Annotated in this window: 55 protein-coding genes; 41 read left to right on the top strand and 14 right to left on the bottom strand. The window is 44.7% G+C overall.

The genetic code is table 11. The features are described from left to right. Positions 1-204: 204 nt before the first annotated feature. The 7 genes from DYU05_RS10065 (at position 205) to DYU05_RS10035 (ending at position 9,892) form a co-directional block, all read left to right on the top strand. Complete coding sequence (locus tag DYU05_RS10065) at positions 205-3,195, top strand: leucine--tRNA ligase (protein WP_117382803.1); 2,991 nt, start codon at positions 205-207, stop codon at positions 3,193-3,195. Between the two features lie 863 nt (positions 3,196-4,058). Then, a complete protein-coding gene (locus DYU05_RS10060) occupies positions 4,059-6,536 on the top strand; it encodes an outer membrane beta-barrel family protein (protein ID WP_117382802.1) in 2,478 nt (825 codons plus the stop codon). A 169-nt stretch (positions 6,537-6,705) separates the two neighbouring features. After that, positions 6,706-7,074: a hypothetical protein gene (locus DYU05_RS10055; RefSeq protein ID WP_117382801.1), complete on the top strand. Its 369-nt coding sequence runs from the start codon at positions 6,706-6,708 to the stop codon at positions 7,072-7,074. Positions 7,075-7,144: 70 nt separating this feature from the next. After that, complete coding sequence (locus tag DYU05_RS10050; RefSeq protein WP_133300211.1) at positions 7,145-7,531, top strand: hypothetical protein; 387 nt, start codon at positions 7,145-7,147, stop codon at positions 7,529-7,531. Between the two features lie 50 nt (positions 7,532-7,581). Next, complete coding sequence (locus DYU05_RS10045) at positions 7,582-8,079, top strand: hypothetical protein (protein ID WP_117382799.1); 498 nt, start codon at positions 7,582-7,584, stop codon at positions 8,077-8,079. Between the two features lie 169 nt (positions 8,080-8,248). After that, positions 8,249-9,277, top strand: coding sequence for a hypothetical protein (locus DYU05_RS10040; protein WP_117382798.1), 1,029 nt, complete (start codon positions 8,249-8,251; stop codon positions 9,275-9,277). Between the two features lie 114 nt (positions 9,278-9,391). Continuing rightward, positions 9,392-9,892 carry a hypothetical protein gene (locus tag DYU05_RS10035; protein ID WP_117382797.1) on the top strand — a complete coding sequence of 167 codons (501 nt, stop codon included), beginning with the start codon at positions 9,392-9,394 and terminating at the stop codon, positions 9,890-9,892. 293 nt (positions 9,893-10,185) lie between these two features. On the opposite strand, the gene DYU05_RS10030 is transcribed toward DYU05_RS10035, so the two are convergent. Next, a complete protein-coding gene (locus DYU05_RS10030) occupies positions 10,186-11,982 on the bottom strand; it encodes a MutS-related protein (RefSeq protein ID WP_117382796.1) in 1,797 nt (598 codons plus the stop codon). Positions 11,983-12,052: 70 nt separating this feature from the next. Here DYU05_RS10030 and rlmH point away from each other — a divergent pair, with 70 nt between their 5' ends. After that, positions 12,053-12,526: a 23S rRNA (pseudouridine(1915)-N(3))-methyltransferase RlmH gene (rlmH, locus tag DYU05_RS10025; RefSeq protein ID WP_117382795.1), complete on the top strand. Its 474-nt coding sequence runs from the start codon at positions 12,053-12,055 to the stop codon at positions 12,524-12,526. 82 nt (positions 12,527-12,608) lie between these two features. Continuing rightward, positions 12,609-13,097 carry a VOC family protein gene (locus DYU05_RS10020; RefSeq protein ID WP_117382794.1) on the top strand — a complete coding sequence of 163 codons (489 nt, stop codon included), beginning with the start codon at positions 12,609-12,611 and terminating at the stop codon, positions 13,095-13,097. Between the two features lie 4 nt (positions 13,098-13,101). Here DYU05_RS10020 and DYU05_RS10015 read toward each other — a convergent pair whose 3' ends face one another. Beyond that, on the bottom strand, positions 13,102-14,010 hold the full coding sequence (locus tag DYU05_RS10015) for a serine hydrolase (protein WP_117382793.1): 909 nt from the start codon (positions 14,008-14,010) through the stop codon (positions 13,102-13,104). 44 nt (positions 14,011-14,054) lie between these two features. Between DYU05_RS10015 and lpxK the strand changes: the two genes are divergently transcribed. Genes lpxK through DYU05_RS10000 form a run of 3 tightly spaced genes read left to right on the top strand, consistent with a single transcriptional unit; the run spans position 14,055 to position 18,068 of the window. After that, positions 14,055-15,182, top strand: a complete 1,128-nt coding sequence (lpxK, locus tag DYU05_RS10010; protein ID WP_235853988.1) for a tetraacyldisaccharide 4'-kinase — start codon at positions 14,055-14,057, stop codon at positions 15,180-15,182. Beyond that, on the top strand, positions 15,154-15,969 hold the full coding sequence (locus tag DYU05_RS10005; protein WP_117382791.1) for a purine-nucleoside phosphorylase: 816 nt from the start codon (positions 15,154-15,156) through the stop codon (positions 15,967-15,969). The genes lpxK and DYU05_RS10005 overlap by 29 nt, the downstream gene beginning before the upstream one ends. Continuing rightward, a complete protein-coding gene (locus DYU05_RS10000) occupies positions 15,969-18,068 on the top strand; it encodes a putative porin (RefSeq protein ID WP_117382790.1) in 2,100 nt (699 codons plus the stop codon). Before DYU05_RS10005 ends, DYU05_RS10000 begins: the two co-directional genes overlap by 1 nt. A 109-nt stretch (positions 18,069-18,177) precedes the next feature. Here the strand turns inward: DYU05_RS10000 and DYU05_RS09995 are convergent, their stop codons facing one another. Next, the gene (locus tag DYU05_RS09995; protein ID WP_117382789.1) at positions 18,178-19,359 is read right to left on the bottom strand and encodes an asparagine synthetase B; all 1,182 of its coding nucleotides are present in this window, start codon (positions 19,357-19,359) and stop codon (positions 18,178-18,180) included. A 253-nt stretch (positions 19,360-19,612) separates the two neighbouring features. On the opposite strand from DYU05_RS09995, the gene DYU05_RS09990 reads away from it, so the two are divergent. Together DYU05_RS09990 and DYU05_RS09985 are read left to right on the top strand one after the other, a co-directional pair. After that, complete coding sequence (locus tag DYU05_RS09990; RefSeq protein WP_117383019.1) at positions 19,613-20,050, top strand: peptidylprolyl isomerase; 438 nt, start codon at positions 19,613-19,615, stop codon at positions 20,048-20,050. Positions 20,051-20,117: 67 nt separating this feature from the next. Beyond that, a complete protein-coding gene (locus DYU05_RS09985; protein ID WP_117382788.1) occupies positions 20,118-20,633 on the top strand; it encodes a DUF5606 family protein in 516 nt (171 codons plus the stop codon). A gap of 79 nt (positions 20,634-20,712) precedes the next feature. Here DYU05_RS09985 and DYU05_RS09980 read toward each other — a convergent pair whose 3' ends face one another. Together DYU05_RS09980 and DYU05_RS09975 are read right to left on the bottom strand one after the other, a co-directional pair. Then, positions 20,713-21,123 carry a Dabb family protein gene (locus DYU05_RS09980; RefSeq protein WP_117382787.1) on the bottom strand — a complete coding sequence of 137 codons (411 nt, stop codon included), beginning with the start codon at positions 21,121-21,123 and terminating at the stop codon, positions 20,713-20,715. A gap of 34 nt (positions 21,124-21,157) precedes the next feature. Beyond that, a complete protein-coding gene (locus DYU05_RS09975) occupies positions 21,158-22,075 on the bottom strand; it encodes a cation diffusion facilitator family transporter (RefSeq protein ID WP_117382786.1) in 918 nt (305 codons plus the stop codon). A gap of 119 nt (positions 22,076-22,194) precedes the next feature. Here DYU05_RS09975 and yihA point away from each other — a divergent pair, with 119 nt between their 5' ends. The 4 genes from yihA (at position 22,195) to DYU05_RS09955 (ending at position 24,785) form a co-directional block, all read left to right on the top strand. Further along, complete coding sequence (gene yihA / locus DYU05_RS09970) at positions 22,195-22,824, top strand: ribosome biogenesis GTP-binding protein YihA/YsxC (protein WP_117382785.1); 630 nt, start codon at positions 22,195-22,197, stop codon at positions 22,822-22,824. A gap of 78 nt (positions 22,825-22,902) precedes the next feature. Continuing rightward, on the top strand, positions 22,903-23,289 hold the full coding sequence (locus DYU05_RS09965) for an endonuclease domain-containing protein (RefSeq protein ID WP_117382784.1): 387 nt from the start codon (positions 22,903-22,905) through the stop codon (positions 23,287-23,289). A 51-nt stretch (positions 23,290-23,340) separates the two neighbouring features. Next, positions 23,341-24,195, top strand: coding sequence for a UbiA-like polyprenyltransferase (locus DYU05_RS09960; protein ID WP_117382783.1), 855 nt, complete (start codon positions 23,341-23,343; stop codon positions 24,193-24,195). Then, a complete protein-coding gene (locus DYU05_RS09955; protein WP_117382782.1) occupies positions 24,183-24,785 on the top strand; it encodes a Crp/Fnr family transcriptional regulator in 603 nt (200 codons plus the stop codon). The genes DYU05_RS09960 and DYU05_RS09955 overlap by 13 nt, the downstream gene beginning before the upstream one ends. Before the next feature lie 12 nt (positions 24,786-24,797). On the opposite strand, the gene DYU05_RS09950 is transcribed toward DYU05_RS09955, so the two are convergent. From DYU05_RS09950 to panB, 4 genes are all read right to left on the bottom strand, one after another. Further along, positions 24,798-26,162, bottom strand: a complete 1,365-nt coding sequence (locus DYU05_RS09950; protein ID WP_117382781.1) for a DEAD/DEAH box helicase — start codon at positions 26,160-26,162, stop codon at positions 24,798-24,800. Positions 26,163-26,368: 206 nt separating this feature from the next. After that, positions 26,369-26,887: a signal peptidase II gene (lspA, locus tag DYU05_RS09945; RefSeq protein ID WP_117382780.1), complete on the bottom strand. Its 519-nt coding sequence runs from the start codon at positions 26,885-26,887 to the stop codon at positions 26,369-26,371. A gap of 39 nt (positions 26,888-26,926) precedes the next feature. Further along, positions 26,927-27,649, bottom strand: a complete 723-nt coding sequence (locus DYU05_RS09940; RefSeq protein WP_235853987.1) for an RluA family pseudouridine synthase — start codon at positions 27,647-27,649, stop codon at positions 26,927-26,929. Positions 27,650-27,716: 67 nt separating this feature from the next. After that, complete coding sequence (gene panB / locus DYU05_RS09935) at positions 27,717-28,532, bottom strand: 3-methyl-2-oxobutanoate hydroxymethyltransferase (RefSeq protein ID WP_117382779.1); 816 nt, start codon at positions 28,530-28,532, stop codon at positions 27,717-27,719. Positions 28,533-28,673: 141 nt separating this feature from the next. On the opposite strand from panB, the gene DYU05_RS21115 reads away from it, so the two are divergent. The 9 genes from DYU05_RS21115 (at position 28,674) to DYU05_RS09895 (ending at position 36,891) form a co-directional block, all read left to right on the top strand. Next, on the top strand, positions 28,674-28,850 hold the full coding sequence (locus DYU05_RS21115; protein WP_165852040.1) for a hypothetical protein: 177 nt from the start codon (positions 28,674-28,676) through the stop codon (positions 28,848-28,850). A gap of 168 nt (positions 28,851-29,018) precedes the next feature. Then, positions 29,019-30,119: a glutamine-hydrolyzing carbamoyl-phosphate synthase small subunit gene (gene carA, locus DYU05_RS09930; RefSeq protein ID WP_117382778.1), complete on the top strand. Its 1,101-nt coding sequence runs from the start codon at positions 29,019-29,021 to the stop codon at positions 30,117-30,119. Between the two features lie 221 nt (positions 30,120-30,340). Next, positions 30,341-30,664 carry a DUF6686 family protein gene (locus DYU05_RS09925; protein ID WP_235853986.1) on the top strand — a complete coding sequence of 108 codons (324 nt, stop codon included), beginning with the start codon at positions 30,341-30,343 and terminating at the stop codon, positions 30,662-30,664. A 64-nt stretch (positions 30,665-30,728) separates the two neighbouring features. Further along, on the top strand, positions 30,729-31,583 hold the full coding sequence (locus DYU05_RS09920; protein WP_117382777.1) for a helix-turn-helix domain-containing protein: 855 nt from the start codon (positions 30,729-30,731) through the stop codon (positions 31,581-31,583). A gap of 75 nt (positions 31,584-31,658) precedes the next feature. Then, positions 31,659-32,372: a siderophore-interacting protein gene (locus DYU05_RS09915; RefSeq protein ID WP_117382776.1), complete on the top strand. Its 714-nt coding sequence runs from the start codon at positions 31,659-31,661 to the stop codon at positions 32,370-32,372. 512 nt (positions 32,373-32,884) lie between these two features. Beyond that, positions 32,885-34,567, top strand: coding sequence for a DUF5060 domain-containing protein (locus DYU05_RS09910; protein ID WP_117382775.1), 1,683 nt, complete (start codon positions 32,885-32,887; stop codon positions 34,565-34,567). Between the two features lie 39 nt (positions 34,568-34,606). Continuing rightward, on the top strand, positions 34,607-34,819 hold the full coding sequence (locus DYU05_RS09905) for a hypervirulence associated TUDOR domain-containing protein (protein ID WP_117382774.1): 213 nt from the start codon (positions 34,607-34,609) through the stop codon (positions 34,817-34,819). Between the two features lie 93 nt (positions 34,820-34,912). Further along, entirely contained in the window at positions 34,913-35,677 is a 765-nt protein-coding gene (locus DYU05_RS09900; RefSeq protein ID WP_117382773.1) for an ABC transporter ATP-binding protein, read from the top strand. A 77-nt stretch (positions 35,678-35,754) separates the two neighbouring features. Beyond that, positions 35,755-36,891 carry an ABC transporter permease gene (locus DYU05_RS09895; RefSeq protein WP_117382772.1) on the top strand — a complete coding sequence of 379 codons (1,137 nt, stop codon included), beginning with the start codon at positions 35,755-35,757 and terminating at the stop codon, positions 36,889-36,891. 186 nt (positions 36,892-37,077) lie between these two features. Here the strand turns inward: DYU05_RS09895 and DYU05_RS09890 are convergent, their stop codons facing one another. Further along, positions 37,078-39,027 (bottom strand): KUP/HAK/KT family potassium transporter, encoded by a 1,950-nt coding sequence (locus DYU05_RS09890; RefSeq protein ID WP_117382771.1) that lies wholly within the window; start codon positions 39,025-39,027, stop codon positions 37,078-37,080. Positions 39,028-39,483: 456 nt separating this feature from the next. Here DYU05_RS09890 and DYU05_RS09885 point away from each other — a divergent pair, with 456 nt between their 5' ends. The 8 genes from DYU05_RS09885 to DYU05_RS09850 all read left to right on the top strand — a co-directional run bounded on the left by DYU05_RS09885 (position 39,484) and on the right by DYU05_RS09850 (position 45,438). Beyond that, positions 39,484-40,005, top strand: coding sequence for a T9SS type A sorting domain-containing protein (locus DYU05_RS09885; protein WP_117382770.1), 522 nt, complete (start codon positions 39,484-39,486; stop codon positions 40,003-40,005). Between the two features lie 65 nt (positions 40,006-40,070). Further along, positions 40,071-40,682, top strand: coding sequence for a fumarylacetoacetate hydrolase family protein (locus tag DYU05_RS09880; protein WP_117382769.1), 612 nt, complete (start codon positions 40,071-40,073; stop codon positions 40,680-40,682). Positions 40,683-40,748: 66 nt separating this feature from the next. After that, positions 40,749-42,491 carry a M23 family metallopeptidase gene (locus tag DYU05_RS09875; protein WP_117382768.1) on the top strand — a complete coding sequence of 581 codons (1,743 nt, stop codon included), beginning with the start codon at positions 40,749-40,751 and terminating at the stop codon, positions 42,489-42,491. Positions 42,492-42,494: 3 nt separating this feature from the next. Further along, positions 42,495-42,959, top strand: a complete 465-nt coding sequence (gene bcp / locus DYU05_RS09870) for a thioredoxin-dependent thiol peroxidase (RefSeq protein ID WP_117382767.1) — start codon at positions 42,495-42,497, stop codon at positions 42,957-42,959. 64 nt (positions 42,960-43,023) lie between these two features. Continuing rightward, on the top strand, positions 43,024-43,578 hold the full coding sequence (locus tag DYU05_RS09865; RefSeq protein ID WP_117382766.1) for an RNA polymerase sigma factor: 555 nt from the start codon (positions 43,024-43,026) through the stop codon (positions 43,576-43,578). A 50-nt stretch (positions 43,579-43,628) separates the two neighbouring features. Then, positions 43,629-44,543, top strand: coding sequence for a hypothetical protein (locus DYU05_RS09860; protein WP_117382765.1), 915 nt, complete (start codon positions 43,629-43,631; stop codon positions 44,541-44,543). Between the two features lie 6 nt (positions 44,544-44,549). Beyond that, positions 44,550-45,047: a hypothetical protein gene (locus DYU05_RS09855; protein WP_117382764.1), complete on the top strand. Its 498-nt coding sequence runs from the start codon at positions 44,550-44,552 to the stop codon at positions 45,045-45,047. A 4-nt stretch (positions 45,048-45,051) separates the two neighbouring features. After that, positions 45,052-45,438, top strand: a complete 387-nt coding sequence (locus tag DYU05_RS09850) for a DUF1634 domain-containing protein (protein WP_235853985.1) — start codon at positions 45,052-45,054, stop codon at positions 45,436-45,438. A 13-nt stretch (positions 45,439-45,451) separates the two neighbouring features. Here DYU05_RS09850 and DYU05_RS09845 read toward each other — a convergent pair whose 3' ends face one another. Further along, positions 45,452-47,896 carry an outer membrane beta-barrel family protein gene (locus DYU05_RS09845; protein ID WP_117382763.1) on the bottom strand — a complete coding sequence of 815 codons (2,445 nt, stop codon included), beginning with the start codon at positions 47,894-47,896 and terminating at the stop codon, positions 45,452-45,454. A 198-nt stretch (positions 47,897-48,094) separates the two neighbouring features. Here DYU05_RS09845 and DYU05_RS09840 point away from each other — a divergent pair, with 198 nt between their 5' ends. Further along, the gene (locus DYU05_RS09840; protein ID WP_117382762.1) at positions 48,095-49,381 is read left to right on the top strand and encodes an alpha/beta fold hydrolase; all 1,287 of its coding nucleotides are present in this window, start codon (positions 48,095-48,097) and stop codon (positions 49,379-49,381) included. A gap of 6 nt (positions 49,382-49,387) precedes the next feature. Here the strand turns inward: DYU05_RS09840 and DYU05_RS09835 are convergent, their stop codons facing one another. Continuing rightward, positions 49,388-49,858 (bottom strand): DinB family protein, encoded by a 471-nt coding sequence (locus DYU05_RS09835; RefSeq protein WP_117383015.1) that lies wholly within the window; start codon positions 49,856-49,858, stop codon positions 49,388-49,390. Between the two features lie 91 nt (positions 49,859-49,949). On the opposite strand from DYU05_RS09835, the gene DYU05_RS09830 reads away from it, so the two are divergent. Then, positions 49,950-51,725, top strand: a complete 1,776-nt coding sequence (locus DYU05_RS09830) for a DUF885 domain-containing protein (protein WP_235853984.1) — start codon at positions 49,950-49,952, stop codon at positions 51,723-51,725. Between the two features lie 134 nt (positions 51,726-51,859). On the opposite strand, the gene DYU05_RS09825 is transcribed toward DYU05_RS09830, so the two are convergent. After that, positions 51,860-52,180 (bottom strand): FtsB family cell division protein, encoded by a 321-nt coding sequence (locus tag DYU05_RS09825; protein ID WP_235853983.1) that lies wholly within the window; start codon positions 52,178-52,180, stop codon positions 51,860-51,862. 182 nt (positions 52,181-52,362) lie between these two features. Here DYU05_RS09825 and DYU05_RS09820 point away from each other — a divergent pair, with 182 nt between their 5' ends. The 4 genes from DYU05_RS09820 (at position 52,363) to DYU05_RS09805 (ending at position 56,677) form a co-directional block, all read left to right on the top strand. Next, the gene (locus DYU05_RS09820; protein WP_117382761.1) at positions 52,363-53,289 is read left to right on the top strand and encodes an NAD-dependent epimerase/dehydratase family protein; all 927 of its coding nucleotides are present in this window, start codon (positions 52,363-52,365) and stop codon (positions 53,287-53,289) included. Between the two features lie 191 nt (positions 53,290-53,480). Next, positions 53,481-55,181: a M3 family oligoendopeptidase gene (locus tag DYU05_RS09815; protein ID WP_117382760.1), complete on the top strand. Its 1,701-nt coding sequence runs from the start codon at positions 53,481-53,483 to the stop codon at positions 55,179-55,181. 269 nt (positions 55,182-55,450) lie between these two features. Next, the gene (locus tag DYU05_RS09810; RefSeq protein WP_117382759.1) at positions 55,451-55,960 is read left to right on the top strand and encodes a glycosyl-4,4'-diaponeurosporenoate acyltransferase CrtO family protein; all 510 of its coding nucleotides are present in this window, start codon (positions 55,451-55,453) and stop codon (positions 55,958-55,960) included. A gap of 75 nt (positions 55,961-56,035) precedes the next feature. After that, a complete protein-coding gene (locus DYU05_RS09805; protein WP_117382758.1) occupies positions 56,036-56,677 on the top strand; it encodes a hypothetical protein in 642 nt (213 codons plus the stop codon). 1 nt (position 56,678) lies between these two features. Here the strand turns inward: DYU05_RS09805 and DYU05_RS09800 are convergent, their stop codons facing one another. Beyond that, a complete protein-coding gene (locus tag DYU05_RS09800; RefSeq protein WP_117382757.1) occupies positions 56,679-57,335 on the bottom strand; it encodes a phosphatase PAP2 family protein in 657 nt (218 codons plus the stop codon). Positions 57,336-57,370: the final 35 nt, after the last annotated feature.

The raw sequence follows: 57,370 nt of genomic DNA, 5'->3' as shown, positions 1-57,370 counted from the left end.
GAAAAGTGCCGGCTACGTTACGTTCTGTTAAAGTTAGTGCCTTAGCACTGCCCGTACTACCCGAATGTTCCTGATGCCGGTTTTTTGAGTGCTTGCTATGGCTGTGCGTATCAATTTAATATTAATACTCCCCCCTTCAGGGGGTAAGGGGGGTATTATCTTTGAAATTCGTATTTTCGCCCCCTCATACGCGTAAATACTATTATGGATTATCAATTTAAGGATATAGAAAAAAAGTGGCAAAAATTTTGGGCCGATAACAACACCTTCCGTGCCGAGAACAAAACCAACAAACCCAAGTACTACGTGCTGGACATGTTCCCTTACCCAAGCGGGGCAGGGCTGCATGTGGGGCACCCGCTGGGCTATATCGCTTCTGATATTTTTGCGCGTTACAAACGCCTGCGTGGCTTTAACGTGCTGCACCCAATGGGTTACGATAGCTTTGGCCTGCCGGCCGAGCAATATGCTATACAAACCGGGCAGCACCCTGCTGTAACTACCGAGGCTAATATTGCTACTTACCGCCGCCAGCTGGACCAGATCGGTTTTTCGTTCGACTGGAGTCGCGAGGTGCGCACCAGTTCGCCGGACTATTACAAGTGGACGCAGTGGATCTTTATGCAGCTGTTTAACAGCTGGTATAACAAGGATGAAGACAAAGCCGAAAGTATTGCCAAACTGGTGGAGCATTTCGAAAGTAATGGCTCTAAAGGTGTGAACGCTGTTTGCGATGACGATGTAGCTGCCTTTACTGCTGAGGAGTGGAAAGCGCTGAGCAGTCGTGAGCAGCAGGAAGAATTGCTAAAATACCGGCTTACCTACCTGCGCGAAAGCACCGTTAACTGGTGTGCCGCATTGGGTACCGTATTGGCTAACGACGAGGTGAAGGACGGTTTTAGCGAGCGCGGTGGCTACCCTGTTGAGCAAAAGAAAATGATGCAGTGGAGCATGCGCATTACCGCTTACGCGCAGCGCTTGCTGGATGGTTTGGATACGATTGACTGGCCGGAGCCGCTAAAAGAAATGCAGCGGAACTGGATAGGCCGCAGCGTAGGTGCCAGCGTAAAGTTCCCGCTGGAAAAAGAACTGCCTGAAGCAAAATATATAGAGGTTTTCACTACCCGTGTAGACACCATTTTTGGTGTGACCTGCATGGTGGTTGCCCCCGAAAATGAATTGGTGCCGGCGTTAACCACTGCCGAGCAAAAAGGTGATATTGATGCGTACATAGCTCAAACCAAGAAGAAAAGCGAGCTGGACCGCATGGCCGACACCAAAACGGTAAGCGGTGCATTTACGGGCAGCTATGTGCTAAATCCGCTTAATGGCGACAGGATACCTGTTTGGATAGCCGATTACGTGTTAGCAGGTTATGGAACAGGTGCCGTGATGGCTGTACCAAGCGGCGACCAGCGCGACTACCTTTTTGCGAAACACTTTAACCTGCCGATCATCCCGATCATCGACATACAAAATATCGAGACTGAGGCTGACCCGACCAAGGAGGGTAAATACATCAATAGTGATTTTATAAATGGCATGGGCTACAAAGAGGCTACTGCCGCTGTTGTAGCGCGTTTAGAAGAGCTGGGTTTGGGTAAGGCTAAAATAAACTACCGCATGCGCGATGCCATTTTTGGCCGTCAACGCTACTGGGGCGAACCGGTGCCGGTTTACTTTAAAGACGGGTTGCCTTACCTGATAGATGAAAGTGAACTGCCCTTATTGTTGCCGGAGATAGACAAGTACTTGCCTACGGAAACAGGCGAACCGCCGTTAGGTCGGGCAGAAGGGTGGCGATATAGAAAGTCCTCCCCTTCAGGGGAGGATTTAGGTGGGGTTGACGGTTATGCTTACGAACTTTCTACAATGCCGGGCTGGGCGGGCAGCAGCTGGTACTGGTACCGTTATATGGATGCCGACAACCAGAACGAGTTTGCTTCTAAAGAAGCAATAGAGTACTGGAAAGCGGTAGACCTGTATATAGGCGGAAGCGAGCATGCTACCGGTCACCTGTTATACAGCCGTTTCTGGAACAAGTTTTTAAAGGACATCGGCAAGACCCCGGAAGAAGAGCCTTTCAAGAAGCTCATTAACCAGGGGATGATACAGGGGAGGAGTAACTTTGTATATAGGTTAAACTATTTCTTAAATCCGCGAAAAAAGCTTTCTATGATTGATGAACTGGAATGGCTGGCTATCGTTAAGCATAAAGTTCCAAATATATTTGTATCAAAAGAACAAATAGACAAGTTTTACAATTGGGACTTCAAAAATTTAACTGAAGCAAATATAAATAGTATTTTAAAGGATATCTTGGAGCAGATTGATGGTCGAATTTTTTTAACTGATCCGGACGACCTTATAAGTAAGTTGCATGTTGACGTAAACATGGTCGATAATGACATTCTTGACTTTAATGCGTTTAGAAAATGGCGACCTGAGTTTGAAAATTCGATTTTTATTGCTGATACCCATAATTACATCTGCGGCGTAGAGATCGAGAAGATGTCAAAATCTAAGTTCAACGTTGTGAACCCGGACGATCTGATCGAACGTTACGGCGCCGATACCCTGCGTATGTACGAAATGTTCCTGGGTCCGCTGGAGCAGAGCAAGCCATGGAACACCAACGGTATAGAAGGCGTGTTTAAGTTCTTGCGTAAGTTCTGGAGGTTGTTCCATGATAACGACTGGAACTTCAATGTAAGCGATGCGGTACCAACTAAAGCAGAGCTAAAGACATTGCATAAGATCATCAGGAAGGTAGAGGAAGATATAGAGCGGTTCTCGTTCAATACATCTGTATCCAGCTTTATGATCGCTGTAAACGAACTGACAGACCTTAAGTGTAACAAACGCGCCATACTGCAAAATCTGGTAATTATATTGGAGCCATACGCACCGCACATCTGCGAAGAACTTTGGGTGCTGCTGGGCAACCCTGCCGGCAGCATATCTTACGCGGCTTACCCGGAGTTTAAAGCCGAGTACCTGGTAGAGGACGAGTTTAGCTACCCGATATCTATCAACGGAAAGATGAAGACCAACATCAGCATCCCGCTAAGCCTTGATGTAAAAGAGGTGGAAGCGTTTGTGCTGGCCAGTGCAGACGTGCAAAAATACCTCGACGGTAAAACACCTAAAAAGGTTATTGTAGTAAAAGGCCGGATAGTGAATATGGTGGTATAAGCGCCAACTCACCCCGACGTTCTTCGCCGTCGACCCTCTCTCCGCTTCGCGCAAAGAGGGTAAGAAAAAAGAAATTGAAATCACCACATAACAGCACCCCCTCTTTCCATGAAGTGGAGAGAGGGGCAGTCGGCTCGCAAAGCGACCGCGGATCAACTCACCCCGATTTGCTTCGCCGTCGACCCTCACTCCGCTTTGCGCAACGAGGGCAAGAAAAAAGAAATTAAAATCACCACATAACAGCACCCCCTCTTTCCACGAAGTGGAGAGAGGGGGCAGGGGTTGAGTCGGCTCGCAAAGCGATCGCGGATCAACTCACCCCGACGTGCTTCGCCGTAGACCCTCACTCTGCTTTGCGCAACGAGGGTTAAAAGAAATCGGTAAAAACATTCATTGATAGCACCCCCTCTTTCCACAAAGTGGAGAGAGGGGGCAGGGGGGTGAGTCGGCTCGCAAAGCGATCGCGGATCAACTCACCCCGACATGCTTCGCAGTTGACCCTCAACTCCGCTTTGCGCAAAGAGGGTTAAAAAAGATTGGTAAAAAACATCTATTGATAGCCCCCTCTTTCCACGAAGTGGAGAGAGGGGGGAGGGGGTGAGTCGGCTCGCAAAGCGATCGCGGATCAACTCACCCCGACGTGCTTCGCCGTCGACCCTCACTCCGCTTTGCGCAAAGAGGGTTAAAAAACATTGATAAAAAACATCTACTGATAGCACCCCCTCTTTCCACAAAGTGGAGAAAGAGGCAGGGGGGTGAGTTAGTGTAACATATACATTACAGTTATAACTATTTTACATAAAAGGGAAATTTGCCTGTAACATTTTAGGCAATTTCGCCTCCAATTACCAAAATCAACAAATATGAGACGTATAATTTTACTTTTGATAATATTCTGTGCTTCTTACACGGCCAAAGCGCAATTCGGCGTAGGCGGTGGCGGCTCCGGTATTAAAGGAAAGATAAGCGGTACCATAATCGATTCGCTTACCAAAAAGCCGGTTGACTATGCTACCATCAGCCTTTTCAGCAGCAAAGGCACCGTGCCAAAGAACGGTGTACTTACCGATGATAAGGGTAAGTTTTCTTTCGATAACCTGAGCACCGGTAACTACAAAATTGTAGTGTCGTTCCTGGGTTACCAATCAAAAACTATCGATCCTATTACTACAACAGCCGGCAAGCCGGACTTTAACCTGGGTAATATTATTTTGTCGCCTAGCGCACGTGCTTTGAAAGAAGTACAGGTAGTTGGTCAGCAGGCGATCATCGAAAACAAGATTGATAAGATTGTTTACAATGCCGAGAAGGACCTCACCGCAGCAGGTGGTACCGCTACCGACCTGTTGTCTAAAGTGCCGTTGGTATCGGTAGATATTAATGGCAACGTATCTGTACGTGGCGACCAGAACGTGCGCGTGCTGATCAACGGTAAGCCATCAGGCGCTACTTCGGCCAGCTTAAGCGACGTATTAAAGTCTATTCCGGCCAGCCAGATCAAGAACATCGAGGTGATCACTTCTCCATCTGCAAAGTATGATGCAGAAGGTTCTGCAGGTATCATCAACATCGTTACCAAGCAGTCAAACGTATCAGGCTTTAGCGGCGGTATCAACACCGCGGTAGGTACCCGTCAAAATAACGGTAATGCGAACCTTGCCTATAACAAGAACAGGTTTAACCTAAATGCGAACATTGGTGGCAACGCATCATGGCCGCAAACATCTAAAACAGATTTCAGGCAGTATTTTGGTGAAGGTGCCAATATAGATTCGGTAATTACAACCGGCGAAAGCAGGCTGAAAAGGCATGCATTGGTAGGCTCGGTAGGTGCCGGTTACCAGTTCAACGGTTTTAATAGCATTAATACCACGTTCAAGTTCAACCAGATCAGGTTTGCTACAGATGGTTTCAGTAACACCATGTCCAACGCTCCTTACTCTGTAAACAGCAACAACAACAACCAAATTAATGGTTTTGACTGGAACTTGGATTACACGCATAAGTTCAAAAAAGAGGGCCACGAACTTAGCCTGTCCACGCAGTGGAGCCACAATACCGGTCTTACAGATTATACGAACGATTACAGCGCCGTTTATGCTGACGTGAAAAATAACATTGATGGTAAGAACAACGAGTATACCTTCCAGGTAGATTACACCTTGCCAATAAATAAAACGTTTAAGTTAGAAGCAGGTGGTAAATCTATCTTCCGCAGGTTAAACAGCGTGTCAGACTATTATAACTTTAATGGCGGCAACCTGGTACTTAACGACTCATTGACTAACCAGTACAACTACGATCAAAACGTGTTTGCAGGTTATGGCGTATTGACCACCACTCTTACCAAAGGTTGGTCGGTATTAACAGGTTTGCGTTTAGAGAATACTGACATTACCGGTGAGCCGATCAGCACTACGCAATCGCTTACCCCGTTCAATCAAAATTATAACACCTGGATCCCGAGCTTGACTATCCAGAAAAAGGTTAATGCGACTAATACGCTGAAGTTATCTTATTCAAAGCGTATTACCCGCCCAAGCTTGCAGTTCCTGAACCCGTTCCAGAACAGGAGCAACCCTCAGAACTTCCAGCAGGGTAACCCCGAGCTTAGTCCGGAAGTATCGCAAACAATTGAACTGGGTCTGAATAGCTTTATTAAAACCTCTATCTTAAACCTGTCTGTATACTATAAACGTACATCAGGTTTAATTGAAGGTATATCTGATACCCTTACGTTTAACAACAGGCTGATCACTAACACCGTTTTCCAGAACGTGGGTAACAACAATTCCTTTGGCGGTAGCTTTTTTGGTACCATCAACCCGATAAAAGCTATCACCATAATAGGTAGTATTAACGCTTACACCTACAAGCCCGATCCTACAGGCAGGTTTATAGCACAGCAAAGCCAGAACGGAACTTATATTCAATATAACGGCTTCCTGCGTGCAACTGCAACATTGCCAAAAAGCTTCCTGTTAGAGGCGTTTGCATTTGGCAGCGGAGCGCGCCGTACCATACAGGGTCAGCAACCTGCGTTCAGCATCCTTGGTTTTGGTGCACGCAGGCAGTTCATGCAAAAGAAAATGTCAGTTGGCCTGAACGTACTTAACCCTTTCTCGGAGTACAAAAACTTCAGGTCTAGCACTACAAGCCCTGGCTTTAGCCAGAGAAGCAATTTTGCATTGCCTTTCCGTTCATACGGTATCACATTTAGCTACAGCTTTGGTAAGTTAAACTTTAGCGGCCAGCAGCCTAAAAAAGGCGTTAACAACGATGACCTTAAACAAGGCGACCAGGGCGGCATGGGCGGCGGCGCACCAGCCGGCGGCAGGTAATCTGTGCCAACAATATCATTAAACAAAGAAAGCCTCCCGAATGGGGGGCTTTCTTTGTTTAAGATTGCTCTTAAACAGACTCGTTGATCGGAACCTACTGCACTGACGAGGCTTGATAATAGCAGCTTAACCGGATATTGTTTATATTGAACTTGTTGTTAATATTTAGATGAAAAAAACCTTAGTACTACTTTTTATTATTTGTGTCACCTTATTAGGATGCGGACAGGAAGCCACACCAAAAGACATTTTTGATTATTGGAAAGATCACGTTGATTTGAATATGGTCATAACAGATAAAAGTGATAAGCAACGCGACGTGACGTTGTATGGACGACGTTTAGACAATAATGATGATACATCATTCATGAATGCAACAGGTTATTTGTTGAAAATGTATGATACCATTCATATTGGGGATACCATCATTAAGCCTAAAGGAAAATACACAATGCATATAAAGAACAAAAATGGGGTAAAAGATTTGCCTTTTGAATATTCCGGAAATAAGATAGCGGATACTGTTCGAAACTATTAACCCCTTATTTAGAATTGCTGAATTTAGACAAAGCAATCTTTTACATGAAAGACGAAACAAAGGATTTAAGATGAGATCAACTTCAAGGCATTTACATTTTTTTTTATGCTTGATAATGGTGTTGAGCGCCTGCGACGAAAAATTTGATTGTACAAAGTGGGCAAATGGTTACAAAAATAAGGTGCAGTTTGCTATTATTTATAAATCGGCTTTTCGTAACGGCCCATTAATATATCTGTATGGAAATGATCTTCATACAAATGAACCTATAGAAGTATACGAGGGAAGTGGGCAATTGAGTCAAATTTACATGCAATTTAAACCGGGAGATACCATCATTAAAAAGGTTGGTCAATATAACACAATAATTAAACGTAAAAACACAACTATTTCACTGCCTGTTACTTGCTTTGATCAGAAAGAGCAAGCTGAAAAAGTTTATTATGACCAACCATAGTTTTAGTATCATCAGAGAATGGAATTATCCAGTCATTTTTTATGTAAATTATGAGGTCTAATCTAATCACCAGCTTAAAAGTGATTATTGCATTTTCTTTGATCTTGTTGCTTGGGTGCAACCAAATAGATAAGAAAGTTGAGTATCGATATGGAGATATGGTAATTACACGAATAGACAAGTCATCAAATTCCTATTTCTGGTTTGGCGTAGTAAAAGAAGGCGAGGATAAAGATCCTGACATAAAAATAAATTGGGGAGGGTTCGATGGCGGGTTCCGGGCTTATCTGATTTTTGAATCTGATCACGTGGAATTATTCAGGGAATACGGTTTTTTTAAAGTCGTTAAAGCAAACAGACATATAACGATATCTCACAAGTTTAAACATGAAACAGATGATTTTGACAACGTCAGCGCCATACATTGGATGGATAGTCTATCTGGGAGTTTTAAAAACGTCAGAATGATTCAGTCTCCGCCATACGAAAGCGAGCTTAAGGTCAATAAGGACAATCATTCTGAGGTTAATGCAGTTTTTTTGCAATGATGGGATTATAGAAAGTTGATTCAATCAGCGTCGTGATATTTTAATGCTATAAATGATACTAAACAGATGTTAAAGAACTAAAGATTATGAAGACCAGGGAACTACCATTCCATCTGGTTGTGATTTGTTTCAAATTAATCCTTAAATCTTATGAATATTACAGCTTATTATGAAAATAAGAACTCATCCAGTTGATATAAATACTTTCTGTTGTTTATCGCTTTGCCTGTTAATTGTATTTTTTAGTTGCTGTAAAGACGTTAAAAAACACGTACCTGAAACCCTAAAACAGCAAATAGCGCCGTTAAGAAAGACTCAACTAAAGGGAAGGTTTATTTCTTCTAATTCTGATTACATACTACTTGTTAAAGCCGACAGTGTGGATGAAGATGAAATTGTTCCGGGAACAGTTGAACTTTTTGACCTCAAATCAAATATGTCAACTATTGTAAAGCACTTTGAGGGTATCAATGCTGTCGATGGATTTTCGTATGCAGACTCTCTATTTTATTTATATTATGGTAACACTTTATATGAGTACAATCCTAAAAGAAAGAGGCTGAAGCCTTGGCTCAGTTATAGTAATAATACCTTTATCCAAGATGTAGACTTTGATTATACGGATTCTACAGTAGCTGTTTTAACGCAGGTTATAGTCAGCAAACTTAGCAAAGTGGAACTGCTTAAAATGCCAACAAAAGAGGTAGTTTACAGTCGGCCCATCAAGCTAAATTCATCTAACATCGATAATTCAAAAGCTAAGATATTTAAACGAAGACAAGCGGTGTTCTTTAATACCTCGAACCTCTTATATCATTTGTCGATTAAAACAAATTCCCTTAAGGTCCTGTCCAACCACCTAGCGTTCAACAACCATGCACTGTTTTGTGCTGATAAGTCCACTCTTTTATACTATAATGGCAACACTGATAATTCTAAGTTGCGCGCATTTGATATTAACAAGAACATTGATGAAGAAGTATTCAATTTAACACCATCAGACTTAGATCAATGTAATGAGTTTACATCTTTTCTACTAGCTGATCAGCCTGATAAGAAAAGTATTTATTTGCTTTCAGGTGCTAAAAGCTATCGTTGTATGGAAGGGAAATTTCTGCCGGTAAACCAAGTCATTCTGGCTAATTTTAAAAAGAGGAAACTCATCGCGACTAAATCGAATGAATTCATTATTGAATAGTTGCAATTACTTGTTGTCACCTGTCGTGGTGGATTTATTCTCCGGTTTATACATTAGCTTCACTACACATCGTCGCTATCGCTAACACAAGATCATTTTACACCCAATAAGTAAATGAAATCATTAATCACTTTTGCCACTGTCTTAATCTTATTCACATGCCAAACAGCCTCTGCTCAGGAGATAAAGTTGTTCAGGATATTTTATCGTGATACAGTCACGCAAAGAACAACCGTTAGGCGGCCTTTTACTTTTATAGGAGAAACTCCTTATTGGTCTAAACCAGAGAACCTGGACTTCGAGATAACCATTGATAAACGAGCGGTTAATACAAATGGAGTGTTGCAAATTTACGTAGAAGAACTATTACAGCCAAGCTCGACAGTTAAGTCCGCAACTGGTAACCGATGGCATTTTAACCGTGTACTGTTTTCAACCTCAACAAAACTGGCAACGCCAAGCGGGGTGATAAAGTGCTCAAACATTCCTTATCAAACCGCTTATTTTATTTCATCATTACTTTATCAAAAAATAGCATTTCGTATTGTAGCGTTTTACTTTAATAAAGCAACAAACAAAACCGAACAAGCTGTTAAAACATATTATTACGAGTAGTTACAGTACCAAATGTTTTACTTTCGTCTGGCTCCGCAAGTAATTTCGGCGTTTCATACCGGCTAGTGTATTAAAAGATTGTTACCAGCTGAAGTGTTACTGCCGGCTACTCACAGCCACTAAGCTTGCTGTAACATCAGCCAAAAAGTGCAAAAAAACCGTAACATACTTCCGAAAACTGTAACATGTTTAAACATCTATATTCTGTAATTAACTGTAAAACAGAATCTTGATGAATTTGACTCTGAAAAAAGTGTAACAGGTGTAACACCCTTTTTAGTGTTACAGTGTGTTTAGAAGTTTATGCCTATGCGCTTGAGTAGGAGTGACGCATTAAAGGTCTTGCATTCGCCGTGCTTCAGCTTATAGTCGAACAGCATTTCGCCTTCCTGCACCTGTATATCAAAGTAGTAGTTGCGTACGTATTTGGGGTAGGTGTCTTCTAACCGCGCTATTTGCAGGTCGTGCGTGGCCACCATGCCAACGCCTTTCTTGCTGATGAGCTGTTCTATTACCGCTTTAGACCCTAGGTATTTGTCAACGGAGTTGGTACCGCGCAGCATTTCATCAATCAGGAAGAATACGTGGTCTTCGTTCTCTACAGCTGCAAGCAGCATTTGCAGGCGGTCGAGCTCGGCCTTAAAGGTGGAGGTGCTCTCGTTAAGGGAATCCTTAATGCGCATGTAGGTAACCACCCGTATCACGGAAACGCGCATAGCAGTAGCATACACCGTTGCGCCTGCCAGCGCAAGTACCGTATTAATGCCAATAGTGCGCAGGAAGGTACTTTTTCCCGCCATATTGCTGCCGGTGATGATATCTATGCTGAAGCTGTTATTCAGCTCATAATCATTTGCTACAGGGTTAGTGCGGATAAGCGGGTGAGCTATGTTAGTGGCCGTTAAAGTATAACCATCGCTTTCGACTATATTAGGATAAGCCCACGTTGGATAATTAGTAGCTAACGATGACAGGCTGATAAGTGCTTCGAACTCAGCAATTACGTCAAAGGCTTCTTCTACGTATTCGCAGTTAGCGCGTTTCCAGTTCTCTATAGCAATGATCTGGCGAATATCCCACAGCAGGAATGCGTTGAGTATAACGCCCACAATCATGTTTAGATGATAGTTGAGCTTATTAATGAGTTTGGAAAGCTCTTTAATGTTCGTCGAAGTTTGATTGGCCTTTAGCTTTTGTGCCAGTCCAATATTTAGCTCCGCGGACCAGCTTTGAGATTCTATTTTACTGAACGCCGCCGCGTAGTTGCCCAGTGTCTTGCCGATCTTATCCGCCACTACATCAGCCTTGCGGATGTAGGCAGCTTTGGAGAACACCACGCCCAGGTTAACCAACGCGATTAATACAGCAATTCCCTTTGCTACCGGGTAAAATAGCGTTACAATGATGGCAGCTGCCAGCAACCAGGGTGCAATTGCGGCGTATTTGCTTAAGCCTTTTTCTCCTGACATACCCAAAGGCAAGTGCAGGAACTTGAAAAGATTTGTTAGCCTGTCAGGCTCTTCACCATTAGCGAACAGGAGCAGGGCCTGTGTTTCCATTTTCCAATCGCCATTGGTGCTGATCTCCCGGACAGCCGCCTGCCGCTGCAAAACGGTTGCTTTATTTGTAGGCGACTTTAGCCACATCGCAAGTTTGTAATTGCCCGTAGATGTCGCCGCACGGTTTACTAGCTGGTAAAGCGATGAAGGCCCGAAGATGTCTAGATCTGAAGTGTAAAAGTGTTTATCGTTGTTGTATTGGTCGCCATTATTGTACAGGTTTGCACCGGAAGTTATGCTATCTGTCTCGTTACGATTTACTGTTTGCAGGTTTAAATAATAGTTTCGCTGACGCTCGTACTCGCCCTGCCGTGCTACCAGCCAGGCAAATGCAGCAAGTAAAACCACAAATGCTGCTGTAAGCACCACAAAGCTTTCCAGGGTAATAGTAAGATATATTGCAAAAACCATTAGCGCGAACACACCAAGGCGCAGCAGGGAATACGTGTTAGCCAGCTTCTTATACCTGGCTGCTTCGTCGCCGGCGTTTTTACTGGCTTGTTCGTATGTGTTTAATATATCCTGTTCCATCAACTGTGATATTTTGAATAGCTTTGTACCGTCTCAATTTTACAATAAATAGCTAACATTTCTGCGCGAAATGAAGATCACTTTTATAACCGTTGGCAAAACCGAAGATGCTTACCTTAAAGATGGTATAGACAAATATGTTAAACGGCTGAAACATTATACTAAGCTGGAGCTGATAGACCTGACCGAACTAAAGAATACAAAGGCGCTTACTGAAGAACAGCAGAAAGCCAAAGAAGCGGAGCTGATACTGAAAAAGGTAAATGCAACCGATCATCTTATATTGCTTGATGAAGCAGGGCAGGAGTTTACTTCCGTGCAGTTTGCTAACTATTTGAATAAACGCGCGGTATCATCATCGGCAAATCTGGTGTTTGTGGTGGGCGGTCCTTATGGGTTTGATGGGTCTGTTTATCAGCGGGCGAACGACAAACTATCTTTAAGCAGAATGACCTTCTCACATCAAATGGTAAGATTGTTTTTTGTTGAACAATTGTATAGAGCTTACACCATCATCAAAGGAGAGCCCTACCATCACCAATAATAAATGTTTAAACATTTATTACTTTGCCGTTGCAGTTTTTGGGTGGATAAACATCTACCTTTATCTTGTTAAAACAATAACAATGAGCGATTATAAAATTCCTGCGCAAACCCGTATCGGTCATGTACATTTAAAAGTAAGCGATCTGCAGCGGTCACTGGCTTTTTATTCCGATCTGCTTGGTTTTGAATTGGTGACGATGTATGGCGATCAGGCTGCTTTTATATCCGCCGGTGGGTATCATCATCATATCGGACTAAATACCTGGCATAGCAAAGGTGCCGCACCAGCTCCTGAACGTGCACCGGGTTTATATCACACTGCAATTCTTTATCCTGAACGGAAAGATCTTGCTGCAATTTTACAGCGACTGATAGATGCACGTTACCCGCTGACAGGCGCTTCAGACCATGGTGTATCAGAAGCCTTATACCTGGATGATCCGGATGGGAACGGGGTTGAACTTTACTGGGATCGCCCAAGGGATCAGTGGCCGTTAGATGATGCAGGTAACCTCACTATGTATACGCGCCGGCTTGATGCAGAGGGATTACTGGCAGAGCTAAAGTAATAGGCTACTCGTTCAACATATACTTGTCTATTCCGGGCGCTGGTTTCCAATTGCTTTTTGGCTCGAAGTAATGCCACAACATAGCTGAAATTTTCTTGATGAGCTGAGATGCCTCGTTGTCGGCCGTCCAGCGCTGGTCGGTATTATTTTTTGTTGTGATAGAAAAAACATAGTCGCCATGCGGTGCATTCACCAAAACGGTTTCAGATTTCGCGTCATCAACAGCTCCTTGTTTTGAGATTGCCTGTACATAGGGCGGTATTTGCGATAAGGCTTTCTCATCCCAATAAATGCGGTTTAACGTACGGTACATACGCTCGCTTGCTGCCCGGCTAACTGCCTGACCGTCGCGTATCATGGTAAACAGCTTGCACATTTCGTACGGCGTTGTTACACCCCAGCCATACCGCTTTTGCATTGCTTCGCGGCCAGGTACCCGTGAGTTTACCCGCATACTTTTAAATCCGTTACTGTCCAGCCAATTGTTTATATGCTGACCGGTCACCAGCTTTTGCAGCCATAAGCTTGCAGTGTTATCGCTCATCGTGATCATCAGCATGGTAACTTTGCTCAGCATTATGGTGTCTTTGTCTTTGAACGACCCGAGGATATCCTCCCCGGCATATAAAAGGGAATCGCGATAGGCAAGTTTCTGATTGTATTTAAGTTCGCCGTGTTCTATTTTATCCATCACCCCGGCCAGTATACTTACCTTAATCATGCTTGCCGTAGGGAAAAGAGTATCTTGGTTTATACCCGCAGTTTTGCCCGTTTTTAAGTTATGCACGTAAATGCCTGCCTGCCCGTGAAAACCCGCTACCGCTTCTTTAAGCTTATCGGTAAGTTTTTCATCAGTTTGCGCATAGATGATTGATGGGGCGGCCAGCAGCAGGAAGACAAGTATTTTCTTCATTGTAATTGATCAACGATGCCTAAGTTAATTAAAATGCAATAAACATGCTGTGCAAAGACGGACTGTTGCAGCATTGCATAGCAGATAAACGGGCTTTTTCTATCTTTACCCATCTTATGAAGTACCTGCGTTGGCTTTTGTTACCATTCTCACTTCTTTACGGAGTTGCAGTGGTTGTACGCAATTGGTGCTACGACGCGGGCTTCTTCAAGTCCCGTGAGTTTGATATGCCTGTTATAAGCGTTGGCAATTTGGATGTGGGCGGCGCAGGTAAAAGCCCTATGACAGAGTACCTTGTGCGGTTATTAAAAAGCTCTTGCAGAACAGCAACATTAAGCCGGGGTTATGGACGAAAAACAACGGGTTTTGTTTTAGCAGATTCAGGCAGTTCGCCTGGAAATATCGGAGACGAACCAGCCCAGTTCAAGCAGAAGTTCCCGGATGTAACAGTTGCTGTTTGCGAGGAGCGTGCAACCGGCATAGATAAGTTAAAGGCTGACCATGATGTTATTATATTAGATGATGCATTCCAGCACCGCAGCGTTAAGCCGGGCTTTAGCATATTACTGTTCGACTACAACAAACTCTTCGACCCGCACTTCCTGTTACCCGCCGGAAACCTGCGCGAACCTTTTAGCGGCAAGTGGCGCGCCGATATGTTTGTGATCAGTAAATGTCCTTCACATCTTACTCAAGAGGAGAAAACCAGGTGTTATTACCGCGTAGCTCCTCACCATGGTCAGCCGTTATTCTTTTCGGCCATTAACTATTTGCCTTTACAGGATATTCACGGTAATGCCATTCAAGATACAATTGATGTGGATACCACCGTGTTCCTGCTTACGGGCATTGCAAATCCAATCCCCCTGTACACTCATCTGAAAACCTTTACTCAGCATATCATCCATCATAATTATGCCGACCATCACCAGTTTACGTTGAAAAATATCGCTAAACTTGCCAATACTTTTAATGCCTGCCCTTCACAAAAAAAGGTGATCATCACAACAGAAAAAGATGCGCAGCGTTTAGGTGTACGTGACTTGGCCCCGGCTATCGCCAAATTGCCCATAAGCGTGTTGCCTATAGGCGTTGAATTTCTGGATAACAGCGGGCACGAGTTTGATAAATTAATACTGAATTATGTTAGAGAGTATACAGAACACAACTAATTATATAAAGAAACGGATTGGTGATTTTGAGCCGGAAGCCGGTGTTATACTGGGCACCGGACTTGGCGGTTTGGTGTCGGAAATAGAGGTAGAAAAGCAGCTGATGTACAGCAATATTCCGGACTTTCCTATGTCGACCCTGGAGTTTCATTCCGGTAAACTGATATTCGGTACACTCGCCGGGAAGAAGGTAGTAGCAATGCAAGGCCGGCTGCACTATTACGAAGGATACAGCATGCAGCAGATAACATTGCCTGTGCGGGTGATGAAGATGCTGGGGATAAAAACCTTGTTTGTTTCTAATGCGAGTGGTTCGCTTAACCCCGCAATAAAAAAGGGCGACCTTATGGTAATTGACGATCATATTAACCTGCAGCCCATGAATCCGCTTATAGGCAGGAATGACACCGAACTTGGTCCGCGTTTCCCCGACATGAGCCAGCCTTATAAACGTGAGCTCATAGAGAAAGCGCTCCGCATTGCTGCGGCAAACAACATTACCTGCCATAAAGGTGTTTACGTGGCTGTTACAGGCCCTAACCTGGAAACGCGTGCGGAATATAGATACCTCCGTATTATTGGCGGCGACGCCGTAGGTATGAGCACTGTGCCGGAAGTAATTGTTGCCAACCATATGGGGTTGCCTGTTTTTGCTATTTCGGTATTAACAGACGAAGGTTTTACAGAAGAGCTGACTCCGGTTTCATTGGAAGAGATACTGACAGTGGCTCGCGAGGCTGAGCCAAAAATGACGCAAATACTTAAAGAACTTATAGCAGGGCTTTAATGGCGCATAAGATTAAATACCTGTTACTTCTTTTGTTTTTTGCTGCGGCAGGAAAGGCTACCGCGCAGGTGCGCCCTACTTACCCGGGGCAAACGCCGCGCGAACCTGTTTATAGCCGTGATACATCACGTAATGTGAGGCGCAATAATGGGTCAGATAATATCGACTCGTTGCGTAAGCGGGAAGAGAACAAGAAGGATTCGGTTGTATTCACCTCTAAGTTTATAAAGGTGACTAATGAACGGCTCCTGGCAGATAGCACCCAGCTGTTTCCACTGGATACCGGTTTGGTAAACTTCGAGAATTACAGTCCGTTAAATCAACCCCGTAATCCAAAGATACACTTAGGCTACTTGGGAACGCCTCAACGCGACTTGTTGTTCAATCCGCGCAAAACAATAGGTTTTGATGAAGGTATGCACGCGTTAGACGCTTATTTGGTAAATCCGCAAGATTTAAACTACTACAATGCCCGGGCGCCTTACACGCTGCTTTCGTTATCAAGCACCTTTGGCAGTAGTGTAGAGCAGTATTTTAAGGCGCTGCATACACAAAACGTTAAGCCAAACTGGAACGTTGGCTTTTTGCTAAACTTTAATGGCTCAAGAGGTTTTTACAGCAGTAACAATGTATTAAGCCAAAACGTAAGCGGGCTGAATGCCGGAGTGTTCACCTGGTATCACTCGGTGAACCAGCGTTACAACCTCCTGGGCAATATTCTATTTAATAACTTAAAAACACCGGAAACAGGTTCGCTGGTACGTGATGATATTTTTACAGGAGCGTCTTCGTTTGATAAAACTACTGAGCCTGTTCGTCTTCCCAGCAGCTATACTAACTGGCGTAATACAGGGATATATGTAAAGCAATCCTATTACATAGGGCATATAGATACCCTGAAAAAAGGGCTTGCAACTACAAATGTGCTGCCTACCCAGCGGGTGGCTTACACGCTTTACTACAATACCCGTAAGTACAATTACCTGCAAAATTCGCCGGATACTTATGGTGTGTTCCCTGATTACTTTTTCAGTGCCGCCCACTCCCGTGACTCACTCAACGTTACACACCTGCAGAACGAGTTTTCGTACAGTTTTTACCTTCGGGGTAAAACAACCAGCCTGGTAAAGAATGAATTAAAACTGGACGTTGGCCTGGCGCAGGATTATTACAAATACTCGCAGTTTGTAAGCGATACAGTTATAAACGAGTTTGGCAGAAAAGTGTTAAAGCCATCAAGAGTACAAAACGAATCCTTTCAGAACATTACACTTAAAGCCAAGCTTGGTTACCGCTTTAGCGACCGGATAAACCTGGATGGCGACATCAGGCAGATAGTACAGGGACGCAACTTTGGTGACCTTTTGTACGATGCTAAACTTACCCTTGCGGGCGGTAGAAAAGCCGGGCGAATAGTACTGGGTGCATACCTGCAAAGCAGCTCTCCGGGACTTATTTATAATGATTGGATAAGTAATCATTACATCTTCCATAACGATTTTGATAATCAAAAGATAACCAACCTGTCCTTTAATTACATCAACGACGCCTTGAGACTTGATCTGAAGGCAGAGTATTTCCTGATAAGCGATTACCTGTACTTTGCATCACCCAACGGCGGAGTGGATGTTAGTCCGCAGCAATTTGGCGGCAGTATAAATATGCTTAAGCTTAGTTTAGGTAAGAACCTTACGTGGCACAAGTTCCATTTTGATAACTATATAGTTTACCAGAAAACAGACAATCAGAACCTGTTGCGCACGCCCGAAGTTTATACCTATAGCAGCCTTTACCATAACTCAACATTATTCAATGTTTTGAAATCAGAGTATGGAGTATCGGTAAGATATAACACACAATACACTGCACCATCTTATGCAGTGGGCCTGGGCCAGTTTTATAACGGTGCTAATGTTACGTTCTCGTCCTACCCAATCGCAAGTGTGTTCTACAAGGCTACATTGCAGCGTACCAACATATTTGTTCAGTACGACTATGCCAATCAGGGACTGTTCAGTCGTGGTTATTACACGGTCAACCGTTATCCCCAGCAGAACGCTATCCTGAAGTTTGGCGTAGCATGGACATTTTATAATTAATTGCCGGTTCCCGAGAGAACAACCCTCTAATCCCCTGAAGGGGGAACTAGATTTACTGTTCAAAATTACATAGGAATTATTGTCATTCCCCCTTTAGGGGGTTAGGGGGCTAAGTCTTCTGCTTCTTCTTGTTTGCTGCAGGGAATAACACGTTATTTAAAATTAAACGATATCCCGGCGAGTTGGGATGCAGCTTCAAATCGGTAGGCGGGTCGCCAACGGCGTGCTGGTAATCTTCGGGGTCGTGGCCACCGTAAAAGGTCCACTGGCCTTTGCCATATTCCCCATGTATGTAGCGCGCTTCGTTGCCGGTTTTCATTTCACCCATTATGGTCACACCCGGTTTAAGGCGGTTCTTATTAAAGGCAGTTGTAAGCCCCATAAAGCCCTTAATTACTTTGTCATGATCCTGCGTGAGCATGCTGGGCACTACATCCCACTTGGCAGAAAAATCGAATAAGGTAAAGAAATCCCGAGTGCGTTCTACCTGTCTGGTGGGTGTTACATCTATATTGCTGAACTGATGCGATTCGGGGTTCATGTCGATCTGGAAATTTTGAAAAGCAAAAGTTTGGCTGAAATCCAGCTTAGATTGTGCTCCGGGATCAGCGGCATCTCCGTCGAACATAGGGCCGCAAATATCTGTATTTGCCGCAGCCAAGGCAATGTCGAAGGTATCGGTACCGCTGCACATCGCAAACAGGAACCCTCCTCCGGCGCAAAAATCACGTATATGTTGCGCAACTGCTAGTTTCATCTGAGACACCTTTTGGAAGCCCAGCTTTCTTGCCAGTGCGTTTTGGCCTTTAACATCATCGCTATACCATTGCGCGTAACGGTAAGCTGCATAAAATTTGCTGAATTGACCGGTAAAATCCTCGTGGTGCAGGTGCAGCCAGTCGTACTTAGGCAGGTCGCCTTTTATTACTTCCTCGTCGTAAAGTACATCGTAAGGTATTTCGGCGTATTTAAGCACCATGGTAACTGCATCATCCCAGGGCAGCTTGGTCTTTGGTGAGTAAACGGCCATTTTAGGCGCTTTCTGCAACTTAACCAGGTCCATGTTAACAGAAGGGTCGGTTACCTCTTTTAATATCTCGTTCACCCGGGCGTCGGCAATTACCTCATAACTAATACCGCGTATTTTACATTCCTCTTCCAGTTTTTGCCCGTACTTGGTTATAAAACTGCCACCGCGATAATTAAGCAGCCAGTCCACTTCCTCGCCGTTTTTCAGCACCCAAAACGCAATACCGTAAGATTTCAGGTGGTCTTTTTGCTCCTCATCCATAGGAATAAGAATGGATGATGCCCGTGTGAATTGAGTTAAAAGCAGAAAGGCAAAAGCTAATAGAAGTTTCCTGGTAGCTAATCGGAAAGTATTATAAGGACGATTTTTACTCACGTTTAGATGCTGATATTCAAATGTAACGAATAAAAGGATAATGTATTACGATAACCAAATTGGTGTAACTGTATTGAAACTCAAACTTTCCCAATCCCGTCAAAATACCTACCTTTGCCAACTGTTTAAATTAATAACAATGAGCAAAGCAATAATCAAAACCGAAAAGGGCGACATGACCGTTCAATTTTATGACAAAGATGCGCCTAATACTGTGGCTAACTTTTTAAGTTTGGCCAAATCAGGTTTCTATGATAACGTAACGTTTCACCGCGTGATCCCTAACTTTGTTATACAGGGCGGCGATCCGACAGGTACGGGTGCAGGTGGCTCTGGCACACGCATTGATTGCGAACTAACCGGCGATAACCAATACCATGATCGTGGCGTATTGTCAATGGCTCACGCTGGCCGTAACACCGGCAGCTCACAATTCTTTATCTGCCACAGCCGCGATAACACTGCTCACCTCGACCGTAACCACACCGTGTTTGGTAAAGTTATAGAGAACGTGGAAGTGGTTGACGCTATCCGCCAGGGCGATAAAATTTTAGGTGTAGACGTAATAGAGGAATAAGACAGTAAATGGTAACAGAAGGTGCTATTTAATAGCGCTTACTGTTGGCTACTCACAACAATAAAGCATGAATTTACAGGGAATAGTTGCGGTATCAGGAAAGCCGGGTTTATGGAGAGCGCTTGCGCAAAACAAAACCGGTTATGTACTGGAAAGCCTCGACGCGCAAAAGACCAAGCTGATTGCAAATTTATCAACTGCAAAGCTGGCGGCATTGGCCGAGATCACCATCTTCGGGATAGAAGGTGACATCAAATTAGTAGATATTTTTGAAGCGATGAAGAGCACCACTGTGCCTTCAGTGAAAGACGACGGCAATAAACTGCGCAAGTTCTTTTACGAAGTTGCTCCTGATCACGATGAGGAAAAGGTATACTCGTCTGACATCAAAAAGATTATTAACTGGTATCTGATCTTAAAGGATATGCCATTGTTTAATGAGGCTGACCCAACCGTAGCACCTGAAGCTGCAGAGGAGCCGGTAGCTGCCGAGCCTGTAAAAGAAGAAACACCTGTTGCTGAAGCTGCTGTTGAAGAAGCTCCCAAATCAAAAGTTAAGAAAGCTCCCGCTAAGAAGGCGTAAGCTGATAAAGCAAGCAAAAAGCCCCGGTAGAATTTCTGTCGGGGCTTTTTATTTAATGGTTTTTGCAGAGCGTTAAAGCCTACACATCTTTTGCATCATACACGATTACCTTTTCCCAAAGGTGGCTGCAATCTTTTATGAACTGCTGATGTATAGGGTGGCTTTGGTAGGTGGCCTGGCCTTCCAGGTCTTTAAAGAACATCAGTTCAGATACTGCCCAGCTGTTATCTACCACATCCCGTTTTTCGGTGCTGGCAACAACGCCTATGCGCAGTTCTTTAATGGTCTCTATCTTACGCAGGGTTTTCAGTCCGGCTATTATCCTTTCGCGGTCTTCTACCGAACCGGGGTTCTTCAACCAGAAAAATACATGATGTACTATAGGGTATTTGCTTTCCATATTTATTGTGGGCATTGCGTTTGCTATTGCGGTACCCGCGGCAACAGTTGCAGCGGTAGCGATGAATTTACGACGGGAGGTTGGTTTCATGGGTGTTAAATGGATAGCAATTTAATAATTATCCTTAACACTTAGGCTGTTCACACTTTTCATCCTCAAATTCAGGCTCAAAAGTGCTGTGGCTTATAGACAGGTGCTCCAGTCGATGGCGCAGATCGTGCTTTATATCGTCAAACATTACCATATCTTCCTGCTTCATTACCAGGTGGGCAGTAAGGGCATTTTCAGTAGTACTCAGTGCCCAAACATGCATGTGATGTACGTCTACCACACCTTTAGCTTTTTTTAGTTCGGCTTTTATTTTGGCCAGGTCCATTTCTTTTGGGACGCCGTCCATCTCCAGTCGCAGGCTGTCCTTCAGCAGGCTCCAGGTACCGGTTAATATCACTATACCGATGATGATGCTTACAGCGCTATCAACCCAATACCAGTTAGTGAAGTAGATGACAATGCCGGATATCACAACGCCTAACGAAACGATGGCATCTACCGCCATGTGTAGGTAAGCGCCCTTAACATTAAGATCCGAGTCTTTATCTTTAACAAACAGCCATGCTGTAAACGCGTTGATGGCTATCCCTGCAAACGCCACCCATGCTACTGTGGTGCCGGCTACACCTTCGGGGTGAATAAACCGCATTACCGCCTCGTAAACTATAAAGCCTACTGCAACTACCAATATCACCGCGTTAAAAAAGGATACGATAATGGTAGAGCGTTTGTAACCATATGTGTACGTACTGTTAGATTTTGCTTTAGCCAGCTTAAATGCCAGTAGTGCCAGCGCCAATGACGCCACATCGCTGAGGTTATGGCCTGCATCTGTTAGCAGCGAGAGTGACCCGCTAATGAGGCCAGCGATCACCTCTATAATAACGAACGCCGAGTTGAGAACTATACCCCAGATGAACGCAGCGTTAAGGTGGTCCAGCTTGGGGGCGTGGTCATGATGGTGTTCGTGCGAATGATCGTGGCTGTGCATAATGTAAAGGTAAATCAAATTTCATTATCAGCCCAAAGCTTTAGTCAACCCAGCGTAGTAAGTAGCACGTGGCATTTAGGTTAAGGTTATATTAAAATGTAAAACCCTACCTTTGCATAATGGTAATAAAGACCGCCGATTTCATTTGCAGCAATACCCAAATATCCAGGTTGCCGCTGCCGTTAAAACCCGAGTATGCCTTTATAGGAAGGTCTAACGTGGGGAAGTCGTCGCTTATTAATATGCTTACCCAAAAGAAAGGGTTAGCCAAAACCTCGCAAACGCCCGGTAAAACGCAGCTCATTAACCATTTTTTGGTTAACGACAACTGGTACATTGTCGATCTGCCGGGTTATGGTTATGCCCGCACTTCTAAAAGCAACAAAGAGGACTGGAACAAATTTATACGTACCTACCTTGATAAACGCGAGAGCCTGCAATGCGTTATGGTGTTAATAGACAGCCGGCTAGATCCGCAGAAAATAGACTTGGAGTTCTGTAATTGGTTAGGCGAAAAAGGCTTATCATTTGTCACCGTATTTACCAAGGCTGATAAGCAGGGCAGCATTAAAACAGATCAGAGCGTAGCAAAGTTCCGTCGTGCTCTTTTAGGCTATTTTGAAGAGGCACCCCCATACTTTGTAACCTCATCAGAAACCATGATGGGCCGTGATGAAGTGCTTGGGTTCATAGATGACATTAACAAAAACTTTACTCCCCCTAAGTTTGATGGGGAGCATTATAAATAGAAGTATGTACGTGTCTTTTGGTGTTTCCCCTCTTGAGAGGGGTTAGGGGTGTGTTAATGAAGGCTAATAAATAATTTGATGAAGCGTGTAATAATTCCTTACAACTCCAAACTAAAGTTATTAGCCCGCAAACTAAGAAATGAAAGCACCATTGGAGAGATATTGCTGTGGAAGGAATTAAGAAATAAGAAGTTTTACAGTTTTGATTTCCACCGACAAAAACCGCTGCTGAATTATATTGTAGATTTTTATTGTTATGAGTTAAATTTGGTAATTGAAATTGATGGCAGCTACCACGACAACGAGGAACAGCATGCATCTGACGTTAGTCGTGATCTAGAACTTGCCAAATACAATTTGACCGTTCTGCGTTTTACTGAAATGGAGATAAGGCAAGATATACTGAATGTATTTAGAACTATAGAAATGCACATAGAGGCGCAAGGTTTCAATATTGACAAATAAAAAGTTAGAAAACACACCCCCAGCCCCTCTCAAGAGGGGACATAAAAACACATGAAGAAATACTTTTCGCTTGTAACTTTTTCTCATACCATATTTGCAATGCCTTTTGCATTTATAGGTTTCTTTCTGGCTGTTACTACCACCGACCATAAGTTCGAGTGGCAGAAACTTGTAATGATGCTGCTTTGTATGGTATTTGCCCGCAACTCGGCAATGGCCTTTAACCGATACCTGGACCGGAATATCGATGCTAAGAACCCGCGCACTAAGCAACGCGACATACCCGCAGGGCGGATAAGTCCTGCAGCTGCTTTAACCTTTACACTGGTCAACTGCGCTTTGTTCATCCTGATGACGTGGTTCATCAATCCACTGTGCTTTTATCTTTCGCCAGTAGCGTTGCTGGTAGTGTTGGGTTATAGCGCTACTAAACGTTTTACAGCGCTTTGCCACATGGTACTGGGTGCCGGCCTATCATTAGCGCCAATTGGTGCTTACCTGGTTGTTACAGGTGCTTTCGCGCTAACGCCGGTTTTCTTTTCGCTGTCGGTACTGTGCTGGGTAAGCGGTTTCGATATCATCTATGCTTTGCAGGACGAGGAGTTCGATCGTAACGAAAAGCTGCATTCCATTCCAGCATGGATGGGCAAGGTAAATGCACTCAGGCTATCTACATTCTTGCATGTATGCTCGGCCATATTTATATTAATGCCTGTATTTTATACTAACGTAGGGCTGTTGTATTACATCGGTATAGCATTCTTTTGCGCCATGCTTATTTACCAGCACCTGCTGGTTAAACCTAACGACTTGAGCCGTGTAAACATCGCGTTCATGACCACAAATGGGATTGCCAGCGTGGTGTTTGCAGGATTCTTTTTGCTTGACAGAGTATGGATGCGCTAACGTCGGCTGAGTTAGATACCTTTCGCGAAGGCATTAAACGTTACGTCGACTTTAATGAGGCTGAGTGGATTGTTTTTACCCAGCACCTTACGGAAGTTAATCTAAAGAAAAAGCAGCATTTTGCCGAGCCTGGAAAGGTTTGCAACCATATTGGGTTTGTTTTGCAAGGTTCGGTAAGATATTACCTCGTTAAAGATGGTGTCGAGATCACCGGCTACTTCAGCTTTGAGAATGAGTTTGTAAGTTCGTACAAGAGCTTTTTAACACGTGAACCTGCCCTCAACTATATACAGGCATTGGAGCCGAGCCACATATTGCTCATAAGCCACGCCAATCTCCAGTTGATGGTCAATAACCCGATGCTTGCTTATAAGATGGAGCGCTTTGGGCGCCTGATTGCGGAGTATTATCTTATTTGTTACGAAGAACGTATGAGCGATTTTATCACCCACACGCCTGAGGAACGCTATCTTAAACTCCTGCGAACAGGTAAAGATATATTGCAGCGTATGCCGCAGCACTATATTGCAAACTTCTTAGGAATAACGCCAGTATCGTTATCCCGTATCAGGAAACGTATACTGGCGTAAAATATATTCTTTTTAGTACCTGCGACCTGACTTGGCTGCACCGCTCATTCCGCTGTTGCCGCCTGCCTTGCTGCTGCCACTGCCGGTACGGCTATTGCCATTGCGGCTGTTCCTGCCACTGCGATTACCGCCGCCATTGCCGTTACTACGACTGCTGCGCCCAGATCCGCCGCCTGCACTGCCTTTCTTTGCAATGCTGATGGGTTTTCCATTCATGCGCGACTCTATAAGCTCCATGCTTACAGGGTAAGGGTGCCCTTCTTCAACAGGGATTTGCTTAGCAATCAGCTTATGAATGTCTTTCAGGTATTCCAGTTCTTCTTCGCCATCACAAAAAGAAAATGCTATACCGCTTGCACCGGCACGGCCGGTACGGCCAATACGGTGTACATAAGTTTCCGGGATGTTTGGTAGCTCGTAATTAATAACGTGCGTAAGGTCATCTATGTCAATACCGCGTGCAGCAATATCTGTAGCGATAAGAACGCGTGTGGTGCGGTTTTTAAAGTTTGTAAGTGCCCGCTGGCGTGCGTTCTGCGATTTGTTACCGTGGATAGCCTCGGCAGTGATGCCTGCCTTGACCAGGTCTTTTACCACCTTATCTGCCCCATGCTTGGTACGGGTAAATACCAGTACGGTTTTAATGGTCTTATCTTTTAGTACGTGCAGCAGCAACCCGCGCTTGTCGTTCTTCTCTACGTAGTAAACCGACTGCTGTATTGTATCAGCTGTGCTGGATACCGGTGCAACTTCCACACGAGCAGGGTTATTTAGGATGCTGTCTGCAAGGTGCTGGATCTCCTTTGGCATGGTCGCCGAAAAGAAAAGCGTCTGCCTTTTTGCAGGTACTTTAGCGATAATTTTTTTTACATCGTTCACAAAACCCATGTCAAGCATGCGGTCGGCCTCGTCAAGGATAAGTATTTTGATGTGCTGCAAGCTAATAAAGCCCTGCTGCATTAAGTCCAACAGGCGGCCGGGGGTAGCTATCAATATATCTACGCCACGACGTAAAGCATCAACCTGCGGATTTTGCGATACACCGCCAAAAATCACCAGGTTCTTTAATCCGGTGTTGCGCCCGTAAGCAGTAAAGCTCTCGCTAATCTGGATAGCCAGTTCGCGGGTAGGGGTGAGTACAAGCGTTTTAATGGTTTTTTGTTCGCGGTGCTGCTGCCTGTCCTGATATAATAGCTGCAGGGTAGGTATAGCAAAGGCCGCTGTTTTACCGGTACCGGTTTGCGCGCAGCCAAGCAGGTCGCGGTTTTGTAGTATGTAAGGTATTGCCTGTTGTTGTATTGGGGTTGGGTTGGTATAACCCTCTGTTTGCAAAGCCTTTAAAATAGGCTCAATTAATTTAAGATCTGTAAATAACATGTAATTGTATTGTATCGTAATGCTGATGCGCCGATCAGTGAATTATGAAGAGTAAATGGTATGATACCGTAATGAACGGCTTTTAATTATCGCAAAGATACGTTTTTAGATGCAATGATAGGCATGTCCATATTATTGTGGCTGATGGCTGACAAGAACCAGTGCTTTGAATAAGTATAAAGGCTTTTAGAGGGTAAAAGCCTTGTTTAGGAAGTAACCGCCTCTTGCTTTTTTTCTTCTTTATGACGCGTCCAGGCATCAAGAAGGATAAGACCCATGCCCACCATAATGGATACATCGGCTACGTTAAAGATGCCTGTTTGAAAAACGCCGAAGCGGATATGCATGAAATCGGTTACTGAGCCGTGCATAATGCGGTCGTAAATATTGCCTATACCACCGCCCACAACGCATATGATTCCAGCTAAAGTTATCCTGCTGAAATTGGTTTTAATGATAATGTAAACCACCGCAGCCAAAAGGGATAGCACCGGCAGTAGTGTTAATAGTATGAACCTGTACGGATTTGCCAGTTTATCGCCAAGGCTCAGGAAAGCGCCGGTGTTCTCTATTTTAATCAGTGTGAAGTGGTTATTTACAAAGCTAATCGGCTCGTCGTAGCGCATCTTTTGGCGTACAATGGTTTTAGAAACCTGGTCGCACCCGATGTTTAATGCCAGTACAACAATTATTAATATCGCCCGGTAAATTCCCTTCAATTTCATTAATGCAAAGTTAACCAGAGATTCGGTATTTGCTAATTGTTACTTTATCCATTGCTCAAACTTCTCCCAAAAGCCATCCTTCGGTAACGATGCTTCAATTACCACAGGCTCGTTCTTTACGGGATGAATAAACTGTAGCCGTCGCGCGTGAAGGCAAATGCTTTTACGAAGGCTGCCACGCGGATAACCGTATTTATTGTCGCCAACAATAGGGCAGCCCAGGGTAGACAGTTGTACCCGTATCTGGTGGGGGCGACCGGTTATTGGGTCGACTTCAATTACATAGTAACCGTTATGTTCGCCAACTAGTTTATAGTTCAGTTCAGATCTCAGGCTGCCTGCAACTTCTTTATCATGTGCTTTCGTTACGTTCTTTTGCGAGTTTTTAACAAGCCAGTGCACCAGGTTGCCGGCTTCAGGATTGGGGCGGTTGCGTACAATAGCAAAATAGGTCTTGTGCATTTCGCGGCCCTTGAACATTTTGTTTATCCTGTCCAGTGCTTTACTGGTTTTGGCGAACAGGATTACACCGCTTACGGGCCTGTCCAGCCGGTGCACCACACCCAGGAAAGCGCCGTTTGGCTTGTTATATTTTTTGGCGATGTACTTCTTAACCTTTTCGTCCAGCGGTTCGTCGCCGGTTTCATCAACCTGCACAATATCGCCTGCGAGTTTGTTCACAGCAATTAAGTGGTTATCCTCGTAAAGGATATCCGCATCGGTAATCTCGTGATTAATGTATTTTGGAACAATGTTCGCCAATGCTATTTCAGACTTAAGATTTACGACTGTACACTACTATTCTATTCCCCCTTCAGAGGGCTTGGGATTAATACTCTTCTTTTTCGTTCGGGAACGCTTTGTCTTTTACATCGCTAACGTAATTGCCTATAGCATCATGCATCACATCGTACAAACTGGCGTATTGGCGCAAAAAGCGCGGTTTAAAGCCTTTATTTATGCCAAGCATATCGTGTATCACCAATACCTGGCCGCTGCAATGCTGCCCGGCACCAATCCCTATAGTAGGTATGCTTAAGCTTTCCGTAACTTCTTTGGCAAGTTTTGATGGTATCTTCTCCAGCACTATCCCAAAGCAGCCCAACTCCTGTAATTTAAGCGCGTCTTCCTTCAGTTTTTCGGCTTCGGCTTCCTCTTTGGCGCGTACCGTATAAGTGCCAAATTTGTATATAGATTGCGGTGTAAGGCCAAGGTGCCCCATCACAGGGATGCCTGCAGTAAGTATCCTGCTGATGCTCTCTGCTATTTCAACTCCGCCTTCCAGCTTAACAGCGTGGGCGCCCGCTTCTTTCATAATGCGGATAGCCGATGCCAGCGCCTCTTTGGAATTGCCCTGGTAAGAACCGAAAGGAAGGTCGACCACTACCAGCGCCCTTTTTGCCGCCCGCACTACCGACGATGCGTGGTAGATCATCTGGTCGAGGGTTATCGGCAGGGTGGTTTCGTGTCCGGCCATTACATTGGATGCCGAGTCGCCTACCAATATAATGTCCGTGCCTGCTGCATCAACTATAGTGGCCATAGAATAATCGTATGCGGTAAGCATCGCTATCTTTTCGCCTTTGTTGCGCATGGCCTGCAGGGTGTGCGTGGTAATGCGCTTAATTTCCTTATTTACCGACATTGGGTATATGGTGTTTATACAAGCAAAGGTAGAAACTCAATCCGAAATTCCTTTGCAGTAAATGGTGCGGGTTTGCACACTGCCAAATAATTATTATTTTGCAAAAACCAATTAAATACGCCTCATCGTATTTCACACTTCATGGATACTAAAATTATACATTGCATGTATTGCAATAAGGCTATGAACTATACCGACCGCGCTAAACGCAGCTACTGGTTGAAAACGTTTTTTCCGTTCCTGTCTGTAAGGCCTTACTGGTGTACACACTGCCTGCGTACTACTTACGTTTGGGGCAAAAGCGCTGCGGATAAATAAACCTGTTTGTATTAGCGGATAAATTTCATTTTTCTGTGAATTTCTGTGAAGAAAACAATACCTTTGCGGCGTGAATAAAGAGGTGCAAAACTTCATTCTTCCAGCTTATTCTTACGGAGCTTCGAGCCACAAGATCCGGACCGTTCACCCTTTCAATCTTTTTGCTAAATGAATCATTTCACCAAGCTTCCGGCTATTTTATTGCTGGCCGACGGCACCGTTTTCCATGGTAAAGCTGCCGGAAAAATTGGCACTACCACAGGCGAGATCTGCTTTAACACCGGGATGACCGGTTACCAGGAGATATTTACCGACCCATCTTACTTTGGGCAGATTATGGTTGCCACCAACGCGCACATAGGTAACTATGGTATCAATACCGAGGAAGTAGAATCGGCACAGATACAAATTGCAGGTTTGGTTTGTAAGAATTATAACATCGCCTACAGCCGCAAGCAGGCAAATGAGTCTATACAGGACTATTTTCAGCAGCAGAATATCGTGTCGATTTCAGACATTGATACCCGCCAGCTGGTACGCCACATACGCGATAAAGGCGCTATGAACGCCATTATATCATCTGAGATACTGGACCTTGATGAGTTGAAAGCCAAGCTTGATGAAGTGCCTTCTATGGATGGCCTTGAGCTTTCATCCCAGGTATCAACAAAAGAAACCTACACCTTCGGTAACGAGGATGCTAAGTACCGCGTTGCCGTGCTTGACCTTGGAGTGAAAAAGAACATCCTGCGCAACTTTGATGACCGCGATGTTTACGCTAAAGTTTACCCTGCAAAAACCACCTTTGAAGAGATGGAAAAAGATTTTGCACCATCGGGTTACTTTATCTCCAACGGCCCCGGCGATCCGTCTGCAATGCCATACGCTGTTAGTACGGTAAAGGAAATTTTAAATGCAGATAAGCCACTGTTTGGTATTTGTTTGGGTCACCAGTTGTTGGCACTTGCTAACGATATCCCTACGAGGAAGATGTTCAACGGTCACCGTGGCCTTAACCACCCGGTTAAGAACGTAATTATTGACCATTGCGAAGTAACATCTCAAAACCATGGCTTTGGTGTAGTACCCGAAGCAGTGCGCGCGAGCGATAAGGTGGAGATTACACACGTAAACCTTAACGATCAATCAATAGAAGGTATCCGCGTTAAAGACAAAAAAGCATTCTCGGTGCAGTATCACCCGGAATCGTCTCCAGGCCCGCATGACAGCCGCTACCTGTTTGATGATTTTATTAAACTAATGCAATAGAACTAAGATCCCCTTAATATATATCTAAGGCCCTGCAGAACTTCTGCAGGGCCTTTTTTGTGCGTACTAAAATATAAACCTTATTTTTATTTGGATTTATTCTAAATAAGGTTTTTCTTTGTGGCGAGGCCAGCGGCCAAAAAGCTTAAGTCCTGTTGTAAAGGCAACCCTTGTGGGTGAGGGGTGCCGTTGCAACAGGCACAATTTAACACCATCTACCTATGTGCGACGCAAAAGTTCTAAGCCATAAAGGGGCATCGGTAATTAGCCGGTGCTCCGAGTGCCAGTGTATTTTTATCTGGAACCATAATCTTATCCTTAGCTTTTCGCCGCTGCAGTTCACGCAATTCAGGGATTTTTCTGTCGAGCTCGACTTTGAAGCGCACTCTTTTCCGTTTCCTGACGGGGAGGAGCGTATGGTGATGCGTACCCCTGCAGACGATATACAATTCACGTTTACCAATGCTGAGTGGGAAGATTTTCATGCTGCCATGGGCGAAGCCTGTTACATGCTGGAGGTGTATTCGCTTATGGAGGGCCGTTAATGTTGTTATTGCAAAGTCGATATTGCAACTAAATAATGCGTGGTAATTGCTTTAATTTAGCCACATGAAAGATATCCCTATTCATCAGTTGCAGGCCAGGGCCGTAACCGGGTTAGAGATAAGCTACTTTGCGCCGGGAGAAGTAGACACCGACGAAGTACAGGCGCTTGGCATCCACCGGGATGACCATTACATCTTCTTTTTGCTGGATGAGGGCAACGCCTCGTTAATGGTTGATTTTAGGGACATGTACTTTACTGCGCCGGCGCTATATTATATTTTGCCGGGACAGGTGCATAAAAGGATAGAAGCGGAAAAAGCAGGTGGATGGTTCATTGCCATTGACCCGATGCTGGTTGCGCAGGATTACCGTACCGTGTTTGATGATCAGCTGCCTTTTCAGCAGCCGTACATGGTATCGCCACAGCAACTTGCGCAATGCAGCGGAACGCTGCGTTTGCTTACGGAAAGGTATGAAAATGAGGACGGATCACCTTTTTACCTGCCGGTTGTTCATTCGCTGCTGCAATCATTTTTGGGTATGGCTGCTTCGTGCTATTGCCTGCATACCGGGCCAAGAGAGCAGCCATCGCGCCCTGTGCAAATAACGCAGCAATTTAAACGCTTGCTGGCAGCAAACATCCGTACGGTAAAAAGCCCTTCGGCTTACGCGGCTATGCTCAATATTTCTGAAACTTACCTGAACGAGGCCTTGCGTAAAACCTCGGGCCTGCCGGTAAGCTACTGGATAATGCAGGAGGTTATGCTGGAAGCTAAACGGCTGCTGTACTATGGCGACATGAACGTTAAAGAAATTGCGCATCTGCTGGGCTATCCGGATCCTACCTATTTTTCCAAGCTGTTTAAAAAAACGGCCGGTACAACGCCGCTGGCATTTAGGGAAAGTTACCGCAAATAGTACAATCATTCCCCCGAAGCTGCCATTTCACAGCGGGTGCTTTAAGCTTTTCTTTGTGCTATTAAAACATCAGCAATGGAATCACCGGTTTTACAAAAACTTAAGGCAAAAGCAGGCAGCCTTTTGGAAAAACGCCTGATACAAAGCGGAAAGGTACTTGAGGTGAGGCACTGGGTACCATCTACCATGATTGAGGTAGACCTGCACCTGCCTGCTGCAGAAGTGGCTGCCTGGCAGGAAGTACCTTACCTTAAATTTAAAGTGGCCGACCTTACTTACCGTGATTATACCCCATCCGGCTGGGACGCAGAAACACGCACCTGCACTATTTATGTAGATGCCGCGCACATTGGCCCCGGTAGCCGCTGGGCATCATCGCTGAAAAAAGGCGACGAGGTATATTATATCAAAGTTGGCTCAACCCGCCATTCGCCAAAAAGCACACCGGCCATTATTGGCCTGGGCGATGAAAGCAGCATGGGGCACCTGCTTGCCTTACAGCAAATGGTGGTGCCAAAAGCGCGTTTTTCCGGCGCAGTAGTAATAGCAAACGAAGATCACCGCAGGCAATTTGAAGAATACTTCTGGTCGCCGCTGCAGCCTCTGGCCCGTACCGATGTACACGGCCACCAGAGTATTATAGAGTGGGTTAAACAACAACATTACGATGTTAGCCAAACTGCTTTTTACCTGGCCGGAAACAACACCATGGTGCAAAAGGTACGCAAAATGCTTCGGGAGATGGGTTTTCCGCCTGCACAAATAAGTACACAAGGGTTCTGGAGTTAAGCAAGATACACCATGCAGAGATGCTGGTACAAACATGGAGCATGGCTGTAACCTTGTTGTGTGTTGTAGCGTCGTAGCTGCAATAGTTTAAATGGCAGCCGGAAGCGTCTCGCAATTATAAAAGTTAGTTTTGAGTGCTTCAGGGGCTATTTTGCCGAAAATTCGCCGATAATGCTCCATTCACCGATATGAGTGGCCCTGCTTATCGACCGGTATATACGTTTACCGATGATTTGGCATACTTCGCCTAATATCTGTAACGCAAAATCCTGTGGTGATGCAATTTTGTGGTGTTCAAAAAGAAAAACACCATCATGACAACTTCACTCACCAGCCCCTCACTTTACGCAATAGTAGCTATAGCTGTAAATGTTGCAGTAGTACTTGGCCTTATTGTTTGCCAAGTTTGTAAGTAACCCAACCGGTACCTGCCCGGCTGGTTACTTTTACAGCACCGGGGCAATTTGCTAAAAAACATAATAGCTATATTAGGGCTTTAAACCATTACACCAATGAAGCCCTTGCGCATAATACTCCTGCTGCTGGTGATATCGTTCACGCGTACTTTTTGCGAGGCTCAGCCAGGGCTGCTTAACTTCACCTATAACGATCAACCTTTTAAGCAGTACGAAAAGTTTGAGTGGACCATTAATTTGTCTGCCGCTTTTACAAACCCTTACGATCAGCACGACATTAAGGTTGATATGGAGATCATATCGCCTTCAGGCAAGCAGCTTGGCCTACCCTGCTATTACGAGAGCGGGGACAGCAAGGCCTCAGTGTGGAAAGGTCGCTTTGCCCCGCAGCAAACCGGTGAATACCGTTACACTTTTGTGGTAAAAAGTAAGAGTGGGGAGTGGCGGTCTGATATGAACTTTATTACTGCCACCGCAACTGCTAAGCAAGGCTTCCTGCACAAGAACAATCTTTGGACCTTTAAATACGACAATGGCGAACTCTTCCGAGGCGTAGGCGAAAACATCGGCTGGGAATCCCGTTCATTCGAGAACGATAAATACACCTACGATTATCTACTACCAAAACTTGCCAAAAGCGGCGGTAACTTTTTCCGTACGTGGATGTGTTACTGGAACATGCCGCTGCAATGGAAAAAGGTGCAGTCGACCAAGCGATACCATAAAAGCGGCGATTATTTTAACCCCGGCGCAATTAAGCGGATGGACGAACTGCTTAATCTTACCGATTCGCTCAACCTCAAATTTATGCTTACGTTAGACTGGCACGGCCATTTAATGGAAGAAGGCGGCTGGAAGAACAGTAACTACAACGCTGCCAACGGTGGCCCGGCCAAAACCCCGGCGGAGTTCTTCACCTCGCAGGAAGCCCGCGCCATGTACAAGAATAAGCTGCGGTATATAGTTGCACGATGGGGATACAGCACCAGCATAGCCGCCTGGGAATTTTTTAATGAAGTTGACAACGCTGCATTTACAGGGGCAGATAGCGTGCTGATACCTCTGCATACCATTACAGAATGGCACGACGAAATGAGCCGTTACCTGAAAGATATAGACCCCTACGGCCATTTGGTGACCACCAGCGTATCTCACCGCGACATTACCGCAATGAACGCCATCCCATACATTGATTTTAACCAAAAGCATATTTATAAGCATACCGATAAGATTGCGGCAATTTACCCGGACTACATTAGTGCGTTTGGCAAGCCATACGTAATTGGCGAGTTTGGCTTTAGGTGGGAGGACGACGACCAAAAATACGGCAATGACGCTGACTATGATTTTAAGCGCGGGCTTTGGTACGGTATGTTCAGTCCCACACCTATCCTGCCCATGAGCTGGTGGTGGGAAATGTTCGATCAACGAAATATGACCCCGTATTTTAAAGGTGTGCGCATGATAAGCGATGAGATGCTGAAAGCAGGGAACGGCTCTTTTGAGCAGGTGACGGCAACGTCGGGCAATATAGAAACGTACGTAGTAAAGTGCGGTAAAAGCTATTTTGTGTATATGCTTAATAACACCTACGGTACACTGCCGCCAAAAATTGTTTTTCCGGTAAATGGCAGAAGCTTCACCATGCAGTATTTCGATCCTGCAACTCAAACCTACAGTAACCACGGCATTGTACCAGCAGAAGGAGGCAAGCTAACGCTTAACAATGTGCACCCCGGGTTAAAAAAAGAGCGGGTGCTGATACTTACCGCAAAGTAAACTGGCAGGCATATTGCTATAGTTCTTGAAACATTCATCATGAAAAAGGGAGATACCGTACACTGGAACTGGGGCAGCGGCGAGGCTGAAGGTAAGATAGAGCAAAAGCATACCGATCCAGTTAAAAAGAAGATAAAAGGCAGCGAGGTAAAACGCAATGCCAGCAAAGACGAGCCTGCTTACGACATTAAGCAAAAGAACGGCAGCAAAGTGCTAAAATCAGAAAGCGAACTGAAAAAGGGCGGCAAGTAGCCCGGTTACCCCGACCCTATAATTTAATTAAATTTTAATGCCCTTGCCAGGTTGGGTGTATGTAAATGCGATAAATCCGTCGCATATTTACATATGGCAAAACAACCTATAATAACGGTAAAGGACCTGGTTAAAAACTACGGCGATTTTGCAGCCGTAAAAGGCATTAGCTTTGACGTTTACGAAGGCGAAATATTCGGTTTACTAGGGCCGAATGGCGCCGGGAAAACTACTACCCTGGAGATAATAGAAACGCTTCGCGAGAAAACCTCCGGCGAAGTTACTGTTGACGGCTTTTCGATAGACAAGGATGCCGACAGTATTAAACAGCGTATAGGTGTGCAGTTACAGGCTGCAGGTTATTACCCCAACCTAAACCTGTCCGAACTGATCACGCTTTTTTCAGGCCTTTATGGCATCCATAAAACTCCAATGGAGATGCTGGAAAAGGTAGCCCTGACCGATAAAGCCAAGGCCAAGTACAAAGACCTCTCCGGCGGGCAGAAGCAGCGCTTCTCCATTGCCACTACACTTATAAACAACCCCCGCATAATCTTCCTGGACGAGCCTACAACAGGGTTGGACCCGCAGGCGCGCCGTAACCTTTGGGACCTGATACGGCAGATACGTGACGCTGGCACCACCGTGGTGATCACTACACATTACATGGATGAAGCCGAGGTGCTTTGCGACCGTGTAGCCTTTGTAGACGGCGGCCATATTGTTGGTATAGACACTCCTGATCATTTTATTGATGACCTTGTTGAAAAAGGTTTCGAACGAAAAAAACAGGTTAAGGCAGCCAACCTGGAGGATGTATTTATAAACCTTACTGGCAAGGAGTGGAGAGAGGGATAGAAGCCCCCAGCCCCCTCAAGGATACCCCCCAACCCCCTAAAGGGGGTGTAAAATTTAACTATTGAACTAAACTCATAATGAACCAAAATTACAGCAACACACGTGCTACGCTGGCCATTGCAAAAGCAAGTTTCCGTTCTATCATTCGCAGCCCGTCGGCAGTAGTGTTCAGCCTGGCGTTCCCGCTGGTGTTCATTGTGGTATTCGCCAACATAGGCGGCGGCGGTGTGAAGGTAGACGTGGGTGTGGTAAAAGGTACCGACACCATTAGTCCGGTATATCAAGCTTTAAAGAGATCGTCTGTGATCAACCTTATACGGGATCAGTCACCTGATGATATGAAGAATAACCTGGCAAAAGGCAGCCTTGACGCGACCATTGAAATCAGGAAGAACAGTATTCCCGATAGAGCAGTATACCAACCATCTTCAGTTGCGCCTTATGCCGTAAACGTGCAGTACACTAATTCATCCAGTAAGGGGAGCATCCTTAAGTCGGTACTTAGTAATATACTAATGCAAATGAATGCAGAGTTTGCAAAGAGAACCGGTGTGCCTGCCTTACCACAAGCCGCGGAACTACATGAAACTACAGTTACCGGCCGCGAGTACAAGTACATTGACTTTATACTGCCGGGCCAATTAGGCTTCTCGTTGCTGAGCAGCGGCGTATTCGGTACCGCTTTCGTGTTCATCAGCCTTAGACTAACACTGGTTATTAAACGCTTTTTTGCTACGCCGGTTAAACGCTACAGCATTGTACTTGGTGAGGCGCTGGCCCGTATTGTGTTCTCGTTATTAGGTGCGCTGTTCATCATTATGGTTGGTCACTTTGTATTTGGTTTTACCCTTATACATGGCGTGGTAACCGTGCTGAATATGCTGGTGCTCTCGGCGATTGGTCTTATTATCTTTATGGGCTTCGGGTTTACGGTTTCGGGTATTGCCAAGAACGAGAGTACGGTGCCACCATTGTCTAACATTATAACGCTGCCGCAATTTTTATTGTCTGGAACATTCTTTTCGGTGACTGCATTTCCTGAATGGCTGCAGTATGTAAGCAACGCCTTGCCGTTAACTCACTTGAACAATGCCATGCGTAAGGTAGCATTTGAAGGCGCCAGTCTAGGTGATGTTTCGCACCAATTGTTCATCCTGCTTTTGTGGGGCATCGGGGTTTATGCAGTAGCAACCAAAACCTTTAAATGGGAGTAAAAGTGGTGCCACCAAAAGATTGATACCTGGATTACAATAGTTATTTCAGCATGATAGATTGGTGATTAAAAAAATGTGGTTTTTGCAGATTCTTGCTCGTTAAACCCCCTTTTTCCGGTATGTTTTTATAAAAAAATGCCGCTCTGTTTTTTCAGGCGGCATTTTCATTATCGTTGTAGCCAGCTATCAAGATGGCATTACACGCTCGAGTTTTACGCTCTCGGGAGAGGTCAACATCAGCGGCACTTTCTCTATGGTAACGAAGCTCAGGTCGAGGCCAAAGTTGCGTTCTTCGGACAAGCTGATCTTTCTTAGATACGAGTAGATAAACATGATAACACGTTCAAAGAAAGACAGGTTATGCGAGCGTGATAGCACTTTTTCTATCACCACAAACCGGAAATCGCCTACTATCTTGTGTTTGTTAAGTGATTGGTAGCGGCTGGTAATGTCTACTTCACCATTCTTAACCAGGTCTTCCACCACCCGGCGGAACAATAGGTTAATTTGCTGTTCTACCCTGAAACCCAGTTTAAAGTCCACACGGATAAGCTTTCCAGGTATCAGGAAATCGACCTCGTACTCGCTTTTGTAAGGCTCATCCACTACGTCAACGTGAACCAGCCAGTAAACGTCGGCGCGTTTCGGTTGCTTTTGCAGTATAGAGTAAATGATTTTTGATTCTACTTCGGAATTAAAGTTCGCACTGGTAAGATAAATGAGCTGTGAAGCGTATTTAGGCACACTTTCGTCCTCGCTCATCTCCTTTATAATGTTGAAGTAGTCGTCTATCTCGATGAACTTCACATAACGGTTCTTGATTTTACGCGCGGTGTGCCAGGTCCACATTACAATGAACAGCATTAAGCCTATAGATAGCGTAAACCAGCCGCCATGGATAAATTTAACCAGGTTACCCAGTAGGAACGTGCCTTCTATCAGCATGTAAACCGTTAAAAAAGCCCCGATAAGGTATACAGGCGCCTTTTTGCGCTGCAGGAACTTAGAAACCAGTATAGTGGTCATGAGCATAGCTACAGTTATACTTAAGCCGTAAGCAGCTTCCATGTTAGAGGAGTGTTTAAACAGTAGCACCACACCAATACAACCAATGCAAAGTATCCAGTTGATGCTGGGTACGTACAACTGGCCTTTCTGCTCCGACGGGTACTGTATGCGCACCTTCGGCCAAAGGTTAAGCCTAACAGCCTCTGCGATAAGTGTGAAGGAACCTGATATTAGAGCCTGTGAGGCAATTATCGCCGCGATAGTGGCAATTCCGATACCGAAAATAAGGAACCACTCCGGCATGATCTGGTAAAATGGGTTTTTCTCGTTAAGGTCTACAAGCTGACCATTACGCTGCAACAGCCAAACTGCCTGGCCCAAGTAGTTGAGGATAAGGCAGGCTTTTACATAAATCCAGCTGATCTGGATGTTCTTGCGCCCACAGTGGCCAAGGTCGGAGTATAGTGCCTCGGCACCTGTAGTACAAAGGAATACAGCACCTAGTATGATGAATGCGTTGTAATCGCTGGCGAGCAATTGGTAAGCATAATAGGGGTTAAGTGCCTTTAAAATAGAAGGCATTTGCACAACATAGCTTATGCCCAACACGCCCATCATGGTAAACCACAGGAACATAATAGGGCCAAAGGCCTTGCCAACCAGCGAGGTGCCAAACTGCTGTATAATAAACAGCACCGCTATAATAGCTATCACTATCTCTACAGTAGGCAGCTGTGGATAATAGGTCTCCAAGCCTTCAATAGCAGACGATATAGTAATTGGCGGTGTTATTATGCCATCAGCAAGCAGGGCGCAGCCACCAACCACGGCCGGGACGATTAGCCACTTAGCCTTACGCCTTACCAGCGAAAAAAGCGAAAATATACCACCTTCACCCTTGTTATCTGCCCTTAAAGTAATTACCACATACTTTAAAGTAGTTTGCAGGGTAAGCGTCCAAACGATGAGGGAGATTCCTCCGAGTACCAGCGTTTCGGATATTTTGTTTGAGCCTACTATGGCTTTGAATACATATAACGGGGATGTACCGATATCGCCGTAGATTATTCCTAAACTAATAAGCAGCCCACCGGCTGTTAGTTTTTGCAGATCTTTATGACTTGACACAGTGTTTTTGAAAAGTTTACAAAACTATAAAAATTACATTGTATGGACTGTAACTTTCACAATAAGGTATATGATCATCAATTATTATAAATCCTGCAAAAGTGCCGCTGTATTGTCAAAGATTTTTGAGCGGCGGCAATTGTTGAGATAGCTACGTTGATAAACTTTCAATTTTGCTATTTGTTTACAAAGCTGTATTTCACATGCAAATACAACATCGTTGAGTAAAAACGGCGTAAATTGTGCATTGCCGCAGGAATGTTGTGATTATTGTATTATCAGTATATTGATAATAATATCCGGAGAGCCAACTTAAACTATTGTTGATCGTATAAGTCCATATAGAAACACCATACAAAACGACGGTTTTTGTTAAAAAGTGTTAAAACTATTTATTAATTCATAACATTATGAATTCTGAAGTACAATATTTATACTTTTGCAGATAACACTGATATGGTTAGAAAATTTACTCAGCTAAATTCCTGGTTTACCTTAATACTGATGGCAGTAGCGGTAAATGTTGCGCTGGCTAAAGGAGTTGCTGCACAAAGTTCTGACACGTCATATCTTAAGTTCCTCAGGAGCAAGACGGCAAAGTCTATAAATACCAAAAACATCCTGCATCTATCACTGCCGCCAATAAAACCGGCTGTGATATCGAGCACTAAAGTGTCTGTGGCACCGGCCAAACCTGCAGGGCCAATTTCAGATAAGTTGCTTTCTAATGTACAGATATATCCTAACCCGGTAAGTGATGTACTTAATGTAAAATACACAGTTTCCCGTGGCGTGTTTGTTAATGTAAAGATTATGGATGTGCTGGGTAACGATGTACTTACCTTATTCTCTCAGCGTGTAGATTTTGGCGAACAAAATCTTACCTACAACATTAACAGCAAACTTACCCGCGGCTTTTATTTCCTTCGCATCAACGTAGGTACAGAATCCATTAATAAAAGGATTTCTATACTGTAACAATTTCCTGTTTTGATTTCCTGCCGTATTTATAATTTTTAGCTTTGGGCTGATAAGAAGCCATTATGAAAATTATTGCCATAGGCCGTAACTACGCCGAGCATGCTAAAGAACTAAACAACCCTGTACCAACCGTTCCGGTGATATTCATGAAACCGGATACTGCGCTTTTAAAAGATAACAAGCCGTTTTATCATCCAGACTTTTCTCAAGACATCCATCACGAATTGGAGATTGTACTTAAGATAAGCAAAGAGGGTAAGCATATCAATGAGAAGTTTGCGGCTAACTATTACGAAGACATTGCCTTGGGGATAGATTTTACTGCCCGCGACATTCAATCCCGCCACAAAGAAAAAGGCTTACCATGGGAGCTGGCCAAGGCCTTCGACGGATCGGCACCAGTGAGCAATTTCGTCCCTAAAACGCAATTCTCAAATTTATACGAACTTAATTTCAACCTGGATGTTAACGGTGAGGCCAGGCAGCAAGGCAACACAAAAGATCTGCTTTTTTCATTTGAAAAAATTATTGCCTTTGTATCGCAGTACATTACACTTAAGAAGGGGGATCTTATATATACCGGTACACCGCAAGGCGTAGCCAGGGTAAATATAGGCGACCGTTTAGAAGCATACCTCGAAGGAGAAAAAATGCTTGACTTCGAGGTAAAGTAAGCAGCTTAAGTGCAAGCAGGTGTTGCCGGCACGTATTAGTGCATTGAAGTAAGCTTATAAATAATAATGTTGGAGAACCGAACGGATAAAAAGAACTACATCGTAAATTTTTTAGCAGCAGCACTGCTGTTATTTGCAAACTACTCATCCGCGCAGGACATTATTCAGAGTAAAAAATATCCGCAGAACTACTTTCGCTATCCGCTGGATCTGCCGCCTACCACCGCGGGCTCATTTGGTGAATTGCGCCCGGCTCACTTCCACTCGGGCCTGGATTTTAAAACTATGCAGCGCACAGGTTACCCGGTACATGCAGTTGCAGATGGGTATGTGTCGCGTTTACGCATCCAGTTTGGTGGTTTTGGGCAGGCGATCTACGTTACACACCCTAACGGTTATACATCTGTTTACGGCCACATCCAAAGCTTTACGCCGGCAACGTTTAAATACATACGCGATTATCAATATAAAAACCAAGTGTTTGATGCCGACATAAAGGTACCGCCGGGTCTGTTTAAAGTGCAAAAGGGAGATGTTATAGCCATATCTGGAAACGAAGGTGCTTCTGCTGGCCCTCATGTGCACTTCGAGTTGCGCGACAGCCTTACCGAAGAAACTATCAACCCACAGCTGTTCGGGCTAACCATCCCCGATAAAGTGCCGCCAACTATTACGGCCCTGGCTGTTTACCACCTTAACGGCAATCCTTTCAGCGAGAACACGCCGAAGGAATTTATGTCCGTAACAGGCGCGGCAGGTAATTACCGGCTCGCCACTCCAAAAGTACTGCAGCTGAGTGGTAACACGGGTTTTGGCATAGCCGTAACCGATCAAAACAGCGCATCTGTAAACCATAACGGCGTTTATTCCATAGAGATGAAGCTGGACGGCAGCACCGTTTATACCTTTACGGTTGAGCGGTTCGCATTTGATCAAACACATGCGGTAAATGCCTATATAGACTATCCTGCCTTTTTGCTTACCCGGCGAATGTTCCAAAAATGCTTTATACTGCCGGGTAGCCGTATATCGTTGTACCCGCAATCGGTTAACAGGGGTATTATTCCTTTCAATGATAACGAAATGCACGATGTGGAGTTTGTTTGCCGCGATGTAATGGGCAATACTTCAACCATTGCTGTTAAGGTACAATCAAATACTACTGCTAACAATAACCAGCCGGCAAAACCTACAGGTACTTTTTTTCATTATGACGAACGCAGCGTTTTTGCGAACGACAAGGTACGGGTGCAAATAGATCCCGGGAACTTATATGACGACCTGGACTTTCAATACTCAACTCAGCCCATCAAGGCCGGAGCATATTCCGTCACCCATCGCATCCATAATAAATTTACCCCAATACATGGCGGCTACGACATCTGGATTAAACCCGATGTAAGCCTGGGCAACTACGCGGATAAGGCAGTAATTGTTAACGGCGCTACCGGCAGTATAAATGGTAAATACGACGGCGGGTACGTAAAAGCTGTAGCACGTACTTTTGGCGACTACTACATCCGCATAGATACTGTACCGCCTGTTATAACTCCGCTCAACATAAAAAACGGCAGCAATATGGCAAAGGTTAAAGCCATAAGGCTGAAGATGAGCGACAATCTTTCGGGCGTAAAAAGCTTTGCCGGTAAAATAGACGGTAAGTGGGTGCTTGTAGAATGGAGCTATAAAACAAGGGTATTAAGTTATACCTTTACCGAGGATATTAAACCCGGCAAGCACAATTTTGAATTTACAGTGATAGACGGGAAAGACAATACTGCTAAATTTACTGCTGAATTTACACGTTAACCTATGGCAACCACATTAAAAGCTGGCGACAAAGCCCCCGATTTTACAGCAAAAGACCAGAACGGCAAAGAGGTATCCCTTTCAGATTACAAGGGTAAGAAAGTGATCCTGTACTTTTACCCCAAAGATGATACCCCTGGTTGTACTGCTGAATCATGCAGTTTTAGAGATAACTATCAATCGTTGCTGGGTCAGGGGTTTGATGTTATTGGCGTAAGTGTAGATGACGAAAAATCGCACAAGAAGTTTGAGACCAAGTACAGCCTCCCATTTACTTTGATTGCTGATACCGACCACAGTATTGTGGAAGCCTATGATGTTTGGAAAGAAAAGAACATGTATGGCAAAAAATACATGGGAACCGTCCGCACAACTTTTGTTATAGACGGCGCGGGTATTATTGAGCACGTAATAGAGAAGGTAGATACCGCCGCCTCGTCGCAGCAGGTGCTCGACCTGGTGAAATAACCGTCGATGAAACATATCTAAACCAAAATGCGTTATCTTTATTTTTATAAATAAATTTTTATAGATGGCCATACAGGCAGACGACGAAGAGATACTAAGCAAGTTTCGCGACGATAAGACAAGGAACGAAGCGTTTAACATGCTGCTGAAAAAGTACCAGCAGAAAATATACTGGCATGTACGCCGCATGGTTATTGACCATGATGACGCCGACGATCTTACGCAGGACGTATTCATTAAGGTATGGAAAAACCTGCCGGGCTTCCGAAACGATGCCCAGTTGTATACCTGGATGTACCGCATTGCAACCAACGAGTGTATCACCTTCCTTAATAAAAAGAAGCAGAAGAACAACGTTTCTATTGACGATGTAGATTATGAGCTGGCAGATACCTTGTCCAGTTCTGATCAGTTCAGTGGCGACCAGATACAGCGTAAACTGCAGGAGGCCATACTTACCCTGCCGGATAAACAGCGCCTTGTGTTTAACATGAAGTATTTCGATGATATGAAATACGAGGAAATGAGCGATGTACTTGGTACCAGCGTGGGTGCCCTGAAGGCATCGTTCCACCTTGCTGTCAAAAAGATAGAAGCATTTATAACATCACGGGATTAATTTTAAATTCGCATTAAACCATTGCAAACTTTATTCATCTATAAGACAGTATGAAAAGCGAAATGGATAATAACGAGTGGGCAGACGAAGAAATGTCACTTGAACGGTTCTCCCGAAAGAACCCGTTTACGGTGCCGTCTGGCTATTTCGAAGAAGCCGGTCAGCGCATTTTATCATTGGTGAAATTAGATGAATTAAAAAGTACCGACACGGCAAACGGATTTGAGGTGCCTGCAAATTACTTTGATGAACTTTCGGCGAACATCAGCAGCAGGATTAATATTGAGATGGTAACGGATGCTGAGCAGCCGGGCTTTGCCGTGCCTGAGAATTATTTTGGCCAGCTTACGGCTAATATTACCAGCAGGATTAATATTGAGACCGAAAGGGAAATGGCTGACTTTGCTGTTCCTGAAGGATACTTTGATAACCTGACTGCTAATATACAAAGCCGTATAGCAATTGAGGAAGCTGCCGGTGCTGGCGACGCGGGGTTTAACGTACCCGCAGGTTACTTTGATAATTTGCAGCAGCAAATTAGTGCGCGCATTGAGGTTGAAGAGGCACTTGAGGCAGCGCCAGAAGCATTTACAGTACCTGAAGGTTATTTTGAAGAGCTTAACAGGAACATTCTTAATAAAACTGTTAACAAGGATGCGGTTGTACGCAAGACTATTGTACGTAAACTGTTTGCTACTAACACCTTTAAGTATGCTACCGCCGCCTGCCTGGCATTAATAGTAGGTGCGGGTGTGTTCTTAAGAGGTGCGGGTGATACTGTTGTACAGCCACATCAGAAAACAGTTTTACATACACAACTGTCAACCATTCCGGTTGACGAGATAAAAGACTATCTTGAGCTGCATGTTGACGCTACCGATAACCACGGTATAATGGATGATGATAAGGGTATAAACACCCAGGCACTTGATGACGACCTGAGTGATTATGTCGATATTAATTGATTTTAAATGAGTAATCTGTTCAGGTATATATTTTTTGTTTTAATTATAGCTGCGGCTACCGGCTATGAGGTGTCTGCTCAGGGGACTGATGTGCGTAGTTTTAGGCCGGGCAATACGCAAAAGGGCGCTGCCGTAGTAAAGACAAAGGGCGTAGGTAAAAAGTTAGCGGCAGCGCGGGATAAGTTCCTTTCAAACCAGCTTAACCTTAGCGATGACGAGGCTGTACGCTTTTGGCCGCTGTACCACCAGTACCAGCAAGAACTTACTGCCGTGCGCATACTCAAGCGCCTTAATAACTCAAATGCATCTGCAAACGGTACCGAACAGATAAACAAAGATCTTTATTACGAGAATCAGCTTCTGAATATCCGGAAACATTACCGGGACGAATTCCTGAAGATATTGCCACCTGAAAAAGTAAGCGAACTTTACAAAAGCGAACGCGAGTTTACCGATGAGTTGATAAAACAACTTAGCGAGCGCAGCATCCGTGCAGGAAATTAATATAATGAACCCTTCGTCCTTTAAAGAAAAAGACCTTCAAAGCGTAATTGGCTGGATCCTTCGTGCGGGGGTGTTAATCTCTATGTCTGTTGTGATTGTTGGCGGTGTTCTTTTTCTTTACCGTCACGGGCAGGGCAGGGCCGATTACCATGAATTTACCGGCGTGCCTGCTTTTGTGCATAGTCCCCAAGGTATTATTAACGGTATTTTAGAATTAAGAGGACAAGCTATTATACAAGCCGGGATTGTATTGCTTATAGCAACGCCTATTGTGCGGGTGATTTTCTCTGCAATAGGCTTCGTGCTCGAACGTGATTACCTGTATGTTGGCATCACTATGCTGGTGTTGCTGGTAATAGTCATGAGCATGCTCAGCGGCCACGCCGGATAACTCAGGTCCTGAATTAATTAGTGCTCCTGCGCATACGCAGCTGTTCGTCCTCGTTACCGGTACTATGGCTGGATGCACCCTTAACAGTTGTTTTACCGAACTTATAAGTGAAGTTTAGCCTTACTATCCTTGTTTCTCTTTTATCGTAAAAGCGAAGATCGAGATTTTGGAAATTGGTGTACGCTCTGTCCCGGTCTGTATTGAACAGGTCAGATACGTTTAGGCTTAATTTACCACGTTTTTCAAACACCTGCATGCCAACAGCCGCGTTCACCGCATAGTTTGCCCTGAATTGCCTTATGCCGTAAAACGCAGGTGTTTCATACCTTCCCCCAAGTTCACCCGAGATCTTTTTACTAAGCGTGAATGTTTGTGTTGTGGTCAGTACCAAATCTCCGGTACCTCTGTCAAGTGTTCCGTTCTCCGGGTAAACACGGTAACGCTGGTAACTGCCGTCCGCATTTACATTACCCTTCCACCATTCGGTAACCTTCAGCTCAGCGTTTACCTTCAAGCCATAACTGTTTACCTGCCCAAGGTTAAGGCTGGTGCCCAGGTTTACCTTGGTTGCATCGTTCTGATAAAAATAAGGGAAGATGGCGTTTGTATTGATATTTGCATAAGCGGTTATCCCTAAGTTCTGATCATACAAATAGCCAAGTTCTATAGAGTTGGTGTATTCGGGCAGTAGGTAAGGGTTGCCGCTCTGGTAATTATAAGGATCAATATAATACAAAAAAGGATTAAGGCTCTCGTAATCAGGTCGGGTTATGCCCCGGTTAAAGCTAAGGGTATACTCATTCTTTTCATCTTTAGTATAGTGCAACAACACGTTTGGAAACAGGTTGAAGTACTTGCGCAGTGTTGTCAGTCCACTTACTAATGCGGCACCTAAAGAATATCCTTCTGACCGCGTGTATTCGCCTCTCAGCCCGGCAGATACATCTATTTTGCCCCATGTATTACTATAGTTAAGGTAAGCAGCATCAACATCTTCTTTGTAAATAAAACTATTGCTAAAATTAGGATCAACAGTGTAAACGCCCTCCACTTGCGGACCGAAGATCAAGTTGTTATCGCTTTTGGTGTGGCTGTATTTTACGCCTGCTTCCAGTTTGGCTGTTTTGCCAAATGGGTTCACGTAATCAAGTACGCCTGTGTAATTGTGCCGGTTTGAGGGCGACAGGTTCTGCAGTAACGAAGCATCTTTGTAGGCAGCACCTAAGCTGTTAAGAAATCTGTTTGTTATATACTCGTCAGAGCTGCGCTTGTATGGTGAATATGTAAACTCTGCAGAAAGCATCTTGCCAGCTTTATCTAGCTTGCCGCTGTAGTTAAGGTTATAGTTAATGTTGCGCAGGTCGCGGTCAAGTGCTGAGGACACGCGGATCATTGAGTCGAGATGCCCTTGGTTGGCAATATCTAAATGGTTGTCTTTAGTGTAATTGTTATTACTAACAAAGCCGCTCACAAAAGCCCCGATGCTGTGATTGGCCGATAGCGACACATCTGCACCTAACCGGAAATTATGGGTAACAAACTCCTGAATGCTGTTGTAATCCAGATTGTAGCTGCTTATGGTTCCATTGTCGTTAATGTTGCGGTCGTTTGTGAAGCGTTTAAAGCGTTTTTCCGCTATTGCACCGTAGCTGCCAAAAATATTGACATTTTTAGTGCGGTTGTTAAAGGTTATGCCACCCGCCGATTTGTAGTACCTGCCATAACCGGCACTTAAGTTTACAGTCCCATTAGTACCTATGTTCTTCCCTTTTTTTAGCACAATATTAATAACGCCACCCGCCGACGCATCGTACTTTGGAGACCCGGAAAGGAGCTCGATCCTCTCTACATTGCTGCCGGGCATGCCCCGCAGCAGTGAGGCGAGATCGGTACCTGTCATGTTGGTTGTTTTGCCGTCTATAAGCACCAAGGCGCTTTGCCTTCCGCTTATGCTGATGTTATCATTATGGTCTACCCTTACGCCGGGCGATTGTGCCATTATATCCAACACGTTTTTACCATCCGCAGTGATGCTTGCCTGCGGGTTAATAATGGTTTTACCCGGCCTTACTTCCACAAGGGGGCGCTTTGCTGTTACTACCACTTCTTTAAGGCTGGTACTAAGCGGCAGCAGGTAAACAGGATCAGCAGTAATGTTATCGGTAGAAACAGTAAACACGTTTGAATAAGCTTTAGCATAGCCTACATTGCTTGCCAGTACCAGGTAACGCCCCTGGCTGACAGCAGGGAACCAGTATTGCCCACGACCATCTGCAAGGGCAGACATCACGATGGACGAGTCCGCGGCTTTTAATAATACAGCGGTGGAACCAACAGCGGGAACGTTCTTGGGTAAATAGATAAGTCCGTTGATGTTTGCAGAAGGCGACTGACCGTAGCTATTAGCAGATACAGTTAAGGTAAGCGTAAGAAAAAGGCAGTATAAAAATAACCTCATTAATTAGCCGGATAGGTTTAGTTTTTCTTATGAAGAAAGCCCTAATCTACAGAAAATATTAAGTTGACATATCGTTAATGCTCTTTTTACGATTCCGGCTGCCGAATGTTGCTATTACTGAGCAGGATGTCATCAAATAATCAGTGTTATTTTGCTAATTTCGCATATTGTTAAGCCCGATATAAGTGGCTGACCCTAATGATGAGAAGAGTATACACAACAGCTTTAGCACTCCTGCTTACTATAAGCGCTTTCGCGCAAACTGCACCGGCAAACTTCGCACCTGTATTAGCCAGGTTTAAAAAGTTTTACAACGCTAACCAGCCCGACAGTATCTACGCCATGTTTAGCCCGGAGATGAAGGCCAGTATGACGCAAGACAAGTGGAACACCACAACGGCGCAAATAAAAACACAACTGGGTGCATTGGTGAAAGCAGAGGAAAGCAAGTATGTTGCACCTACAGCCATATACAAAACAACATTCGCCAATGCCGTCTTCAATTTAAATCTGTCGCTGAACGCGCAAAACAAACTGATCGGCGTTTTTTTCACCCCTTACCAGGAGGATGTGAAATCTATAGCGATGGACCCCTCACTTAAAGAGGAGCCTGTATTACACAAGACCTTCAACTCATCTATATCTGGTACGCTAACAGTACCAACCAAGGTTAGCGGGCAAATGCCGGTGGTGCTTATTATAGCAGGTTCAGGCCCTACGGATCGCGATGGTAACAGCCCTAAACTAGGTCTCAACAGCAATACCTATAAGATGCTGGCTAATGAGTTGGGGAAAAGCGGTATTGCCACCCTACGGTATGATAAGCGTTCTATCGGGGCGGCAGTTACTGCCGCTAAGGAAAAAGAACTGCGATTTGAAGATTACGTAGATGATGCCGTTGGTTTGATACAAATGCTGAATGAAGACAAGCGTTTTTCCAAAGTGATTGTACTGGGCCATAGCGAAGGTTCACTGGTAGGGTTGCTCTCTATTCGCGATCAGCCGGTGAAAGGTTTTATTTCTGTAGCTGGCGCAGGCCAGCCGGCCGAGTACCTGGTTAAAGAGCAGCTTAAATCGCAGCCAAAATTTTTACAGGATCAGTTCCAGACTATGGTAGACAGCCTTAAGAAGGGCAAGTTTACCGACGATATTAATCCTTCCCTGTATTATATAGCACGCCCAAGTATACAGCCTTATTTGATGTCGTGGTTCCGGTATGATCCAATACGGATGATGAAGAAGACCAAAATGCCGGTGCTGATACTGCAAGGCGCAAATGACCTGCAGGTAACGGTGTCTGACGCTGAGAAGTTAAAAAAGGCCGACTCCGATGCCAAGCTGGTAATTATCCCTGGTATGAACCACGTACTCAAAGATGCACCTGCCGACCGGCAGCAAAACATAGCCACCTACAACAAGCCCGATTTGCCGCTTAAGCCAGAACTGGTAACCAACATAGTAGATTTTGTGAACAGCATAAAGTAGGACCGCTTACTTCCAAATACCCAGCAAGCGCCTTAGCAGGATGATCTCGGAGGTATGGTAAGCGTTGTGATCTGCTATTTGTAAAGCTTCCCGCAGAATGCTTTGCCCGTCTCCATGTGGTATTTTGGCGTAAATATCTCCGCTGTTTAGCAGCTCTATAAATTTTGCCCGGTCAGCGTATATCTGCTCTATTGTTTTCTCCCAGGCGCCATCTGCGGGTTCGCTTTCCTTAGGCCAGTAATCGTCGGGCCAGTTGGGCGATTGGTGGCTGCCATCTTTACTAAACTCCAGCATATCCCATTGCGCTATGCGGATGTGCTCTGCAAGCTGCCAAATACTATAAGGCAAACCATGAGGTTTAACACCCCGGTATTGCGGCTCTATATCACTCAATGCATCTTCAAGGGTAGCGTGCGCGCCGCCGCCCTGCAGCATTTTAATCAGTTCTTGTATCAGTATATTATGTTCGTTGCTCATGTTCTGTTTTGCTGTATCAACAAAAAGAAAGGGGCTTTGCTTTATGTTCGGCAAATTTTCTAAGTTTATGCATCAAAGTAAACTGCTAAAAGTGATCAGAAAAATACTCTTGCTTTGCCTGTATGTGGCCGCGTTTTCGGCCTGTAAAAAAGAAGGTCAGTCTTCGGGCCCGCTAACTTCAAAAGACGATGCGGCTTTTACCCGTTACGAAGAACACTTTCTTGAGGACTTGTGGAAGCACAACCCGGATTGGGCAACTACGGTAGGTTACCACAAATACGATAGCCTGCTGCTGATCCCAAGTGACGAGAACCGGAAGAAGCTGATTGGTTTTACCAAGGTGCAAATGGACTCGTTAAGCAGGTTTGAGGTAAACTCGCTCTCTGATGCCAATAAAATGGATCATCGCATTATGATGAACCAGCTGGAAGCTATGCAGTGGAGCACAGAGCAGTTGAAAGAATACCAGTGGAACCCGGCATCTTACAACGTGATAAGCACTTTCGCATACATCTTAAACGAGCATTATGCCCCTTTGGAAAAGCGGTTGCGTAACTTCTATCAAAAGATGGCATTCATTCCGGCGTACTATAAAGAAGCGCAAAAGCAGATAAAGAACCCGGTACCCGAACTTACCAGCCTTGCTGCCGATCAGCACCTGGGCGGCGTAAGCGTTATTGAAAGCGACTTTGCCGATTCACTAAAAAAAACGAAGATACCTGAAGCCGAAAAGAAGCAAATGCTGGACCGCGCCCGCATTTCTGCGGATGCCATAAAAGCTTTTGCTACTTGGTTAAAGGCACTTAAGCCCGACAAACCCCGCAGCTTTCGCCTTGGTAAAGAGTTTTACGAAGCAAAGTTTAAGTATGATATACAGGCAGAAGGTACTGCGCAGCAAACCTACAACTCCGCTGTTGAGCGTAAAAAAGCAGTTCACCGCGAAATGGCCAAGCTAAGCCGCCAGCTTTGGCCAAAGTATTTTGGTACCAAAGCCATGCCTTCAGATTCGCTTGAACTGATCAGCAGGATGATTGATACGCTGTCGGCCAAACACGTTGCTCCTAATGAGTTTCAGTCGGCTATAGAACAGCAGATACCTAAGCTTACCACATTTATCAAAAGTAAAGACCTGCTAACACTTGATCCTGCCAAACCGTTGGTGGTACGTAAGGAGCCCGGCTATATGGCTGGTGTAGCAGGCGCATCTGTAAGTTCGCCCGGCCCGTATGATAAGGAGGGAAATACCTATTTTAACGTGGGAAGCCTGGCAGGCTGGGCGCCTGAGCGTGCGGAAAGCTACCTGCGCGAATACAACAACTATATATTGCAGATACTATGCATCCACGAGGCTATTCCGGGGCATTACACGCAACTGGTTTATGCTAACAAATCGCCAAGTATCATTAAAGCAGTGCTGGGCAACGGCGCAATGGTAGAAGGTTGGGCGGTATATACCGAGCCAATGATGCTAGATGCAGGCTTTGGCGACAACGCTCCCGAAATGCGGCTGATGTGGTATAAATGGCACTTACGGTCGGTATGTAACACCATTTTGGACTACAGCGTGCATGCCGGCAGCATGACCAAAGAACAGGCCGTTAAGATGCTTACAAAAGAAGCTTTTCAGCAGCAGGCCGAGGCGGAAAACAAATGGAAGCGTGTAAGTGTAAGCAGCGTGCAGCTTACCAGTTATTACACTGGTTACAAAGAAATAAGCGAACTACGTGCCGCATGGAAAAAGAAAAAAGGAGATAAGTACAAGCTTAAAAGCTTTAACGAACAATTCTTAAGCTACGGCAGCGCCCCTGTTAAGTTTATAAAAGAAGCCATGATGGCCGACCCTAAAATAGACACCAAGGGTAACTAATGACTGATGCCGAAAGAGTAAAGACAAAAGACTGAAAGATGAGGCTCATCTGCTACAATCCAGCTATTAAAAGGCTGATTGTCAATTATTGCTGTAGTAGTAACCTGATAGTGTAACCGGCAAGAAAGGATTACTTATTCTGCCTTTTCGCGTTCTACAACAAATACATCTTCGTTGTCTTTTTTCATCAGGTATTTCTCGCGGGCAAACTTTTCCAGTTTAACCTTGTCAGAGCTTAACTCGTCAAGGTCCCTGTTTACATTAGCGGTCTCAGTTTTATAGAAATCGCGCTCCTGCTCCAGCTTATTTAGTTGCTGGTGATACTGGTATTGAGAAAACAAATCGTTCCGGTCGAAAAATATCATCCATACTACAAATGCAACCGTAACCAGGAAGTACTTGTTCTTGATAAGATCTAACAATCGTTTCATTTTCTCAGCAGAAATATTCATCATAAAGCTATTTATTTTGCAGCAGCCGCGCAAATATCGTTATTAACATTTTAACATTATTGCTTGCTTCATTAAAAGTACAGTTCGCGTGGCTTAACAGCTGTACTGCAATTCCTTATCTTTTGTTAACGTTTTAGGTGACAATGGTTGCCCACCTTTGTGGTATAACTTAAAACAAAAATAAAATGCATACCATATTAGGAGCCGGCGGGCCGGTAGCAAACGCCCTGGCACGCGAACTACAAAACAATAACAAAACCATTCGCCTTGTAAGCAGGCGCGAAGTACCGGCCGGTAAAAACACAAACTGGCAAAGGGCAGATCTGCTAAACCTGGCGGAACTAAGCCAGGCGGTTAAGGGATCTGAGGTAATATACCTTTGCGCCGGGCTGGTGTACGATGCCGATGTGTGGAAAGCCCAATGGCCGGTGATAATGCAAAACGTTATTGCTGTAGCTAAGGAGAACAACGCAAGGCTAATATTTTTTGATAACGTATACATGTACGGGCCGGTAAACGGGCCAATGACAGAAGATACCCTTTACAACCCCTCCAGTAAAAAAGGAAAGGTACGCGCCGGCGTTGCAGATATGTTGATGAACGAGGTAAAGGCAGGTAACCTGCGCGCATCTATAGCGCGGGCACCCGATTTTTACGGAACCGATAGCATGAACAGCTTTTTAGATATGATGGTAATAAGTAAATATGCTAAAAAGCAATCGGCCCAGTGGATAGGTGATGTTACTAAAAAGCACAACTTCATCTATATAAAGGATGCCGGTAAAGCTATGCTGCTGCTTGGGCAAAACCCGGACAGTGATAACCAGATATGGCATTTACCTACAGCTCCTGCTTTAACCGGCAAACAATTTTTAGAAATGATAGCCGCGGTATACAACCAAAAGCCCAAGTTCATGAGCGTTGGTAAGGCTATGTTATGGTTGATAGGTTTGTTTAAAAAAGTGGTGATGGGTACGGTAGAGATGTATTATCAGTATGATCGTGATTATATATTCGACTCCTCTAAGTTTGAGAAGGCGTTCAATTATAAGCCTGCAAGTTATGAAGAGGGGATAAGAGAACTATCGCGAACCTTGTTCAAGCCGGAGTGAGGGTATGTTCAGTCGGGAAGTCGGTAAAGTCCGAAAGATGGAAGAAGTCCCGGAGAAAGGAAGTGTATTCTGATTTGAATAGCCAAGTTTGTTTTTTGACTTCCGGACTTTACCGACTTCTCACTTTCAGACTTCCCCAGTATTGCGCATATTTGCACATACGCATACAGCTAATGGTAGCGTTATAAACCATGATCCATAAAAAAACAAGAACCTATATTCCCGCTGATCTTGAGATCAAATGGGAGACATTAGAGCCCATATACCAGGAACTGCTTAACCGGCCCATTAACTCTGCTGAAGAGCTGGAAAAGTGGCTAAAAGACGGCAGCGAGCTGCAGGCCGCCCTCGAAGAAGATTTTGCATGGCGCTACATCCGGATGACGTGCGATACCACCAGCGAAGAGCTGCTGCAAAGCTTCCAGTATTTTGCTACCGAGATTGAGCCCAAAACTGCACCGTATAACAACGAATTGAACAAGAAGCTGGTGAACAGCGATTACGTGCAGCAACTGAACGAAGAGAAGTACTATATTATGCTGCGCGGTGTGAAGAAAGCGCTCGAACTTTTCCGCGAAGAGAATATCCCGCTGCAAACGGAGTTGCAGGTAGAACAGCAGAAGTACCAGTCTATTACCGGATCTATGTCGGTACATATTGGCGACAAAGAATATACGCTGGAGCAGGCATCGGTATTTTTAAAAGATGCCGACCGGGCTAAACGCCAGGATACCTGGGAGAAGATAACTGCCCGCCGTTTACAGGATAAAGATCAGCTGAACACCTTGTTTGATAAACTGCGTGCTTTGCGCCACCAGGTTGCCCTGAACGCTGGTTTTGAGAATTACCGCGATTACAAGTTCCAGGAGCTGGGCCGCTTTGATTACACACCGCAGGATTGTTATGCTTTCCATGCAGCTATAGAGACCGAGGTAGTGCCTATTCTGCGTGCTTTTGCCGAGCAGCGCCGCGAAGCCCTGGGTGTGGATACCTTAAAGCCATGGGACATGGATGTAGACCCGCTTGGCAGGGCTGCCCTTAAGCCGTTCCACAATGGTGCAGAACTGGTCGAAAAATCTATACAGTGTTTCAGCAACATCAACAGCTATTTAGGCGAGCGCCTGGAGATCATGAAAGAAAATAACCTGTTTGATGTAGAAAGCCGAAAAGGAAAGGCGCCGGGAGGATATAATTACCCGTTGTCTGAAACCGGCGCACCATTCATCTTCATGAACTCGGCGAACACTTTCCGTGACCTGACCACCATGGTGCACGAAGGCGGCCACGCGGTACACACCTTTCTTACTGCCGACCTGGAACTTAACGATTTTAAACATTGCCCAAGCGAGGTTGCCGAGTTGGCCTCTATGTCGATGGAACTTATCTCCATGGATAAGTGGGATGTTTACTTTGATAACGAAGAAGACCTTAAGCGTGCTAAGCGCGACCAGTTGTATGATGTGCTGAAAACCCTGCCCTGGGTAGCCGTTATAGACCAGTTTCAGCACTGGATTTATACCAACCCTGACCATACCGACGCGGAACGCACCGATGCGTGGCTGAAGATATATGAGCCATTTGGTGCCGGCTTTGCCGACTGGAGTGGTTTGCAGGAAGCTGAGCAGAACCTGTGGCAAAAGCAGCTGCACATCTTTGAGGTGCCTTTCTACTACATTGAGTACGGCATGGCGCAGCTTGGTGCAATAGCCGTTTGGAAGAACTATAAGGAAAACCCCGAGAAAGGCTTGCAGCAGTATATGGATGCGCTTAAGCTAGGGTATACCAAAACGATTAAAGAGATTTATGAAACAGCCGGCATCAAGTTTGACTTCAGCGCCGGTTACGTAAAAGAACTGGCCGAGTTTGTAAAAAAAGAGCTCGAAAAGATATAATTTTTAGATAAGGCCGCCTTAATAAAGCGGCCTTTTTCCTGGATGTAAAACGGCTCGTTTTTACCTGTATTAAAAGAATAAGTTGCAAATATATTTTAAAACAGGCTTTTAAATCAGTGTGGTTTTTGAAGGTCGGTGAAGAAAAAAACCCTAAAAAACTGCATTTAGATGCTCTGATGAGCTTTTTTTAAAGGTATTTACTTAGATAGCCGAGAGGTGTTCAAAACGCACGGGCACAAAAAAAGCTGAACACTTTTGAACACTAAACCATGAATCAGGCCATCAACGCTTTCTGGACTGCACTAGCATTTATACCCATATTTGCTTTCTGGAGCAGGGTGAGTTTTATGCCTTGGTTCTATGTTTTTATAGCAATTGCTACGGCAGCGTTGTTCATCCCTGCCAGGCTTATACAGCTAAGCAGCCGGACCCGATTTTACGAAAGCCTGGGTGTGAAAACCATTCGTAAACTGGTGCAGAATGGCGATCTGGTTAACCGTTTAATCCGCAAAAAGAACCCTAATTACAAGGTAGTTAAAGATAGAGCAGCAGCTGTTAAGTACCTGCGTTCGGTAACGATGTATGAGCGGTTTCATTTCTTCTTCTTTATCTACTTTTTACTGGTGGCAGGCTACGCAATCAGCCTTTACAGGCATCAGCTTGCCGCTATAATTCTGGTGATGAACATTATCTACAACGTATGCCCAATGCTGCTTCATCAGTATAATAAGCTGAGAATATCACGCTTGAAAAAAGCTAGCTTTTCTGCATTTTTATAAATATTCAGAAGGTTACGAATATTGCAATTTGTAGTGCTGCTAAAACTTATCTCTTTTTTTCAGGTTTAAGCTTCTATGAAAAAGATAGTTATAAGTTTTAGCCTCATACTGCTATCATTTGCCGGATTTGCCCAGGCGCTTAAGCCCGTAAAATTAGATAGCCTTGTTAGTGTTTCCCTCCCGAAAGAATACACCAAAAAGGACACCCTTGGTCAACAGATATATTCAGGTAATTCTGATCTGGGCTACATGGTAGTTATCCGCGCACCTAATCAGGATACCTCTGCCCTTAAAAAGGAAAAAGATCTGAATAAGGTGCTGCAGAAGTACATTAAAGGTATCAAGGGCCAGGCTGATGGCAGCACCATGAACGTACGCGATACGCTGATTGGCCACCTTAAAGCCAAAACATTCACCCTTTCTACAGACCAGGGTACCGGCGTGCAATTACGCAACTATGTGATCATTTATACCCAAGAGATAACATATACTTTCGAGTATTACTTTGCAGAGTCTAGGCTTGACCTGGCTAAGGACGAGTGGAAGGCATTTTCGTCATCTATCAAAGTATCACCGGAACTAAAACGTACCGACCAATACTTGTCAAATGCGAAGGGCCTGTCTACAGGTGCTAAGATTGCCATCTACGGTGGTGGAGCTTTGCTGGTGATATTGATAATCGTGTTCCTGATGCGCCGGAAAAAAACCGACGAATAAGTCAGATTTTCATGATCCCCCTGTTCCACCGGGGGGATTTTATAAATTTCCTCTGGTCTATATACCCCAGCCACAAAACCGTAACAAATGCACCAATAGCAGAGCCGACGGTAACATCTTCAAAAAAATGCTGGCTCAGGTACATCCTGGAGTAGCCTACTAATACGGCCATCAGCAGGCAAAGTAGCCCCCACATCCTTTCTCGTATTAAATAAGTAAGTACCACTCCCGCGGAGAAGGCGGTTACCGTGTGCCCTGACGGGAAGCTGTGCGAGCCATGTATATACACGTTTTTAACAAAGTGTATGCGCGAGAGTTCCTTTTCGAAATACACCCGAGGCCTTGGTGCGTCAAAACCGTACTTAAGCAACTGTGCTACAGCCGACGTTATAAGGTAAGATGTAAAAAGCAGGAAGGCATTACGATAGCTGTATAACGTAAGCAGTAGTGATATCACAATAATAGTTATACCATCGCCAAGATCAGTAATGTAAGGTGCAGCTGCGTCAGCCCAGGCACTATACAAGCTGTTAACAGCAAAGTAGATGTCGGCACGGCTGTAAAGCAGCTTTAGTACAAGGCAGGTACACAACAGTAAAAGATAGGGGATCAAAAAGTACCTGGTAGCGTGCAAAACGCCTTTTGCGCCGGTTTTCATTGGCTACAAAGTAACACATATCCTTTCCCAATGCA

It is taken from the genome of Mucilaginibacter terrenus (assembly GCF_003432065.1).
GTDB classification, from domain to species: Bacteria; Bacteroidota; Bacteroidia; order Sphingobacteriales; family Sphingobacteriaceae; genus Mucilaginibacter; species Mucilaginibacter terrenus.
Note: the sequence above shows the minus strand (reverse complement) of the source record. Positions and strands in the feature narration are given on the sequence as shown.

What these genes read in the sequence shown, in the direction of transcription:
- DYU05_RS10065 (WP_117382803.1), top strand. Translation starts at nt 205, where the DNA reads ATGGATTATCAATTTAAGGATATAGAAAAAAAGTGGCAAAAATTTTGG.
- DYU05_RS10060 (WP_117382802.1), top strand. Translation starts at nt 4,059, where the DNA reads ATGAGACGTATAATTTTACTTTTGATAATATTCTGTGCTTCTTACACG.
- DYU05_RS10055 (WP_117382801.1), top strand. Translation starts at nt 6,706, where the DNA reads ATGAAAAAAACCTTAGTACTACTTTTTATTATTTGTGTCACCTTATTA.
- DYU05_RS10050 (WP_133300211.1), top strand. Translation starts at nt 7,145, where the DNA reads ATGAGATCAACTTCAAGGCATTTACATTTTTTTTTATGCTTGATAATG.
- DYU05_RS10045 (WP_117382799.1), top strand. Translation starts at nt 7,582, where the DNA reads ATGAGGTCTAATCTAATCACCAGCTTAAAAGTGATTATTGCATTTTCT.
- DYU05_RS10040 (WP_117382798.1), top strand. Translation starts at nt 8,249, where the DNA reads ATGAAAATAAGAACTCATCCAGTTGATATAAATACTTTCTGTTGTTTA.
- DYU05_RS10035 (WP_117382797.1), top strand. Translation starts at nt 9,392, where the DNA reads ATGAAATCATTAATCACTTTTGCCACTGTCTTAATCTTATTCACATGC.
- DYU05_RS10030 (WP_117382796.1), bottom strand. Translation starts at nt 11,982, where the DNA reads ATGGAACAGGATATATTAAACACATACGAACAAGCCAGTAAAAACGCC.
- rlmH (WP_117382795.1), top strand. Translation starts at nt 12,053, where the DNA reads ATGAAGATCACTTTTATAACCGTTGGCAAAACCGAAGATGCTTACCTT.
- DYU05_RS10020 (WP_117382794.1), top strand. Translation starts at nt 12,609, where the DNA reads ATGAGCGATTATAAAATTCCTGCGCAAACCCGTATCGGTCATGTACAT.
- DYU05_RS10015 (WP_117382793.1), bottom strand. Translation starts at nt 14,010, where the DNA reads ATGAAGAAAATACTTGTCTTCCTGCTGCTGGCCGCCCCATCAATCATC.
- lpxK (WP_235853988.1), top strand. Translation starts at nt 14,055, where the DNA reads ATGCTGTGCAAAGACGGACTGTTGCAGCATTGCATAGCAGATAAACGG.
- DYU05_RS10005 (WP_117382791.1), top strand. Translation starts at nt 15,154, where the DNA reads ATGTTAGAGAGTATACAGAACACAACTAATTATATAAAGAAACGGATT.
- DYU05_RS10000 (WP_117382790.1), top strand. Translation starts at nt 15,969, where the DNA reads ATGGCGCATAAGATTAAATACCTGTTACTTCTTTTGTTTTTTGCTGCG.
- DYU05_RS09995 (WP_117382789.1), bottom strand. Translation starts at nt 19,359, where the DNA reads ATGGATGAGGAGCAAAAAGACCACCTGAAATCTTACGGTATTGCGTTT.
- DYU05_RS09990 (WP_117383019.1), top strand. Translation starts at nt 19,613, where the DNA reads ATGAGCAAAGCAATAATCAAAACCGAAAAGGGCGACATGACCGTTCAA.
- DYU05_RS09985 (WP_117382788.1), top strand. Translation starts at nt 20,118, where the DNA reads ATGAATTTACAGGGAATAGTTGCGGTATCAGGAAAGCCGGGTTTATGG.
- DYU05_RS09980 (WP_117382787.1), bottom strand. Translation starts at nt 21,123, where the DNA reads ATGAAACCAACCTCCCGTCGTAAATTCATCGCTACCGCTGCAACTGTT.
- DYU05_RS09975 (WP_117382786.1), bottom strand. Translation starts at nt 22,075, where the DNA reads ATGCACAGCCACGATCATTCGCACGAACACCATCATGACCACGCCCCC.
- yihA (WP_117382785.1), top strand. Translation starts at nt 22,195, where the DNA reads ATGGTAATAAAGACCGCCGATTTCATTTGCAGCAATACCCAAATATCC.
- DYU05_RS09965 (WP_117382784.1), top strand. Translation starts at nt 22,903, where the DNA reads ATGAAGCGTGTAATAATTCCTTACAACTCCAAACTAAAGTTATTAGCC.
- DYU05_RS09960 (WP_117382783.1), top strand. Translation starts at nt 23,341, where the DNA reads ATGAAGAAATACTTTTCGCTTGTAACTTTTTCTCATACCATATTTGCA.
- DYU05_RS09955 (WP_117382782.1), top strand. Translation starts at nt 24,183, where the DNA reads ATGGATGCGCTAACGTCGGCTGAGTTAGATACCTTTCGCGAAGGCATT.
- DYU05_RS09950 (WP_117382781.1), bottom strand. Translation starts at nt 26,162, where the DNA reads ATGTTATTTACAGATCTTAAATTAATTGAGCCTATTTTAAAGGCTTTG.
- lspA (WP_117382780.1), bottom strand. Translation starts at nt 26,887, where the DNA reads ATGAAATTGAAGGGAATTTACCGGGCGATATTAATAATTGTTGTACTG.
- panB (WP_117382779.1), bottom strand. Translation starts at nt 28,532, where the DNA reads ATGTCGGTAAATAAGGAAATTAAGCGCATTACCACGCACACCCTGCAG.
- DYU05_RS21115 (WP_165852040.1), top strand. Translation starts at nt 28,674, where the DNA reads ATGGATACTAAAATTATACATTGCATGTATTGCAATAAGGCTATGAAC.
- carA (WP_117382778.1), top strand. Translation starts at nt 29,019, where the DNA reads ATGAATCATTTCACCAAGCTTCCGGCTATTTTATTGCTGGCCGACGGC.
- DYU05_RS09925 (WP_235853986.1), top strand. Translation starts at nt 30,341, where the DNA reads ATGTGCGACGCAAAAGTTCTAAGCCATAAAGGGGCATCGGTAATTAGC.
- DYU05_RS09920 (WP_117382777.1), top strand. Translation starts at nt 30,729, where the DNA reads ATGAAAGATATCCCTATTCATCAGTTGCAGGCCAGGGCCGTAACCGGG.
- DYU05_RS09915 (WP_117382776.1), top strand. Translation starts at nt 31,659, where the DNA reads ATGGAATCACCGGTTTTACAAAAACTTAAGGCAAAAGCAGGCAGCCTT.
- DYU05_RS09910 (WP_117382775.1), top strand. Translation starts at nt 32,885, where the DNA reads ATGAAGCCCTTGCGCATAATACTCCTGCTGCTGGTGATATCGTTCACG.
- DYU05_RS09905 (WP_117382774.1), top strand. Translation starts at nt 34,607, where the DNA reads ATGAAAAAGGGAGATACCGTACACTGGAACTGGGGCAGCGGCGAGGCT.
- DYU05_RS09900 (WP_117382773.1), top strand. Translation starts at nt 34,913, where the DNA reads ATGGCAAAACAACCTATAATAACGGTAAAGGACCTGGTTAAAAACTAC.
- DYU05_RS09895 (WP_117382772.1), top strand. Translation starts at nt 35,755, where the DNA reads ATGAACCAAAATTACAGCAACACACGTGCTACGCTGGCCATTGCAAAA.
- DYU05_RS09885 (WP_117382770.1), top strand. Translation starts at nt 39,484, where the DNA reads ATGGTTAGAAAATTTACTCAGCTAAATTCCTGGTTTACCTTAATACTG.
- DYU05_RS09880 (WP_117382769.1), top strand. Translation starts at nt 40,071, where the DNA reads ATGAAAATTATTGCCATAGGCCGTAACTACGCCGAGCATGCTAAAGAA.
- DYU05_RS09875 (WP_117382768.1), top strand. Translation starts at nt 40,749, where the DNA reads ATGTTGGAGAACCGAACGGATAAAAAGAACTACATCGTAAATTTTTTA.
- bcp (WP_117382767.1), top strand. Translation starts at nt 42,495, where the DNA reads ATGGCAACCACATTAAAAGCTGGCGACAAAGCCCCCGATTTTACAGCA.
- DYU05_RS09865 (WP_117382766.1), top strand. Translation starts at nt 43,024, where the DNA reads ATGGCCATACAGGCAGACGACGAAGAGATACTAAGCAAGTTTCGCGAC.
- DYU05_RS09860 (WP_117382765.1), top strand. Translation starts at nt 43,629, where the DNA reads ATGAAAAGCGAAATGGATAATAACGAGTGGGCAGACGAAGAAATGTCA.
- DYU05_RS09855 (WP_117382764.1), top strand. Translation starts at nt 44,550, where the DNA reads ATGAGTAATCTGTTCAGGTATATATTTTTTGTTTTAATTATAGCTGCG.
- DYU05_RS09850 (WP_235853985.1), top strand. Translation starts at nt 45,052, where the DNA reads ATGAACCCTTCGTCCTTTAAAGAAAAAGACCTTCAAAGCGTAATTGGC.
- DYU05_RS09845 (WP_117382763.1), bottom strand. Translation starts at nt 47,896, where the DNA reads ATGAGGTTATTTTTATACTGCCTTTTTCTTACGCTTACCTTAACTGTA.
- DYU05_RS09840 (WP_117382762.1), top strand. Translation starts at nt 48,095, where the DNA reads ATGATGAGAAGAGTATACACAACAGCTTTAGCACTCCTGCTTACTATA.
- DYU05_RS09835 (WP_117383015.1), bottom strand. Translation starts at nt 49,858, where the DNA reads ATGAGCAACGAACATAATATACTGATACAAGAACTGATTAAAATGCTG.
- DYU05_RS09825 (WP_235853983.1), bottom strand. Translation starts at nt 52,180, where the DNA reads ATGATGAATATTTCTGCTGAGAAAATGAAACGATTGTTAGATCTTATC.
- DYU05_RS09820 (WP_117382761.1), top strand. Translation starts at nt 52,363, where the DNA reads ATGCATACCATATTAGGAGCCGGCGGGCCGGTAGCAAACGCCCTGGCA.
- DYU05_RS09815 (WP_117382760.1), top strand. Translation starts at nt 53,481, where the DNA reads ATGATCCATAAAAAAACAAGAACCTATATTCCCGCTGATCTTGAGATC.
- DYU05_RS09810 (WP_117382759.1), top strand. Translation starts at nt 55,451, where the DNA reads ATGAATCAGGCCATCAACGCTTTCTGGACTGCACTAGCATTTATACCC.
- DYU05_RS09805 (WP_117382758.1), top strand. Translation starts at nt 56,036, where the DNA reads ATGAAAAAGATAGTTATAAGTTTTAGCCTCATACTGCTATCATTTGCC.
- DYU05_RS09800 (WP_117382757.1), bottom strand. Translation starts at nt 57,335, where the DNA reads ATGAAAACCGGCGCAAAAGGCGTTTTGCACGCTACCAGGTACTTTTTG.